Below are 56,042 nucleotides of genomic sequence, written 5' to 3' on the forward strand. Positions count from 1 at the left end.
ATCAGGAGGACACCGATCTGGTGGTTATCTGCGGGCGTCAGCTTTTGGCTGACAAATACTTCCCGATCATCAACAAAACTCAGGCGCCTACTGAAATGCTGGCGGCCGACATCGTCACCAGCCAGAAACGCCTAGGCAACCTGCCAGCGGTGCGTGTGCCGCACTTCCCTCCGAACGGCCTGCTAGTGACTCGCCTCGATAACCTGTCGATCTACTGGCAAGAAGGCACTCGCCGCCGGACTGTCGTCGACAACGCGAAACGCGACCGCGTCGAGAACTATGAGTCGGTCAACGAAAGCTACGTGATTGAAGACCTGGGCTGCGCTGCCATGGCCGAAAACATCACCCTGAGTTGAGGCCGACACCATGACTAATCCTTGCCGGCGCCATTTTGTGCGTGTCAGTGCGGCCATCGAAGCGGCAGCGGCCAATCCCACTCAAACCATGGCCGGCGCCACGGCTTACGAACATCAGCTCAACCAACTGCTGCAAGACCGTCTGCGCCTGAAACAGGTGCAATCGAACCAGGGCAAGGCGGAACTCAAACGGCTGCTACTGCCCGAATACATCCCCTACGTGCAAGGCGTACTGGAACGTGGCCAAGGTGCGCAGGACGATGTGATGACGACCATCATGGTCTGGCGTATCGACGCTGAGGACTATAGCGGCGCTCTGGACATTGCCGACTACGTCCTCAAACACAAACTGGTTATGCCTGACCGGTTCGAGCGCACCACCGGATGCCTGGTGGCGGAGGAAATCGCCACCGTTGCTCTCAAGGCTCTGAAGGTCAGCGAACCGTTCGACCTAGCCATCCTGCACCGCACCGCCGAACTGACCGACGCCGAAGACATGCCGGACCAGGCCCGCGCCAAGTTGTTCCTCGCCATGGGCCGCGCGACGCTGGAGGGCATCACCGACGACAAACCCGGCCAGCCCGGACAGGTGCAAGCAGGCATCGAATTGTTGAAAAAAGCCATCGACCTGCACGACGCCTGCGGTGGCAAGAAAGATCTGGAACGGGCCGAACGCCTGCTCAACAAACTTGCTGGCTCTGGTCACTGAATCAGGGCTGCAACCCGAGCGTCCCCACGCACCCCGCCGGCTCGGGGCGGATCGGCCAGGCCGCTCCTCCTGAACGTGAAGCCCCGACCACCGGCGACCTACAACAGAGCGCAGATTCATGAGCGGATTCATAGCGGGCGGTACCGGCACCACCTCCCCAGCCGGCCACATCAACACCGACTCCTTCTGGCCGTCGATCGATCTGGACGACTTGCGCGGCACTTTGCGCATCGACGCCAGCGTCACCCCGATCCGTCTGGAAACCGCAACCATTGCCGCCGCCATCAGCGTGACCCGTGAGTTCGCAAAATGGCGCCGCGCCAAACAGGCAGAAGGCTACGCCACACTTACGGACGTACCGGCCGAGCAAATCGAGGACAAATCTGAACTTGTTCACCTTTACCAGCGGGCGATCTACGCCGCGACCGGCGCTGAGATTTGCGAGCGCTACCGCTCTTACGATAGTACCAACAGCGGCAACCAGAACGCCGACGAACTAACTCCCAGCATCGACGAATTGCGTCGCGATCAACGCTGGGCCGTGCGTGACTTCCTCGGCCTCGGCCGAACCACCGTGGAGTTGATCTGATGACCGTCAGCATCCGCACCCAACAGAACGACACCGTCGACGTCCTTTGCTGGCGTCATTACGGCCGCACCGCCGGCGTGACCGAAGCGGTACTTGAAGCCAACCCCAGGCTGGCCGACCACGGCCCAACCTTGCCGCAAGGTCTTTTGGTGCAGATGCCCGAAGCCCAGGCCGCTGCCCCGCAAAGACATATAGTGAACCTATGGGACTGAGAACCAGCAATGAACAAACCTGAAAACCTCCGTGCTCATTTACTCACCACTGTCAGAGAGCTGAAGCACAACCCTGACCGGCTGTTGATCTTCATCGACAATGGCAAGATCCGCTGCACCGCAGCTCACACCCTCTCTTTCGAGTACAGCTTTGACCTACAGGTCATCCTCACCGACTTCACCGGCCACCCCGACAGCGTCATGCTGCCGCTGCTTGGATGGCTCAGCGTCCACCAATCCGAACTGCTAGAGAACCTGAGCAAGGCCTCAGGCGGCATCCAGTTCGAGGCCGACATCCTCGACAACAGCAAGGTCGATATGAACCTGACGCTACCCCTGAATGAGCGTGTGATAGTGGGCACAGACGACCAGGGCAACATCACCGTCTGCCATCCCGGAGAGCCACAACGGGCTGCCGACTTTCTCGATCCGAACTGGATTCCCGGCGCACAGAGCACCGGTAGTGAATGGGTACTGCCGAAATGACCAACCGCCTAGAGGCGTTGGAGGATTGGGTGGCGGGAATGCTTGGACAGCTTGAGCCAGTATCGCGCAACAAGCTGGCACGAAGCATCGGCCAAGAATTACGACGCAGTCAGCAACAGCGAATCATCAACCAGCAGAACTCAGACAGAACCCGGTATGCGCCACGCAGGAAACGTAACCTGCGCAGTAAGCAGAGCCGAGTGAAACGAAAAGTGAAAATGTTTCAGAAATTACGCACGTCCAGATTTCTAAAAATAAAGTGTGACACGAGCGCGATTAGCGTCGGCTTCGCCGGACGAGTTGCACGAATTGCCAGGGTACATCAATACGGCTTGAGAGATAGCGCAGAGCCTGGCGCACGAGCGACGAAATACGATCGACGTGAGCTGCTAGCCTTTACTGACGCAGATGTTGATTTTTTAAGAGACCGTTTGCTTAAACACTTAACCAAGCAGAAGTAGTGGCCGAACCACTCTCTCGTCCGTACAATCAATAACCCTGAGCATCAGACCAAATGGAGTTGTATATGGAGTCAGCTACTAAACTTATTTCAGCCTTGGCGCAAATCCTATGGCCACTATTAGGATTTGCCACTCTATTAATATTCAAAAAAGAGATTTCTGAAATCCTGCGAAGAATAAAAAAAGGGAAAATGCTGGGTCAAGAAATAGAATTAACCGACTCCCTAGAAAACCTTCGAATTTCTGCTGAAACTGTAAAAGACGCGACGATCATATTACCCCCACCCGATGCCATTGAATCTGAAAAGGAAGTCACTAATTCTGAACCGGACGAAATAAAGATCGTTCTAGATGAGGCATCCAGATCACCCAGAGTCGCACTAATAACTTTGGGAGCACTGATTGAGCGCGCAGCCAAACAAGCACTCGCAAGCACTGGAATTTTGCAACCTCTAAGTCGAATCTCTGCAACGGAAGCTGTCAGCAAACTAAGCGACCGTCACGGAGGCCTGCCGGGAGATGTCGTAAACTCAATGAAACTATTCATGGACGTCCGGAACCGGATTGTCCATTCCAGAGAAGCAACAGAAGAAGATGTTATAAGCGCAATCGATTCAGGAATCACTATTTTGCGCATTTTGAAAGCCTTGCCCAATCGAAAGCTTATAGTATTGCACCACAACGTCGCTATTTTTGCGGATTCCAAATGTGAGGAAAAGCATAGAGGGGCTGGGCTAATACTAGAAAACGTCAGCCCTGGAGGGTTCGAAAAGTCACTAATTATCTTTCCAACAATGCAAACAAACTATCAGAAGGGTCAGTTGTTGGCGGCCGAATGGGATACGAAGAACGTCTGGAACGAGGCTTGGTATATAGACCCTGACACGAACGAAAAGAAAAGTGCTTGGCGGAGCTCGGGCGAGTTTATTGGACGGCCACTTGAGTCTATTTATGCGCCTCAGACGACAGCTATACAGTAGGCGAGCTTGTATATCGCCAGTTAACAATATGGCATAGCTGCATCAAAACACACGTGGCGCCACCATCGGCGCCATGAACGAATTAGCCACCCTCGCCCGCCTGATCGAAAATCTCATCCGCCTCGGCACCATCGCTGCCGTCCAGATGAAGCCCCCACGCGTACAGGTCAAAACCGGATCACTCACCACCGGCTGGCTCCCATGGATCGCCGCCCGCGCCGGTGCCGACCGCGAGTGGAACCCGCCCACCGTCAACGAGCAGGTCATCCTGTTCAGCCCCTCCGGCCAGCTCGGCAACGGTATCGTCCTGACCGGCCTGTTCAGTGACAACATGCCGGCCAACGGCGACCGCGAAGGCCTGCACCGCTGCACTTACCGCGACGGTACCGTCATCGAGTACGACAGCGTCGCACATCACCTCAATGTCGCGCTGGCCGAAGGCGGTACTACCAACCTGACAAGCACCGGCGGCATCCACATCGTTGGCCCGATCACCCACGACGGCGACTACACCCAGACCGGCAACCAAAATGTCACCGGTAAGATCACCGTGTCCGTGGACGTGGTCGCGGCCAACATCAGCCTGGTCAACCATCCGCACGGTGGTGTCATGTCCGGCGGTGCGAAAACGGGAAAGCCGGAATGAACCGAGAAACCGGCGCAGCCCTAGGCCTGGTCGAACACATCGCCCAGTCCATCAACGACATCTTGACCACCCGCATCGGCACCCGCGTCATGCGCCGTGAATACGGCAGCCTGCTACCTGAGCTGGTCGATCAGCCGTTCAACGACTTCACCCGTTTGCAGGTCTACGCCGCCACGGTCATGGCACTGATGCGATGGGAAACCCGCATCAGCCTCAGTCGTATCCAGTTCATCGGCGCGAACCTTCGGGGCCAGGCGTCGCTGGAGTTCGAAGGCACCATTGTCGATAACAATCAGCCGTTGAGTCTGAGCGTGCCTCTGCAACTGGGGGGCAGCGTATGAATAGTTTCGTCGCCATCGACCTCAGCCAACTGCCCGCACCACAAATCGTCGAGCAAATCGACTACGAGCAGATCCTCGCCGAACGCAAGGCCCACGCCATCAGCCTTTGGCCAGTCGAAGAACAGGCCCAAATTGCCGCCCATCTCAACATGGAGTCGGAGCCTCTGACCAAACTGCTCGAGGAAAACGCCTACCGCGAAACCATCTGGCGGCAGCGGGTCAACGAAGCCTCCGTTGCCAACATGCTGGCCTTGGCCAAAGGCGCCGACCTCGAACAGCTCACCGCCAACTTCAACGTCAAGCGACTACTCATTCAGGCCGCGAACCCAACAGCAGTGCCGCCGCTTCCCAGACTCATGGAGAGCGACGACAGCCTGCGCGAGCGCGCCCAGATGGCATGGGAAGGCCTCAGCACCGCCGGCCCGCGCAACGCCTACATTTTCCACGCCCGTTCCGCTGACGGTCAGGTCGCGGACGCCACCGCCGAAAGTCCGGCGCCGGCCGAAGCGGTGGTCACGGTTCAATCAGTCCTGGGCGATGGCAACGCCTCGCAAATCCTGCTTAACAAGGTCAAAGCCTACCTCAGCGACGACGACCGCCGGCCGGTCGGGGATCGTCTGACCGTGCAAAGTGCGGAGATCATCAACTACCAGATCAAGGCGAAAATCTACCCGCTCAGCAACGGCCCGGAAACCGAACTCGTCCTTGCTGCTGCCGAAGCCCAATTGCTCAAGTTCGTGCACCAACGGCGGCGCCTGGCATTGGAAGTGTCCGAATCCATCGTTCACGCCGCGCTACACGTCGAGGGCGTGCGCAAGGTCGTGCTGGAAGATTGGGAAGACATCGTCGCCACCAAGTACCAAGCGCCGTACTGCACGAAAATCGAATTGGCGTTGGGGATCGAATGATGACCTATCAGACGTTGCTGCCAAGCAATTCGACGCCGCTGGAATTACAGGCCGCGGAAGCCCTAGCACAGATTCAACGCGTCCCCATTCCCCTGCGCACGCTGTATAACCCGGACAAATGCCCTCTGCCCTTGCTGCCGTATCTGGCCTGGTCGTTCTCGGTCGATCGCTGGGACTCGCAATGGCCCGAAACCGCCAAGCGATCAGCCATCCGCTCCGCCTATTACATCCACTCCCGCAAAGGCACCCTCGGCTCACTGCGACGCGTCGTCGAGCCGCTGGGTTTTGCGATTGAAATCGTGGAATGGTGGCAGACCATTCCGCTCGGTCCGCGTGCGACGTTTGCCCTGAACATCAGCGTGTCCGAAACCGGCATCACCGAACACATGTACCAGGAACTGACCTGGCTCATCGATGACGCCAAGCCTCTCACCCGCCACCTGACGGGCCTCGACATCATTCTGGAAACACGCGTCGAGTCCTATGCGGCGATTGCTACCGATGACGGCGACGAAATCGATGTTTACCCGTGGATAAACCAGGACATCGACGTGTTCATTCAGAGCTACGGCGGCGCAAGCATTTACACCCTCGATGAAATGGACGTGTACCTTCATGGTTGATAAGAACACCCTGTTCGGCGGCATGCTCACCACCCTCGGAGCCGCCAAGAAAACTAACTGCGACGCCCTCGGCATTCCTTGGGAGCCGAGCCATATGTTGATCGGCGATGCCAATGGTGCAGATCCTGTGCCTGATCCTGCACAGACCCAACTCATCAATCAGGTGCACCGCGCACCGCTCAATCAATTGCGTGTTTCCCCTATCGATCCCAACATTCTCATCGCCGAGGTGGTGCTTTCCCCGGAAGTGGGCGGGTGGTGGATGAGAGAGCTGGCACTTGAAGACAAGGATGGCGTGTTTTCTGCGGTCGCGAATCTTGCACCCAGTTACAAGCCGCTGCTGGCCCAAGGTTCGGGACGCAACCAAGTGGTGCGGATGCACATCATCACCAATGGCACCGCCAACATTCAGCTGAAAATCGATCCGGCCGTAGTGCTGGCAACTCGTGATTACGTAGATCAATCCATCAACGCTGGCGCAGCCTTCACTGCGATATCGTCATCCAGAACGTTAAAACCCAAAGAGATGGGCTTCATCCTGATCGATGCCAGTGCTGGCGCATTGAACATCCAACTACCAGCCGCTGACGCCATGTTGGGTAAACGCGATGTTGTTGTTCACCGCAAAGACAACAGCATCAATCGTTTGGTCGTCAGCGCCAAGGGCAAAGACAAACTGAAGTTCCACACGCACTTGAACCCGGCAGGCTACCCCTTCCTGGTGCTGATGGGCGCGGGAGACTGGTGGCACTTGCGCAGCGATGGCAAGGGGAGCTGGTGGCCAGTTGGCCGTTTCGACAACACAACGCTTGGCCGCCCGGTCTTTGCGACCACCACCGCATTCAGCCCCGGCGGATACGGCGCCATGAGCGGGCAATTGCTCAAGAGGGATGAATGGCCATGGTTGTGGGATCACGCCCAGCAATCGGGAATGCTACGCCCGGATCATGCAAATTACCTTCAGGGCACATGGACATTCGGGGATTACAAAACGACATTCCGCATACCAGAGGCACGTGGTGAATTCTTCAGGGCACTGGACGAAAACCGGCTTGTCGATAAATCGACATTGACGGGGCGTACCAAGGCCGGAAGCGCTGTTATCACAGAACTCAGCGGATCCATGCTTGTAAGCGTGGGCATGACACTGGAGGGCGGTGATTTTCCGCAAGGAACAACCGTTATCTCCGTCAGTGATTCGGAGCTTGCTGCCTCCAACGTGTCGCAGACCGATGGCACCGGCCAATGGCAGGTTGTTGGACGAATACCAGGTTCATGGACTCCCGACAATTTTCAACGTCACACGCACTCGGTCTCCTTCGGTTCTGGCACCGGTCGCCGCATACCACTGCTTCCGGCTCCTCCACCCTCCTCCAGCGGCAGCGCGGCCCTGGACTATGTCGAAACCAGAGACGAATACCGGACCTTCCTGAGTGAGGAAGGTCAGGAAGAAACTCGTCCCCGCAACATCGCTTACCCCGTCCGTATAAAAATGATTTGAGGTCTTGATGATTACGTATTTGATCGATGACGCTGGCGCGCTCACTGGCCCGGTCACCTTTGCGGACATTCCCGGTTTCGGCCCACAACTACCGGGCAATGCTGTGCAGGTTCCAGCTGTCCTGACCAAACCAGAACCCGGTCATGCCTGGGCACTGCTCGACGGAAACGTCCAACAGAAACGCGACATGCGCGGTACTGTTTTTCGCACCTGCGATGGTCTCCAGCAGGTATGGAGAAAGCTGGGGGAATTACCGAAAGAACTCACCACCCGAGCGCGCCCTGGCGAACACTTCAAGTGGATCAACGAGCAATGGACACTCGACGAAACCGCACAACTGGCTGCACAAAGTGCTCAAGCCTTGGCGCATCGCGACACCTTGCTACGCGACGCACAGCTACGCATCGCACCGCTCCAGTACGCAGAAAAACTGGGGATCGCCACTGAGTCTGAAAGTGCATCGCTGGTTTCGTGGATGCGTTACAGCATCGAGCTCAACCGCATCGAACAACAGGAACATTTCCCCACCACCGTCGATTGGCCAATAGCTCCCCAACGTCAGTAACACGCCTATCTGTAACCCTGCGCCCTACAACGGCCAACGCGCGACGGAGCAAGCTTCCAGCGGCAACCTGTGCAGCAACTCATGCTCACTGCACAGGCCGCTCCAATGTCTGATTTTCTGCACGGCGTACGAGTCATCGAACTCAACGATGGCTCTCGCCCGATTCGCACCATCCCGACGGCTGTCATCGGCATGGTCTGCACCGCCGATGATGCCGATGCGGGGACCTTCCCGCTGGATACGCCTGTACTCGTCAGCAGCATTCAGTCAGCCATCGGTAAGGCCGGTTTGAAAGGCACCCTCGCCACCAGCCTGCAAGCCATCTCCGACCAGACCAAACCGTACGTCATCGTCGTGCGCGTGAAAGAAGGTGAAGACGAATCGGCAACCGCGAGCGCCTTGATCGGCACGACCACGGAAACCGGTAAATACACCGGCATGAAAGCCCTGCTCGCCGCCAAGTCACGGCTGGGCTTGGTGCCTCGTATTTTGGGCGTGCCGGGCCTCGATTCATTGCCTGTCGCCACCGCCCTCGCATCCATCGCCCAACAGTTACGGGCCTTCGCCTACGTCAGCGCCTGGGGCTGTCAGACCAAAGAAGAAGCCGTGGCCTACCGCCGCCATTTCGGCGCACGGGAAGTGATGGTTATCTGGCCTGACTTTCAGAGTTGGAGTACCGCCACCAACAAGACCGCCACTGCCAGCGCCGTGGCCAACGCACTCGGTTTGCGCGCCAAGATCGATCAGCAAGTTGGCTGGCACAAAACCCTGTCCAACGTGACCGTCAACGGGGTCACCGGCATCAACGCCGACGTGTTCTGGGACCTGCAAAACCCGGCCACCGACGCCAACTACCTCAACAGCCACGACGTCACCACTCTGATCAACGAAGGCGGCTTTCGCTTCTGGGGTAGTCGCACCTGCAGCGACGACCCGTTGTTCGCTTTCGAGAGTTACACCCGCACCGCGCAAGTCCTGGCTGACACCATGGCGGGCGCGCAGATGTGGGCGATGGACAAGCCACTTCACGCATCGTTGGTGCGGGACATGATCGAGTCAGTAAACGCCGAGTTTCGTACCAAAGTCGCTGGCGGCTATCTGGTCGGCGGAGGCTGCTGGTATCCCGAAGACATCAACACCAAAGACACGCTCAAGGCCGGCAAACTCTGGCTCGATTACGACTACACACCGATCCCCCCGCTGGAAGACCTGACCCTGCGCCAGCGCATCACAGACCGCTACCTCATCACCTTCGCCAGCCAGATCAACCGCTAACCGGAGAACGGCGCCATGGCCCTGCCGCGCAAACTGAAAAACCTCAACCTGTTCAACGATGCCAACAGTTACGTGGGCGTGGTCAAGACCGTCACCCTGCCCCCGCTCGGTCGCAAGATGGAAAGCTATCGCGGCGGCGGCATGAACGGCCCGGTCAAGGCTGACCTGGGTTTCTCCGATGACGGTATCCAATTCGAATGGAAGACCGGCGGACTGGATCTGATTTCTCTACGTCAGTTCGGTGCCGTGAATGCGTCAGGTGTTGCGCTGCGTTTCTCCGGCGCGTTTCAGCGCGACGACACTGGCGACGTCAGTGCCGTGGAAGTGGTCATGCGCGGCCGTCACGAAACCATCGAAATGGGCGAGGCCCAGCCCGGCGAAGACACCGAACACAGCATCACCACCACCTGTTCCTACTACAAGCTCGTCGTCGATAACGAGGACATCATCGAGATCGACCTGCTGAATTTCATCGAGAAAGTGAACGGCGTGGACATGCTCGAAAAGCAACGCGCCGCCCTCGGTCTCTGACCCTCCCTAACCCTGTGGACACTTCCCATGCAGAACATTGAATCAGTCGAAACCACATTGCCGGACGACAACACCGTCACCCTCGACAACCCGATTATTCGCGGTAAAACCACAATCGACTCGCTCACGTTGCGTAAGCCGCAGTCCGGCGAGCTGCGCGGCCTTCAGTTGGTCGAGCTGCTGAACATGGATGTCGGAACCCTGATCAAACTGCTACCGCGCATCACGTCGCCCAGTATCACCGCACCCGAGGCGGCGGGAATGGATCCGGCGGACCTGCTGGCGTGCGGCAGCAAGATCTCCGGTTTTTTGTTGCAGAAGTCGGTGAAGACGAATGTCTGCCTCGTTGCGTAGAGGACGCCATGGCTGATCTGGCCGTGGTCTTTCACTGGGCTCCAGCGGACATGGAATCGCTGGGCCTGCAGGAGCTGATGGAATGGCGCGAACGCGCCAGGTTGCGGAGTGTCGCCGATGGCGAATGATCTGAAACTGAGGGTGTTGCTGAGCGCGATCGATCAATCCACACGGCCACTTAAGGCCATCAATAACGGCAGCATCGGTGCGGCCCGTGCCTTGAAGGAGGCTCGTGAGCGCCTGAAGGCACTCAATGCCCAGCAGAAAGATGTCAGCGCATGGCGTTCGCAGCGGGCGGCCGCAAATGCGACCGCTCAGGCACTCAGCACCGCTCGCGATAAAGTCAAAATCCTTAGCCAGCAGTTCGCTTCAACCGGCGTTCCCACCAAGGCCATGACGCAGGACTTCCGCAATGCCGTGCACGAAGCACAACGGCTCAAGCAACAGCATCAGCAACAAAGCGAACACCTGCAACGCTTGCGCACTCGGCTGCACGACGCCGGTATTCATACCAAAGACCTGAGCCATCATGAACGCCGCTTGCGTGAACAAACCGACGTCGCCAACCAAAGCATTGCTGAACAGACGCGGCGATTGTCGGCGTTGGGTGCTCAACAGCGAAGGCTGGCAGCCGAACGCGTCGCATTGGAAAACCAACGGAACGTCACCCGCTCCATCGCTGAAAAAGGCGCCGTCGCCACTGCCAGTGGTGGCGCAGTTCTGTACGCCGGCGCGAAGACGATCATGCCGGGAATCGACTTCGACGCCAGCATGAGCAAGGTGCAAGCCATCACTCGGCTCGATCACTCTTCCGCCGAGCTGACGGCGTTGCGCAAGCAAGCTCGGAGCCTGGGCGGTTCAACGCAGTTCACGGCCGGTCAAGCCGCTGATGCCCAGGGTTTTCTGGGCATGGCCGGCTTCGAACCGAAAGCGATCAGAGGGGCCATGCCCGGCATGCTCGACCTCGCATCAGCCGGTGGCACGGATCTCGCTCAGACCGCCGATATCGCGTCGAACATTCTCTCCGGGCTCGGAATGGAGGCTGCGCACATGAGCAAACTGGGCGATGTGCTGGTGGGTACGTTCACCCGCTCTAACACCAATTTGCAGATGCTCGGCGAGACGATGAAATACGCCGCGCCGATGGCGAAAACCTACGGCGTTGAACTGGAAACGGCGGCCGCGATGGCGGGCAAATTGGGCGATGCGGGTCTGCAAGGTAGTATGGGCGGCACCGCATTGAGTTCGATCATGAACCGGCTGGCAGCGCCGCCGAAAGCCGCTGAGAAAGCGCTGGCCCAACTGAAAATCCACACCGCCGATGCTCACGGCAATCTGCGGAAAATGCCGGACATCCTCAAGGAGATCCACGACAAGACCAAAGGCCTGGGCACCGCCGAAAAAGGTGGATTGCTGAAGGCCATCGCCGGTGAGGAAGCTGTCAAAGGCATGGCCCAGTTGGTTGAACAAGCTGGCACCGGTGAGCTGCAAAAGCTGATCGCCAGTTTGCGCACCAGTCAAGGCGAAGCCACCCGCACAGCGCGGGTGATGGCGGACAACCTCAAAGGCGATCTGACAACGCTCGGCAGTGCCTGGCAGGACCTGGGGATCGAATTACAGGACCAACAGGACGGATCTTTGCGCTCATTGGTCCAGTCGGTAACAGAGGTCGTACGAGGCGTAAAAACGTGGGCCGCCGAAAACCCGAAGCTCGCGGCCGGGATCGTGAAAACTGTCGGAATCATTGCGACGCTAGCGGTAGTGCTCGGCGGTCTGATGGTGACAGTTGCCAGCGTGATGTTGCCGTTCGTGGCATTGCGTCTGATGTTTTTGAGTTTGGGTATTCGCCTGCCCAGCCTGATCAGTTTGCTCTGGAAACTCGGCCGAAAGGTACTGCCATTTGTGGGCCGCGCCCTGCTCATCCTTGGGCGAGCGCTGATGCTGAATCCGATCGGCTTGGCGATCACTGCCATTGCCGGCGCGGCCTATTTGCTCTACGAAAATTGGGACGCTGTGAAGCTGTACTTTTCCGAGACTTGGAAAGAGATCAAGGCCGGCTTCAACGGCGGCACCGCCGACATACTCAAAACCTTAATCAACTTCAGCCCTGTCGGAATGCTCTACAAGGCCTTCGCTGGCGTCATGAAATACCTGGGCATCGAGCTGCCCGGACGCTTCACCGAGTTCGGCGGAATGATCATCGATGGACTGGTAAAAGGACTGAAAGCCGGATTCGGCCAGCTTAAGAATGTGATGGGCGAAATTGGTGATTCAACCATCGGCTGGTTCAAGGAAAAACTCGGGATCAATAGCCCTTCCCGAGTCTTCGCCGAGTTGGGCGATTTCACTATGGCAGGGTTCGCGCAAGGATTGGATCGGAACCAAAATCATCCGACTCGTGTGCTGAGCGGATTGTCTCAGCAGCTCAGTGCTACGACCGCGGCAATCAGCTTTGAACCTGGCCAGTTCACCCATTCGCTGACGGTCGATGACCGCGCGCCCATCAAATCTGCGACACCGTCGATTCAAGACAGTCACGACACCTACGAGATCAATATCCACCCCGTTCCGGGCATGGATGCGTTGGCTATTGGCCGCGCTGTGCGGGTCGAGATGACCCGCATCCAGCATGAAAAAGAAGCCCGTCAACGCAGCCGCTTGGCTGATCTGGAGTAGAACCCATGATGCTTGCCTTGGGCATGTTCGTTTTCAGCCTTTCCACCGCCGCCTACCAGGAGCTGCAACGCCAAACCGAATGGCGCCACGCGAGCAGCAACCGAGTTGGTGCCGCACCGGCCCGCCAGTTCATCGGGCGCGGTGAAGACTCGATCAACCTGCCCGGCGCCATCCTGCCGGAGCTGGCTGGCAGTGCTCTGAGTCTCGACGCCCTGCGTCTGATGGCCAACACCGGCAAGGCCTGGCCCATGGTCGAGGGGAGCGGCCGGATTTACGGTCTGTGGGTCATCGAAAGTCTGAGCGAAACCAAAACCCTGTTCTTCCGCGACGGCACACCACGCCGAATCGAATTTACGCTCAGTCTCAAGCGCATCGATGACGACCGTATCGACCTGATTGGCGCCGGCACTAGCGTCGGCGTCAGCATCATGAGGACGCTGCTGTGATCGATGCCGCCCTCTCCCGCGTCACCGGTTTTCTGGACAAGACCCTCTCACGCTACAAGCGCGAGGCAGCCTACCCGGTGCCGGCGTTTCGTATCACCGTGGATGGCAACGACATCGCCCAACTCATCAGCCCGCGCCTGATGAGCCTGGACCTGACCGACAACCGTGGCATCGAGGCGGATCAGCTCAGCATCACCCTCAGCGACCATGACGGGCTGCTGGCGATCCCGCCAAAGGGCGCCGTGGTTCGGTTGTGGCTCGGTTGGAGTGATACCGGACTCGTTGACAAGGGCACCTATACCGTCGACGAAACCGAACATTCCGGCGCGCCCGATGTGCTGAGCATCCGCGCTCGTTCCGCCGATCTGCGCAAGGGCCTGAAGACTAAACGCGAACGCAGCTGGAGCAACACCACACTCGGCAACGTGTTGGGTGACATCGCCCTGGGCAATGGCCTTACCGCCACCATCGCCGGCATCCTCGACGGACTGCCCATCCTGCAACTCGACCAGGCCAACGAATCCGACGCCAACCTGATCAGCCGCGTCGGCGAAGAATTCGATGCCGTGGTGACCGTCAAGGCCGGATGTCTGTTATGCCTGCCAGCGGGCGGCGGCAAGACTGCCAGCGGCGCCGAACTACCCCACATCACCCTCACCCGCGCCGACGGCGACCAGCACCGCTACCTGCAAGCCGACCGCGACAATTACGACGGCGTGCGGGCCTACTTCTACGACGTGAACAGCGCCAAGAAACAGGAAGCCATCGCCGGCGGTGGCGAGAACCTCAAGGATCTGCGGCACACCTACAGCGACCGACAGTCCGCCCTGCGTGGAGCTCGGGCCGAGTTCAATCGCCTGCAACGTGGCAGCGCGACGCTCAGCTACACCCTGGCCATGGGCCGGCCCGATCTGATCCCGGAGCTGACCTATACGCTCGAAGGGGTGAAGCCGGAGATTGACGAGATCATCTGGTACGGCGGCAACGTGCAGCACACCCTCAGCGCAGACAGTGGCTACACCGTCAGCCTGGAAATGGAGAGCAAGCTTCCGCAAGACACTGTTGAGCATCTGGCCGAGCAGAACCGAAACGATTACACGGGGATCATCGCGTATTACCGCGACCAGAAAACCGGGAAGGAAAAACCGGTGACATCCGGCGATCAGAGCAAGGCACGGCGATTGCGCTGGTTATACGCGACGGAAAACGCAGCCAAGCGCGCCGCTGACCGCGAATGGAAAAAGATGCAGAGATAACAAGGACGACTCATGCAAGACATCCGCTGCGGCCACTGTTGCCGCAAACTTGCCGCCGCCAGCGGCTTCACTGAATTACAGATCAAGTGCCCGCGTTGCCGGACACTCAACCACCTGAAGGCCCCGAGCCTCCCTCAAGCGTGCCGCGAGCATCCAGAACAACGAGTTCCTGAATGCAGCAACCCACCCTTGGCAGCCTGTTCGCAGGTATAGGAGGCTTTGATGTCGGATTTGAAAACGCGGGATACCGCAGCGCCTGGCAAGTCGAACTCAACCCCATCAACCGGGCTGTGCTTGCCGATCGATTTCCCCATGCACAGCAATTTGAAGACGTGCGCCAATGTGGCGCCCACAACCTCTGCTCTGTCGACGTGCTCACCGCCGGCTTCCCCTGCCAGGACATCAGCGTCGCCGGCGCCCGGGAAAGCAACCGAGAAACCCGCGGACTGCGCGGCGCCCGCAGCGGCCTGTTCTGGGAAGTCATACGAATCCTCAAGGAAATTCAACCTCGCTGGGTGGTGCTTGAGAACGTCGTTAACCTGCTCGCTGTCAACGATAGCCACGACTTTGAAACAGTCGTCCGGGCCCTTGCGGACTGCGGGTATGTGGGATTTTGGCGAGTGCTTAATGCTCAATATTTCGGAGTCCCCCAACAGCGTCGTCGAATATTCCTGGTCGCAGGTTATCGACAAATGCCCTCCTTCGAGCTGCTGGCTGACGCCGCGCCAGTGGACGCAATACCTCCAGCGTCTCGATCGCAGCGCTGGCCACGGCCCGCGGATGCCTGGGCTGCCAATACTCTATTGGCCAACAGAGACGGATCTCAGATCCCTCTGGGCTGTACCACTTTCGTCGCTCACGCGAACGGATGGGATCAGATGGCTCAGCGGCAGCGAGCGTCTGAGGATGATGGGTTTTGCCTCGGACTGGATGCGGCCAACCTTGCGGAGGCTTTCGGTGCCGGAAATGCCGTTGTTACGCAGGTGGCGGAGTGGGTTGGTAGGAAACTGAGTGTAACGCGCTAAGCATCAGTACTTGTATTGCGGAAATCCCGTACAGATATCCTCAGTACGGGATTGACGATGTACTGTCGTGATAAATTAAGAAGCTAGTTTTCTTCTGATTGCGTTTGCAATTTCAGGCAAGCCCTTTCCATCATCCCAGTTCAAATACTTGTAAGCTTTCATCATTGCATGGATTTTATCTGGATCCACACCGGCATTTATCATCAGTACCTTTTTATTACTTCTCATCAAGTCCATGAAAAACGTTGAAAACTCGGCAAGGGGCCAGCCACTAGCGCTATCAAAAAAATTGTTTGTCAAAATAAAAATACCAATCTTGGAATTTTCAATACCTTCATTAACCTTTAAATAAATATTATCCCCATAGTCAATTTCATAACTATCAAGCCACGTCCCTACATCCTCAGACTGCAAATAGGCATTAAGCGGACCAACTATTAATTCCTTATCCTTAGATGAGTGACTAATAAAAACCTTTGAGTCATTGCGGTTCATTTTTTTAAATTGCGGCTTCATAGTCTCGAGCAACTCCCGCTCCGGCCATATAAACATATCATTCGGCTCGCTTGTTAGCACCAAATCAACCATTTCACCATTTAAGAACGTAATTACATTATAAGTAATTACATCATTCAAAAAAACGTTATGACGCTTTAGTTTCTCAGGATATTTTTCACGCAGCCATGACTCAAAACCAACAGGGTCATTTTGAATATTTATGAGAACCGAGAACTCCAAACAATAAGGGTTATTATTGATCGCCACACCAACCGATGTAGCATAATCCGGGTCAAAAGTATTCAAAATATCCTTCAAGAATTTTTTCTCTTTGACTCGACAACCGTAATCACACTCGAACATATACATATAATTAGTCGCCATACACCCTCCTTCTGAATAATATATGGACATTGGAAATGTCCATCAGTACGTTCAGCACCGGCTTAACCTTTCCACGAATGGCCGTTTGCCATTACTATCACAGCAAGGACGTTAACACGATCCCAGATGATGAATACATGTTCGACAAGGATGGAAAATGCCTATTGAAGCTGATTTTGTAAGGGACTGGACTGCAGAATTGCAGCGAATCATGGAACAAGACTGGGCAATGGATCTGAGCCAGGTGCCCGCGCACGATCTTGCTGCGTTGTTTTTTCATGCAATGAAACGTCGAATAGAACCTCGTCCTCGTACTGTCAAACTATCGGCCTCTTTCTCCTGCCCACCAGCCCATGCATCTGGGTGGGCCTCACTTAAAGAAAAAATTGAAGATGGCCAGGATCTCTCACCTCACCTGAGCCTTCTTATTGAGAAAGTGATGGCAAAAGACCCCCTATTACTTGACTGGGGCGTCTATCATCTACATTTAGGCGAGGCTGTACATCCAAAAAATTGGAGTTTTGTTGAACGCACCGGACCGGTTCTATTTGGTTTCCCTACAGAGAATGCGTTCCATGCTATCGGTATTTACGAACACGGAGCGTGGAGCGATAGCTCTGTAATTGAAACACTGAATACGAACTGGCCAGAACTTACCGCCAAAGCAAAAGTCCAAGGAGTCGTGCCTTTAACTCGAAGCTACACTGACGAGGACAGAGCGAAGCTACGGGCAGCAGGCCTAAATCTCGTCACACCGCTATCCGATGGCACGTTTCTAATGGCATTAGGAGGTGGTTACTCTACCAATGGTATTTCAACCGAGGGTGTTAGGGCCGCTGATCAAGAAGAGTCAAAAATACGTGGCATTCAGGATCAGATTCATGCAATGACTGCCGAGATCGAACGAACTCTAAAAACAGAAGGTTACGATGGGGCTCAAGCAGTCGTAGCTCGTTTAAATTTCGCACTCGGAAAGTGCTGGATTTCTTTCGACGGATACAAGCTGATTCTTGATATTGAGTAAACTCTTCAACTAGTCGAGAGTATTTCAGGCTGCTTATTTGCCCGATTCTTTTGACCATGGTAGTCACAGAGGTATAACGCAAAACGGGGCCAATCGGTCTCCGTTTTCGTTAGGATAGGCATAGGGATATAAAATTTTTGCACAGCGACCGAAGAGGACAGTTCGAGTGACACGCCAGTTTCGTAGCGAAGAGAGTTTTCACGCCGAAAGAATTTCCCGAGACGCTGTTGCGCCTTTTCTGGCTGACCGCGGTTTTCTAAACATTGATGACAAACGCAAAGTGACTGGATCGGCCACAAGCCAGCTGGTCTCGGCTACATCACCGGAAGGTGAGCGATTAAAAATGCGTGTTCGCCTGTGCTGGAGAAGACGCACCACCGAAGAGTTGAAATATTCCGCCGCGCAACTGCGTGCCCGGTTAGTCGATGAGGACTGGGACAAGACCATGCACATGACAATGCAGCGCGACCTGAATCAGGGAATAACGCACAACCTCATCCTTCAACGAGATGGCGCCCTTATCGTATACGCGGCCCTGATCCCGACCAGGGAGCTGAAAGGCATATTCGACGCCCAAGCTCGAATCAGCCAAGAGCTGATCGACAGTGGCCAGATGAAAAACCTCAAAAAGAATCACGCCAAAAATGGCAGCAGTCCGACGGTGTGGCTCATGGACGAACGATCGCCAGCTGCGCACAAAGTAGCGGATGTTCTCTGGAGCTGGCGGGATGTCGTCGACCTGATGAAACTGCCTATGGAACCGCCCATCATTGATGATGCTATGGACGATTGTCCGGTCACGCCCAACTACATCGATTTTGGCACCGACACTCCTGTCCAGCGTACCGTCCTTCGTTCTGAATATCGCCGCGACCGAAAGGTCCGAGCAGCTGTGTTAGCTCGCGCCGAGTCTTGTGAGCGGCTTGGATGCATGAGTCAGCGCTTTTATAAAAGCTTCTTGGACGTTCATCATATCTTGGGCATTAAATCAGGTGATCAGGTTTGGAACTGCGTCGCTCTCTGCCCCAACTGTCACCGGGACGCTCACTACTCGCCAGAAGCAGATAGCATCAACCTGGAGCTGCTGCGGTATGCAGAACAATTCAAAGTCGCTGGGAATTGAGCTACCAACGCGTCATCCCTCCCGACACCACCAGGACTGCGCGAAGGCGCAACCATCGACGTACTCGATACCGCTCAAAACAAACCCCGTTACCGCCATGCCCGCCAGTGTCGCATCCAACAATGGCGGCAATGGATCCGGATCCAAGGGCATACCTACAACCAAACGGGCGACGTTCGAAGCCCGCCCCAGTTCCTGACAGACCGATGAATTCACCATGACATTGCCCCTTATCGCGGGGTACTGACGCCGTGCATTGGCGTCCAGGGCAATGCCGCGTGATCTCATTGGGGTTACCAATAGGTGCATACAGGTAGCTACTCCTCGCCATTAATGTCGAGCATCGACTCGACAGCGTAGGCCAGTGCTCCATCTGCGAGCTCGAGCAAGTCGCAAAGTTCGCCGCTATCAATCAAGTTGTCCCTGTGCAGCGCGAGTGCCAATGTGAGCAGTGCCTTGTGATGAGCACCTGGCTGGGCGAGCAGTGCGGTTTTGTCCGCGAGCATGACTTGCCAGTGGGAGAGATCCTTTCTTGTGGTGGAAACCGCTGTGATGGCGGGGGTGTTCATCGGTTTAGACCTCGACTCAAGTACTGTATATGCAACCAGTATATTCGGAGCTTTAGGATTGCACCTACAGATGCCGACGAAATGCCCTACCTTCGCACGAGAATGAGCTGATTGAATTATTATTTTTGACAGATTAATTAGGCAAAAAAAACCCGCATCAGTCGAAACTGACACGGGCTTTTCCCCACATCAACGACCGTTACTTCAGGTCGTCAAAGTGGTCTCGCAGGAACTCGTAAAAGCGAAACGCTTTCAACAATCTCCATACGAGGCTCAACGTACGCAACAAAAGCTTCATACGTTTTGGCCTCCAAGGTTGGGGGCCAAACCTCCAGCACACTTACCGGATCACGCATACCTTCGGGAGTATACGCCAGCATACCCTCATGAGGTGGCCGGTTGGCGTCCCTCCGAGGCATCATTCCGGCACGGGTGCAAAACCGTGTCAGAGGGGATGAAATCGGTATTCAACCGACCTAACCTCATTGCATCGCTGGCGTGTGAGCATCGGCATATTAACCTAGAATCACGAACTCGAAAGTAAGGAAAAGCCCTCCTACGAGTTTTCTATGCGCAGGAAGCCCCCCGCTTTGTAAATTGTTGTTTCTGTCAGAGTTGATCAAGGAGCGCGGACCACTCCAAAGCACTTATTTCGGGGTTCTCCCACCCTATAGAGGAGGACAAAATGACGTTGCAAGCAGTGGCAAAGATTTATAAGATGAGCCCACGCCAGTGTACTCTCATGAGATGCACCGAGCGTTGGCCGCAAGCCGATGCTCAAAAAAAACCGCCTCGCAAAGGCGGTTTTTTTTCGTCCTTCGTTTGCTGTTGGTGAACGTAGGCCGGCGCTCCTGCGTGGTCCCCTGGATGGCAAAACCTAAATGGTGCCTAGTGGGAAGCGGCGCTGGGAAATACGGGAGTCCACGCTAAAGTTGGGAAAACGACACTCCACCACGTAGCTCCGAAAGCCATGGAGGCAGCATGCTCACACTGTGGTTTTTAATTCTGATGGTCGAGGGCCAACCGATTGAGGCTATCCCGAGTGCCTCAGAAACAAAATGCAAAGAAGCCATGGCTAAACTTCTGACTGTACAACGCCTTAGTGGCAAAAAGGCCTCAGGAGCCTGCTACGTCAGGGCCTCCGCAATCGACGACACTGAAAGGCAGCAAATTGGAGTGCCAATTAATCGCTAAAGGCTCCCGCCATTATCAGACAAACTCAATAACAACGACCCACTCCTCGCGCCGACGCGTCCGATCGGAAAAAGCTGGGAGGTTGCAGACGTGGGCGCATTTACTTTAAATTCACCGTCCCATCATCTGACAGGGAGGATATTGCCTTGAAAGAATTTTTGGGGTCAGAGGGAAGCTTAGTCTCAGTGGTGAAAGAGGCCTGGTGCCCGCACGCGCCCCTCTAACGCTTCCGGGGAGAAGCCAGCTGAATCCACATAGCTAGAGCCTACTTGGCCCCTCTAAGCGGTTTTCCGTTTAGAGCTGCCTTGGAAAGCCAAAGCTCGGTAGGCTGGGGGAGCCTCAACTCAGTGAAGCTGATGCTGGTATTAGGGGGATAGTTCGATACCTCATCTGGCCTTCGAGGCCGAAGCTTCACGACTTTAGCCCATCCGGTAGAACATAGATTAGTGACGGTATTGCTAATAAAGTTAGCTCTTCGAGAAATGAGCGTGGCCCCAATGATCGAGGCTCACGCATGTTTGAATCATGAACCTACAAATTCAATAATGGATGCTCCAGATGAACGCTGCGCAACCATAGATTATTGCAATAGGTATTGATGCGACAAACACGCTCAAAGCAAGACCAAATGTCCAGCAAAAAACATGGTTTTCAGGCTTTGCCTTTTCATAGCCCGCTGAGAATGCCCGCACCGTTAAAAATAGAATACCAATCGAAAGTAGAATACCAATAGCCGCTGAAACGCTTTTAAAACCAATTTCTACCATCCCTGCGTTTTCGAAGCCCCCTTTCGTTGCAAGCCAAGTAAACGAAACTCCAGTTAACGTTGCAATCGAACTAGCAATACTTAACGCCTCAGACCCTTTCACCGCCCCTTTCACTGAACTCTCCTCAAGATATCAAATAGCCACCATTATCTCATATTTGTTCTCCTGAAAATCAATACTGCCTGTGGCATTTTGAGAAATAAGCTTGCAGCAAGCGCTGTGAGTGCGGGTGCGGGTGCGGGTGCGCATATAGCGACTGACATGCCAGGCATGGTTAGCGAGCAAATATCCAGGTGACTCTGGCCAAAGTTGTAGGCAAAATCTGCGTATTGCGTAAGGAAGTGCGCTTATCGTGCTTTTCAGCAAGCTTCGCCTTGTTGGTCCTTCTTTCGACGGGATATTCTCCAAGCGTCACTGCAAATTCAGTGACCGGGTTTGGCAACCCGTCGGAATTAAGTGCACCAACATCCGTTCGAGATTCAGTCGATCTTCGTCTGCAATTTTATGGCGGCTGTGCGTGGGACGTCTTCGGACGTGCCGGTTTCCTTGATTCCCCGGTTTGCCAACCCGCGCATAGCTGCCACCCATTCGCTTGGCATCGAATGTGTGCAGCTCCATTAATCAAGGAACTGACTAATGCGCAAAAAACATGGCACGCTGAAAAAAACGCCCCGTCGTTTACTCCGAAATCGTCGTCTATCGAGGCAAACCTCTATCCCTGGAGGTGACCAATGATCGAAGAAGTCGAAGAAACAACCATCGGCTACACCCACTTCGTCTACTGCGGTGAAAAACCGTTGTTCCAAGTCAGCGCTGGCGTCCCTGTCAAAGAGGCGCTTGAACAGGCTTCCGATTTGCTGAGCTTGGCTAAGGCTTTCGCCGAAGACGCTGCATTCATGAAAGAAACCGACCGATACGCCTGGGCCGCGCATTTTTTGACGGCGATGGGCAAGGCGGTGATCGATGATGTGGTGAAGGCCGTTTCTCCCCGACCCAAGAGAGTGATCCTGAAGGCTGCAACATAGCGGCTACGGCACTCTGCATTTTGGGATTCATGAGCGGCTGGGCGTGCTGAGTGTGGGCGCCCTCCCTCATTGCCCAACAAAAAACCCGACACGGGGCCGGGTTCCTTCTTGTGTTTTCATTTCAATTGAATCGTTTACTTGATTGTCGGTGTGTCTGCGCTTTCAGGCCGCACTCGTCAGCACGTTCACAAAGTGCTGAATGTATTCCCGATCTTGCTCAGACATCGCTCTATAACGTGTAAGAAGATTCCACTCTTCTTGTGTTAACTCGGACATTTCGCTGTTGGGCTTATCCATGCGCATGTTCTTTTTTTCATCTTGATCCAAATGCCCACTACTCCATTAAGTGCATTGCGGGGGCAACGTTACTCAGGAGCGCGAAAAATCAAAACTGAAATCCGTCGTAACGAATGTTCTAAATCTCGACGAGTTATTTCCTGGCACTGGAAAGCTGAGTCACTTCGGCCATGGCACCGACGATGCGATGCACAGCTTTTTGGTCATAGTCGGACAAGCTGCGGAACTGCTGGAGCAGTTGGTTTTCGGCAGGATCCAGCGTGCTGGCAGGCTGTGGCAAACGCCCGCCCGTCAAGACGTAGAGCACGTCTACACCGGCCTTGGCTACGGCGGTGAGGTAGGCGGAATCGGGGTTTCGCTCGCCCTTTTCGTAGCTGCCTTGGGTGTTGCGGGTGATGCCGCCCTGCTGTGCAAAGGCATCCTGGTTGAGCCCTAAGCGCGTCCTTTCTTCGCGCAAACGCTCACCCACTCCAACGTCCAAGTCTTCATCAGATGCACAACTTTTCAAGCTTTCATCCTTTACAGGCCCAACTCTTTGGGCATAATGACGCCTAATCAACACGGATGCACACGAATGGACACTATGCCCGCCCCACTCACGCCCGAGCAAGCCCGAGCAGCGCTGGATCGACAGGGCATCAGCCTTGCCGAGTTCTGCCGCCGGCATGACCTCAATAGCAATCTGGTGAGCGACTTGCTCAACGGACGCAAGAAAGGCCGTCGCGGCAAGGCTCATCAAGCCGCCGTTTTGCTGGGCATAAAGGAAGGCACGATCAGCACCGGAAACTGAGATTCATCGTTCATTTAACGCAAGGATGCCGTCATTGAGCACTTACAAACTCGTTTGCCCTCACTGCCAGTCTCGGATGCGAATACGCACGAGCGAAGGCACTCATATTTTTCTCCGCGTCGCTTATTTGCAGTGCCTGAATGAAGCCTGCGGCTGGTCTGTTCGGGCGCAGTTCGAAATGACGCATGAGATGAGCCCCAGCGGCATGGCAAACCCTGCCGTGCGACTCCCTTTGGCGGATGCAGCACTACGTCGGTCCGCGATGAAACCGGCCGATGAGCAATTGATGCTGATCCCGATCCAGGGACTGGAGGCCAACCAATGAACACCATTCACTTTGCCCCGGACTACCGCACCTGTATGCAGGACGCCGCGCACGCCTATTTGTTGCGTCATCGAGCAGAGTACCTGGTGGACTCTGATCGACTGTTCAGCAGTGCAGAACGTCATTTGATTGTGGCACTCGAAGTGCCGGCCAGCCTCGCGGCGAAACTGGTGCATCTGGCCTGGACTGACATCCAGCAAGTCGAACCGCTTTCCGCGTAACTCACCCTCCCGCCCATCTCCATTTCTGGCATCCCCGTATTGCGGGGTGATGGGCATGCCATGCCTAAAAATTGAGGCTTTTATGGAAGATACTATCTGCATCACCCTGACTTTGACCCGCATCGAAGCGTGCAATTTGTTGGACAACGCTCGCTTGATACACGCAGCCCAGTTCAAAAAATACTGGGATGAGGATCGGTTCAGTTCAATTCCTATCACTGAGCGACGCCCCGCCATGCACGCGGCAATCCCTTCCATGGCGGCACAGCAACAGCTGATCACCGCTCTCTCCGATGGCATTTGGGGGAAGGCTCATCGGTGAGCAATTTCACCAGCGCGCTGCATGCCGATGTATTGCAGCGCCTCGCTGATGATTACGGGCTCAAGCGTCGCTTGAGCACCGACTATCTGCGGGGCGGCAAATGCCCGGCTTGCGGCCAAAAGGAGTTATACGCCCGCTACTCTGAGCCGTGGCTGATCATCTGTGGTCGTGAGGGCAAGTGCGCTCAGCGGTGGCACCTCAAGGAGATCTACGAAGACCTGTTCGATGACTGGAGCAAGCGGGCGCCCTCCTCCGAGCAATTTCCCCAGGCGACAGCCCGGGCTTACCTTGAGTTTGCCCGGGGCTTTCGTCATGAACTGATTCAGGGTTGGTATACGCAAGACTCTTACTTTTCCGAGGAGCTGAATGCCGGCAGCGCGACGGTGCGTTTCGCGCTGGAAAAAGGTGGCTACTGGGAACGCCTGATCGATCGGCCGCACCGATTCGGCAAGATGAAAGCACGGTTCAAACCCGGCGACAGCCCGCGTGGTGTTTGGTGGTGCCCACCGAGCATCGAGCTGCTTGAGGTCAAAGAGCTGTGGATTGTCGAGGGCATCTTCGACGCTATCGCTCTGGTGCATAACGGCATTGCGGCGGTGTCGGCGATGTCCTCCGGCGCCTATCCGGAAGAATCGTTGAAAGAGCTGTCGCGCCAGCGCGGCGGCAAGCTGCCCAAACTGGTGTGGGCGCTGGACAACGAACCCGGCGCGCACAAATACACAAAGCGTTGGGTTCGGCAGGCACGCACGCTGGGCTACGAATGCGGCGCCGCACAGATTCCGCAACGAGATAACCGCAAGGTCGACTGGAACGATCTGCATCAGCGCTGGGCGTTCATCGATGACAAAAACGAGCGCGCCGAGCAGGTCAAAAAGGACCTGGACACCGCGCTTTACCATGGCTCGCTGTTGACCGCCGAAAGCGCCGCAGAAAAAGGCGTGCTGATGTACGACTGGCGCGAGCGCCATGAATTTCACTTCGGCTTCGACCACCGTTTGTACTGGTTCAAAATGGACCTGGAGAAGTTCAGCAAAGCGATGCATTCGCTGGAAACTTCCGATCGCCATGAAGACCAGCTTCTCACTGAAGAACAGCGCCGGCAGAAGGCTCTGCGCCAATGCGGCGGCATCGTCGAAATCGCCAACTGCTACCCGCAGGCGCTGTACTTCCAGCGCAACGAAGTCACCGACGAATCCTGGTACTACTTCCGCGTCGATTTTCCGCACGACAGCGGCAGCGTGAAGAACACCTTCACCGGTGGCCAGGTCGCCGCCGCCAGCGAGTTCAAGAAGCGCTTGCTCAGTATGGCCGCCGGCGCTGTCTTCACCGGCAGCGGGCAACAGCTCGACAAGATCATGAAGGACCAGTTATTCGGCCTGAAGACCGTCGAGACCATCGACTTCATCGGCTACAGCAAACTGCACAGTTGCTACGTGTTCGGCGACCTTGCCGTCCGTGGCGGCATCGTCAGCGTGGTGAACAAGGAGGACTTTTTCGAGTTCGGCAAGCTTCGGCTGAAGACGCTGCAGAAGTCGATCGCCATGCACATCCAGCGCGACGCCAAGCAGTACCGGACCGACTGGCTGCCGATGCTGTGGCTGTGCTTTGGCGCCAAGGGTATCGTCGCCCTGGCCTTCTGGTTTGGCTCGCTGTTCGCCGAGCAGATCCGCGCGCAGTACAAATCCTTCCCGTTCCTCGAGGTCACCGGTGAGGCCGGCGCCGGCAAGACCACGCTGCTGACTTTCCTGTGGAAATTGCTCGGCCGCGAGCATGAAGGTTTTGACCCGTCGAAATCGACCCGCGCCGGCCGTCAGCGCGCCATGGGCCAGGTCTCCAACATGCCCGTCGTGCTGATCGAGGGTGACCGCAACGAGCCGGACAAGGCGCACGCCAAGGGTTTCGACTGGGACGAGCTGAAGGACTTCTACGGCGGCGGCACGCTCGGCACCAAGGGCATGAAAACCAGTGGCAACGAGACTTACGAACCGCCGTTCCGGGGCGCAATTGCGATCAGCCAGAACGCCGATGTCAGCGCGTCTGAAGCGATCCTGACCCGGATTATCAAATCGCACTTTGCACGCCCGGAAGTCACCACCGAGAGCCGTGCAGCAGCGGACAACCTGAACCTGATCCCGGTCGAGCAGCTGAGCCACTTCCTGCTGCTGGCCGTGCGTGCCGAAGCCCAGGTGATGGCGAAGTTTGCCGAACGTGTGCTGGTTCACGAACAGCATCTGCGCAAGCTCAAAGACATCCGCGTGGAACGCATCATCAAGAACCACAGCCAGTTGATGGCCCTGGTCGATTGCCTGCGCGTGGTTTGCCCGCTCGAGGATAACCACGTCGCCACGACGCAGCAGACGCTGATGACCATGGCCTTGGAACGGCAGGCCGCGATCAGCGCTGATCACCCACTGGTTGCCGAGTTCTGGGAGGTTTTCGAATACCTCGAAAGCCTGGGCGAAGGCCCGCAGGTCAATCACAGCACCGACCCGAAACTCATCGCGATCAACCTCAACGAATTCGCAGAAAAGGCCAGCGAGCATCGGCAGAACCTCGCTGACCTGAAGACATTGCGCGGGCTGTTGGTGAATAGCCGTAGCCGTAAATGGGTGGAGACCAATAAGGCGGTTTACAGCGCGGTACGTGCGTCGCAGGCCGTCATTAATGGCACGCCAAAAAGGAGTACCACGGTGCGCTGCTGGATTTTCCAGCAGGCGTAACACGCTGCAATTAATGGATCACCCGGTACGGTAGTGCTGGGATGCGTAAAGGAGTAACACCATGCATGCACAAAGCCAAAGTGGTAGCGGCACGAGGCCCAGCACGAACACCTTAAAAGTCCGCGACGAGATGACGCCAAGAGCGAAGAGTTCCGACCTCCGAGAACAACTAAATGCCTCAACTGGTGAACATACGCAGCCACGGGACCGGTTCCCTCTGGAGAAATCATGAACCGCGAAAGCCAGCCTCAAATGGCGAGCGAGACACTTTCGGAAGATGAGCTGACAACCATCACCGGCTACAAGACGCCGTGCTTTCAGCGCCAGTGGCTTACCCGAAACGAATGGGAATACGTACTCACCGGCGCACAACGCCCCATCGTAGGCCGTGTTTACGCCCGCTTAAAGCTTGCCGGAGTAAAGCCTTCAGCAACCAACGCTGTCGCCGAAACCTGGTCCCTCGATCTATCTCGTGTGAGCTAATAATGCGCCTGAAGAAACCCGAAAACCGAGACCTCCCCCCACGGATGATCCGTCGTTCCCGAAAAAGGAAAAACGGACAGATCTGGGTGGGGTATTACTACAACGGCAGGGATGCCGAAGGTAATCGCGTTGAGATTCCGTTAGGTAGCGATCTTGACGAAGCCAAAATCGAATGGGCGCGTCTCGATCGCAAGGCGACGCCCAAGCCCGCGCACCTGATGGACCGACTCTTTGACGACTATGCGTCGAAAATAATACCAACACTAAAGCCACGCACCCAGCGCGACTATCTCTTGAGCCTGAAGCAGCTTCGAAAAGCTTTCGAGTCAGCCCCAATAGAGGCGATGAGCCCGCAGGTCATCGCCCAGTATCGAGATGCACGCACGGCAAAGGTACGAGCCAATCGGGAGATTGCACTGCTATCTACCATGTTCACCTTCGCCCGCGAGTGGGGGCTGACCGACAAGGCCAACCCCTGTTTCGGTTTGCGCCGGAACAAGGAAACGCCTAGGGACTTTTATGCCGGGGATATCATTTGGCAAGCGGTGTACGAACAAGCGGGGCAGGATCTCAGAGACGCAATGGACTTGGCATATCTGACAGGCCAGCGAGCGGCCGATGTGCTCAAGGCCTCAACCGCCGATTTGAACAATGGATTTCTGATGGTTGGCCAGGGCAAGACTGAAAAGCGTCTTCGTATCAGACTTTACGACGGAAATACCGAGACGGATCTGTGCATCTTCATCAACGGCCTGCTGGATCGGCGAGCCCAGGCCGGTGTCAGAACGTCGATCCTCATAACCAACCAGGCCGGACTACGCATGAGTTACAACATGCTGCGTAACCGCTGGGACGAAGCCCGGGACAGGGCCGCCACCAAGGCCGCGGCAGACGGGGACACCGAGCTGGCCACCACAATTCGAAAATTTCAGTTCAGGGACATCCGACCGAAAGCCGGCAGCGAAATCGAAGACATTAAGGACGCTAGCCGGCTGCTCGGCCACTCCACCGAAGAGATGACAAAGAAGGTTTATCGGCGAGTTGGCGAAGTGGTCAACCCAACTCGATGACGAAGTTGATACCACGGGTGGGGCAAACGATGGCCCCACCTTATGCATACCGAAATTACTTGTTTTTGATAATTTCAATCAAATCGTCAAGTGATTTAGATTTGCGGATTTTGGCAAGGCACACGAAAAACCATAAAAGGCAACCCGCGCCAAACAACGCAAAGATCGCGCCCCATGTGTCCGCGCTCAACCCCAAAGCTTCCTTGAAATTCGAAGAGCAGAAAACCACAACTACTCCGACAAACAGGCTAAGCGGCATATGCCAGGCATTGTGCTTTGCGACACAATCTAAATGTTCAATCAAAGCTAGCTTTAACTTGTCGGTCGTGATCGAAATTAGTTGTTGTGAAGTGTTATCGTGCACTGCCTCCACCGATATCACCTGAGTCATTTTTCTTCGAGAAGTGGCGGACTGGTCAGAAGATAACGGTTTCATACTCATGCTTCCACCCTCTTCAACATGAATTGAAATTCGACCTTCCTCATATTAACCAGCCTTTGAACACTCGCACAGAAAAGAACTATATCTTTATCATTGCTGATAGCGACGCTCACAGGTTCCGTAATACTTTGTCCTAGCGACCTGTCAAAATTAAAAAACCTCAGAACCAAACAATCTATTTTGGTTGTGCCTTCGGGCGCATCGTAGGCGACTCTAAAGCGAGCCTCAGGCCGCTTTTCCTCGGGTGTCGATTCGTCGCAGGTTTCCGTAATGAACTCGAATCGCACGGGCAGTTCATCCGCGCCCTCCACATCAACAACAAAATTTGCCGTTTCGTTATCCGGAACAAAAATCACCTGGCTCATTAAGACTTTTTTGCCGCCTACTTCCATGCCCACTTCTCCGATGTCGTAGCACATCATACTGCCATCACACACCGGGAACTGGAAGCATGCGGAAATACATAAATGCACGTAATGAGGCGGATGATGCGGAACACCTTCCAAAAAATGCGGAACACCCCACTTTTTCGCAGGCATTAAAAAACCCCGTAGATCATTGATCTACGGGGTTTTTAATAGTGGAGGCCGAGGTCGGAATCGAACCGGCGTAGGCGGATTTGCAATCCGCTGCATAACCATTTTGCTACTCGGCCTCAAAACATTTGCTGTCAGTAGCGCAACAACAAACGTTGTACAAATTGGAGCGGGAAACGAGACTCGAACTCGCGACCCCGACCTTGGCAAGGTCGTGCTCTACCAACTGAGCTATTCCCGCTTGGTGTGGCGCATTCTATAGATTCCAGATGCCCCGTCAACCCTTTGATTCAAAAAAGTTTTATTTCTTTTCTACATCGGTCTTCAGATGTGGCCAGGCTGCGCGAAGGTATTGAACCATCGACCACAGGGTCAGACCTGCAGAGATCATCAGCAACGCATAACCCATGAGAACCCAGAAACTGAAAGCCTTGGGGTTGGCCAGGAGAATCACCAGTGCCAGCATCTGCGCAGCAGTTTTCCATTTACCCAGATTGGATACGGCCACATGAGCCCGGGCACCGAGTTCGGCCATCCATTCACGCAACGCCGAGACCACGATCTCGCGACCGATAATGACAGCTGCCGGCAGCGTGAGCCAAAGGTTGCCATGCTCTTGCACCAGCAAGACCAGTGCGACGGCGACCATGAGCTTATCGGCTACCGGATCGAGAAACGCACCAAAAGGCGTGCTTTGTTCCAGGCGTCGCGCGAGGTAGCCGTCCAGCCAGTCCGTCGCTGCCGCAAAGGCGAATACCGAACTTGAGGCCAGATAGCTCCATTGGTAGGGCAGATAGAACAGCAGAATGAAGATCGGAATGAGCAGGACGCGGAGAACGGTAATCAGATTAGGGATATTCATCGGCACAACTGGCTACGAGGTGAATGGGCATTCTACTCACTATGCAGGTTTGCATAAATCGACTCTGCTAGCTTTTTGCTGATCCCCGGTGCTTTGGCGATCTCTTCGATGCTTGCACGAGACAGCTCCTGCAATCCACCAAAATGTTTCAACAAGTCCCGCCGCCGGGTCGGCCCTACACCCGCAACGCCTTCCAGCGTTGACGTGCGGCGGGTCTTGCCGCGCCGAGCACGGTGGCCGGTGATTGCAAAGCGGTGGGCTTCGTCCCGAATCTGCTGGATCAGATGCAGCGCCGGAGAATCACCCCGCAAGGTGAATTCGTTTGCCGCATCATTCAGATACAAAGTCTCGAAGCCCGCCTTGCGCGTGGCACCCTTCGCGACCCCCAGCAAGATCAGATCCGGAACAGCCAGTTCGTTGAGCACGTCACGCGCCATCGACAACTGCCCCTTGCCGCCGTCCACCAACAGGATGTCCGGTAACTTGCCCTCGCCTTCCTTCAGCTTGCTGAAGCGTCGGGTCAGGGCCTGATGCATGGCGGCGTAATCGTCGCCAGCGGTCACACCTTCGATGTTGTAGCGGCGATAATCCGACTTGATTGCCCCTTCCGGCCCGAACACCACGCAGGAAGCAACCGTCGCTTCACCGCTGGAGTGGCTGATGTCATAGCATTCCAGCCGTTGCGGCGGCTCGTCGAGGTTCAACACTTCTGCCAACGCTTCGAAACGTGCGGCAACGTGTTGACGGTTGGCCAACCTTGCGCCAAGCGCCTGCTCGGCATTGGTCACGGCCAGCTGCTGCCAACGAGCCCGCGTTCCCCGGACCCGATGACTGATGGTCAACTCACGTCCGCGGAGTGTGTGAATAGCCTCGATCAACGCAGGAAAGTCTTCGTGAACGACATTGACGATCAACTCGCTCGGCAAGTCGCGCTCCGGGCTGCTGATGAAGTATTGCCCCAGAAACGCAGCCATGACTTCGGCTACGTCTTCTTCAATCCCGACCTGGGGGAAGAAATTCTTGCTGCCAAGCACCCGCCCTCCCCGCACGCTGATCAGGTGGACACAAGCACCGCCCGGATTGACGAACGCGGCGATCACATCGATATCACCCGTTCCGCCTTCCATGCTCTGCTGATCCTGCACTCGACGCAGCAAGGCAATCTGGTCGCGCAGTTCGGCGGCGCGCTCAAATTCGAGGTTAACCGCAGCCTCTTCCATCGCCGTCGACAGCTCATTGGTCAACGCATGGCTTCGCCCTTCGAGGAACATCACCGAGTGACGTACGTCCTCGGCGTAAACCTCAGGCTCGACCAGCCCGACGCAGGGTGCCTTGCAACGTTTGATCTGATATTGCAGGCACGGTCGGGTCCGGTTCTTGTAATAGCTGTCCTCGCACTGACGCACGAAGAACGTCTTCTGCAGAAGGCTGAGACTTTCGCGAATCGCGCCGGCGCTCGGGTAGGGACCAAAATATTTACCCTTCGCCTTTTTCGCCCCGCGATGAATGCTCAGGCGTGGGAATTGCCCGTCAGACAAAAAGACATAGGGATAGGATTTGTCATCGCGCAACAGGATGTTGTACGGCGGCCTCCACTCCTTGATCAGAGTCTGCTCAAGCAGCAACGCCTCTGTCTCGTTGGACGTAATGGTGGTTTCGACTTGGGCGATACGCCCGACCAGTGCCGCCGTTTTCGGCGCCAGGCCCGTCTTGCGAAAGTAACTGGCCAGGCGTTTCTTCAGGTTCTTGGCTTTGCCTACGTACAACAGACGCGCGTCGCTGTCGAACATGCGATACACGCCGGGGCGCCCGCTGACGGTCGATAAAAAAGCGCCCGAATCGAATGTCTCAGTCATGGTCAGAGGCTGGCATCAACCATGCCGTGACGAACCGCCAACAGCGTCAGTTCGACATCGCTGCTGATCGAGAGCTTTTCGAAAATGCGGTAGCGATAGGTATTCACGGTTTTCGGCGACAAACACAATTTGTCGGAAATGATCTGAACCTTCTGGCAGCCGACAATCATCAGCGCAATCTGGATTTCCCGTTCCGACAACGCATCGAACGGTGAATCATTGGTCGGCTGAAAGGATTTGATTGCCAGTTGCTGGGCAATCTGCGGGCTGATATAGCGCTGGCCGGCGAACACCAGGCGAATGGCCTGAACCATTTCCGGCAATCCGGCGCCCTTGGTCAGATACCCCGCCGCACCGGCCTGCAACAAACGTGTAGGAAACGGATCTTCCTCACACACGGTGACTGCAACCACTTTGATGTCGGGATGGCTGCGCAACAGTTTGCGCGTAGCTTCGAGGCCGCCGATGCCCGGCATCTTGACGTCCATCAGCACCACGTCGGGCTTCAACTCACGAGCCTTGATGAGGGATTCTTCCCCGGACTCGGCCTGGCCCACCACCTGCAGGCCATCGATGTCGGCCAGCATACGTGTAATGCCTGTACGAACGAGATCATGGTCGTCGACCACTAGCACCCTAATCAAGCAGACACCTCGCGATATGGTCTTATTGGGATGCCGGACACCTTAGCAAAAAGTGCGGGGCAGACCTAGCAGCAAGCGACATATAAAAAGTTTCAATTCTTCATCGAGGGCTTGCCAGACGTGCGTTTCAGAGCACAGGTGTACTCACGTCAAGCTGCATTCGCAGGAAACACTCATCCTCACCCTGCACCAACATTCCTTTTTTTCGATACAGGTTTTGCGCCGGATTGTTTTTGAACACCGTCAGGCGCAACGCCGGGCGACACTCCAGCCGCGCCATCGCAACAACCTGATCGATCGCCCAGGATCCTGCGCCCTGGCCTTGAGCGCTCTCGACGATCTGCAATTCGCGGATGTACAGGGCCCGAGCATCACGGCTCAGACTGAAATACCCCGTCAACTCGCCTTCCTGAAGGATCAACCAGTTGTCGCGCCCGGCCCAGGCGACATCGAACGCCTCGTCCTGCCACAGCAAGTCATAGTGAATGTAGTAGCGGAGCATGTTTCGGCAAGTCAGCTCTCGCACAAACGACAGGTCGGCGGCCGTTGCCTGGCGCAATTCAAAACTCATTCCTGCCTCGATACGCGTCAAAAGCAGAGTGTGGCACACCCAGGCGAGCGCTCAACCCATAAAGTCCTTCTTGCTACTCCAATAGCATTTTCTGATTGCTGACGCGCAGCAGCCTCTAGTAAGCTCGGCGCATTCATCGGAGACAGCTCATGTTCAACGCCCTTTCACAGCTTCATACCACCAGCGCCTCGCGCTCGGTTGCGGCTGCCCGGGTGAACGGTGCCTCGGCTCCAGCAAGCTTTTATTTTGGGTATTGGTTTAGCCACTGGCGCGCCTGATACCCAACCGGCGCCCATTTGAACGGGTCGCCTACCAGAGATTTCTCAACCCCCGGTCGGCCTCCCGACCGGGGGTTTTGTTTTTTCAGGCCCGAACTTTTTTCAGCAACACACCAGACACTTTGAGGATTCAACCAATGAACTACGCCACTTATTACCGTTACGACAGTTTTTCCGCCTGGCGATTTACCAGCCTCCGCTCGGGACAACCTGCCGCCTCCGATCGGTCGCCCACAGGTGGCAAGCCAACACACGTAGCCAATCCGGCCAATTGTCGAACACCCCAGTAGGGCCGATTAAGCGGGAAGCCCCCGCCGTCCGCCCAGGAATTACCGAATATGAACTCGTCCGTTTCTGCTCTGCCACTGTCCACGCTGAACTCTGCCAACGAAGCACTGACCCTGCGTCTGCCAAGTTCGCTGCAACTCAAGCAGCAATTGCCGCTCAGCAATGCCCTGAACAATCAAGTCGTTGCCCACCGCCAGGCGGTCCGAGCGATTCTCAATGGTGAAGACCAACGCCTTTTGGTGATCGTTGGCCCTTGCTCGATACACGACCCCGAATCCGCACTTGAATACGCCGAAAAGCTCGCACAACTGGCCAGCGAAGTCCGTCAGGACATGTTGCTTGTCATGCGCGCCTACGTTGAAAAGCCTCGCACCACCGTTGGCTGGAAAGGCCTGGCATACGATCCTCATCTCGACGGTAGCGACGACATGGCTGCGGGCCTGACGCTATCGCGCGAACTGATGCTGGAAATGATCCGCCTAGGACTGCCGGTCGCCACTGAACTGCTACAACCCATGGCCGCCGGATACTTCGACGACTTGCTGAGCTGGGTCGCCATCGGCGCCCGCACCACTGAATCACAGATCCATCGTGAAATGGCCAGCGGGCTTGGCATGCCGGTCGGCTTCAAGAATGGAACCGATGGTGGTGTCGCCATTGCCGTCGATGCGATGCGTTCGGCAGCTCATCCCCACCGCCATTTCGGCGTGGACAGCCAGGGCCATCCGGCAATCATCCCGACTTTGGGCAACCCGGATACGCATCTGGTGTTGCGGGGTGGACATCAGGGGCCGAACTACGACCGTGAAAGCGTTTCCAGGATCAACAGCGAATTGAGCCGACTGAAAATTCCGAGCCGGATAATGGTCGACTGTAGCCACGCAAACAGCGGCAAGGACCCGCTTCGTCAGCCTGAAGTGTTCAATCATGTAGTGGAACAGCGTTTGCAGGGCGACCGCTCGCTGATCGGCATGATGCTTGAATCGCACCTGTTCGAAGGATGCCAGCCCTTGAGCGAGTCGCTTCGCTACGGGGTTTCGGTAACCGATGGCTGCCTCGGGTTCGATGCTACGAGGCAATTGCTGCTGGACGCCGCCCACCGTATGCGCAAACAGACTTCGGTCTGATGATGAGCACCGCCCTCCGCCGAATTTCAAGCGGAGGGCGGGCTACGTTCGCAACGCTAGATCAAGCCTGTACGCGAACCAGAGTCACCGCAGACTCCTGACTGACATCATCCAGCCGTTCGACCGAGTAGGACAGTCGCACAACAGTGTTCACATGCTCTCGCCAGAACCGGTAAGGCACGATGAAAACCAACGGCTGCATGGCCATCCCCCCGATGATTTCGCGGTCGTCCCGGTGGAAGAACGACTCGCCGTCACACTTGAGATAAACCAGCTCACCCTCCTCTACCTGCGCATCACTTATCATCACGCTGACGCCATCGGTGGCGTCATGCATATCAAGCACGCCGTCTTCCGCTTCAAGCACTCGGGGTGCCGGTAGCTCATCTCGTGCCAATGGGCCAATGCTGATCCGCGTAGCGCCTGACTCGCGAATGGCTCCGCTTTTCTGCTCTACACGGTAGTGAACCAACACCTCGCCGCCCAAATGCGGAGCGATGAATTCGGGCGCGACTCCGAACACCAAGGGCTGACCGACAGCAAAGAACTCAACGATAAGAATGTCTCGAAATGATGCCTCCGGCGAAGGCCCCTGCCAGATCAACTCTACCCGGTCGCCTGCACTCATTCCGGCATAGGGTTGAAGGATGGCAGTCGTTCCGTCGGGTACGCGAGCCGGATCGAGACTGCCCCCGACGGCATCCTCCACGAGGACCGGTAACAGACTGTAGCGGACGTCTCCGACGTCCAGCAGCGTACGCATTGAAGAACCAGGCGCCGATCTCGTGACGCTGTTCAATGTCCAGAACACCTCCAGCGTGCCCCCGTCCAATGCTGCGATGTGAACGTCCCGCACGATCAGAACGACATCCTTGCCCAGCTGACTTTCACTGACGGATCTCGCAATGTCGTGCCGATACGGCAGGCCTTCTGTATCGAAACCATGCCAGCTCAACACGACCCTGTCACCGCATGCCATTCCAGACCAGGGCGCAATCCGCACGACAACCTTGCTCAATGACGGATCAACGACAGCGCCGACAATCGAATCCAGTGTGGGCGCTGGCAACGGCAAAGCCCCTGCGCCCTCCCGACAGGGTCCGAACGACTGAACGCTGCCACCCTCCATCCCTGTGTCCTTTTCTTGCAAGACCGCTCCTTGTAAATCATTCATCAGTTGCCTCTCCATTCCCTGGAAATGACACGTCGCCTGAGCTCTGCGTCGAAGAGCCTCCATTTAAACCGCTTCACCACCGATCGGATGTCAGCTCCTTACTGTTCGAGCCATGACCAAACGCACTAAAGGAAGTAGGCAAAAAAGGGAAAAGTACTTTCGATGAGGCGGGAGCTGTCTGAATGTTCCGAAGCGGAGTTCATGCAGCAGTGAAAATTCATACACGCATTGATCCAGTTTCCAACGCATGACGGCGATTCTTCAGGCATCCCCAGCCTCACGACTGTTTTAGAGTGGCAAGCAGAAAACATCGACGATCATCTGCGATCAAGGACGAAAAATGCTACTAAATGCGACAACCAATCATCCTATTCTTTTGGTGCATGGCCTGTTCGGATTCGAGCGCATTGGCCCGTTCGAACTGTTCCACGACGTAAAACAGGCGCTCAAGGCTGCTGGCGCGCAGGTGTTTGTGCCCCATCTGTCGGTCATCCATGACAATGAAATACGTGGGGAGCAACTGCTCTCGCAAATCAACGCCGTGTTAAGGGGCACAGGCGCGGCCAAAGTCAACCTGATCGGCCACAGTCAAGGCGCACTCACGGCACGCTATGCTGCAGCGCTAGCCCCACACAACGTTGCGTCTGTTACGTCAGTCAGCGGGCCAAACCATGGCTCGGAACTGGCGGACTTCCTGCGCAAGGCGTTGATACCTGGAAGACTTCCGGAGGTCGTGGCACAGAATGTAGCGACCCGGTTTGCCGATTTTCTGTCACTGCTCAGCGGGCAAAAGGCATTGCCGCACAGCGCACTGGCTGCGCTGGGTGCCTTGACAACGGAGGGGGTCGGCAACTTCAACGACAAATACCCGCAGGGTCTGCCCGAGGTCTGGGGCGGTCACGGTGCAGAATGGGTGAATGGCGTTCGCTATTTTTCATGGAGCGGCGTCGTACCCGAAGAGCCGTCGCTCGACCCTGTCCAGGGCATCTGCTGCGCCCTCTCGGAATACTTCATTACAGAACTCGCCCAGAACGACGGACTTGTCGGTCGCTTCAGCTCTCACCTGGGCACCGTGATCCGCTCCGACTACTCCCTCGATCACCTGCATACTCTGCGGCGGGCAAGCGGACACCACGCCATGGCTAACGACTCGATACGTCTCTATGTCGAGCACGCCTTGCGCCTTCAAGCCGCTGATCTATAGATGTCTCATCAGACCAGCGAACGGAACTTTGCCGAGAAATCGGCCACTGAATCCGGTAGGCTCCACCCTTTATCGATTTGATTGGAGAATTTCCCCATGGCTAAAGCCACTGCCCGCCACATCCTGGTTTCCAGCGAAGCCAAGTGCAACGAACTCAAGGCCCAGATCGAAGGTGGCGCTGATTTCGCCGAAGTGGCCAAGGCCAACTCCACCTGCCCGTCCAGCCGTCAGGGCGGCGACCTGGGTTCGTTCGGTCCTGGCCAGATGGTCAAGGAATTCGACACCGTGGTATTCAGCGCACCGATCAACGTCGTGCAAGGCCCGGTGAAGACCCAGTTTGGCTATCACCTGCTGGAAGTCACCAGCCGTCAGGACTGATTTCAGCCCGACCTGCTGTGCAACGGCCCGCCTGATGGCGGGCCGTTTTGTTTTGGTTACACCGCACCGCTGGCGAACGGCGCGCCGCTCGCGTACAAATTGCGCTTATCGATTACCCGGCTTTAAGGCTGACAATGCGACTGGCTTTCCCGACATTGATGTTCACTGCCCTAACCCTGCTGCTTGGGATCACTGGTGTGGACGCCGCACCGCAGCATGCGATGACCGTCTATGGCGAACCGGCAAAGTACCCGCCCGGCTTCAGTCACTTCGATTACACCAACGCCCAGGCGCCAAAAGGCGGGACAATGCGCCGCTCGGCCATCGAGATCGGCCACTTCGATCATGTGCTGCCGTATATCGACAAAGGCATCGGCGTCAGCCAGATCGACGGCCTGCTGTATTCCCCGCTGGCCCAGCGTTCGCTCGACGAGCCCTACACCGTATACGGCCTCGTGGCGCAGAAAATGGAGCGCTCGGATGACGGCCTGTCCCTGCGCTTCTTTATCAATCCCAAAGCCCGCTTCGCCGATGGCAAGCCGATCACCGCCGAAGACGTGCGCTACACGTATGATTTGCTGATGACCCAGGGCAGCCTGCGTTATCGCACCCAGTTCGCCGACGTCAAAGGCGTGGAAGTGGAAGCCCCGTTGACCGTGCGTTTCGATTTCAAGAGCAACGAAAACCGTACCCTGCCACTCGACATCGCGACCCTGCCGGTATTTCCCGAACACTGGTGGAAAACCCGTGATTTCGCCGGCGGTGGCGGCTATGAACCGCCGCTGGGCAGCGGCCCGTATCGGGTCGGCAAAGTCGATTCCGGGCGCAGCATTACCTTCGAACGCAACCCGGACTGGTGGGGCAAGGACCTGCCGGTCAGCCGTGGCCTGTACAACTTCGATCATTTCAGCATCGAGTACTTCGGCGACACCGACGTCGCCCGCCAGGTCTTGCGCGGTGGCGCCTATGACTACAACCGTGAATTCTCCGCCACCGGCTACTCCATCGGTTACGACAGTCCGGCCCTGAGCGACGGTCGCCTGCAAAAGGCTCATCTGGCCACCGAGGCACCGCAGTCGGCCCAGGGTTTCGTGTTTAACCTGCAAAAGCCGATGTTCCAGGATCGCCGCGTTCGACAGGCCTTGGCCATGCTCTGGGATTTCGAATGGAGCAACCGGCAGATGATGCGCAACATGTACATTCGCCAGCAGAGTTACTTCTCCAACACTGATCTCGCCGCCCGGCAACTGCCGGATGCAGCCGAACTGAAGATACTCGAGCCCTTGCGCGGACAGATTCCCGAAGAGGTGTTCACCCAGGTCTTCGAAGCGCCGAAGACCGATGGCAGCGGCATTATCCGCGACAAACAACTGCAAGCGCTGGAGCTGCTGGAACAGGCTGGCTGGAAACCCGATGGCGACCAGTTGGTCAACGACCGGGGCGAGCCGTTGAGTTTTACGTTCCTGGTCAGCCAGAACGGCATGGACCGTCTGCTGCTGCCCTACAAACGCACTCTGAAACAGATCGGCATCAACCTCGACATCCGTCGCATCGACTCCTCGCAGTACGTCAACCGCCTGATGAGCCGCGACTACGACATGATTGTCACTGGTTACCCGGTCACCACCTCCCCCGGCGGCGAACTGTTGAACTACTTCGGTTCGGCATCGGCCAACGACCCCGGTGCCAACAATTACATGGTGCTGAAGAACCCGGCGGTCGACACCTTGATCAACGGCCTGATCCGCGCTTCGACCCAGGCCGATATGCTGCGTTACGCCCATGCACTGGATCGGGTTCTGCAATGGAACTACTACTGGATTCCCAACTACTACCCGCCGGGCACGTCCACCGTGTGGTGGAACCGTTTCGGCATTCCCACCGTGCAGGCGAGCAATGACGAAGCGATCGAGAGCTGGTGGGAAATCAGCAGCACGCCGCTGACCAACCAGCAGATGACGGCCGAGAAAATCAGCCGTGGCAGACCCGGAGGGCCGCACTGATGTGGGCTTACATACTGCGGCGCCTGCTGCTGATCATCCCGACGCTGGTGATTATTCTGCTGGTCAACTTCGTGATCATCCAGGCCGCGCCAGGTGGTCCGGTTGAACAAGCCATCGCCCACTTGCAAGGCATTGGCGGCGCCAGCGTTGGCGGCGGGGCGAGCGAGACCATGAGCGGCACGTCCCGCGCCAGCCGCGGCCTCGATCCGCAACTGATCAAGGACATCGAAAAACAGTACGGCTTCGACAAACCGGCCCATGAACGCCTGTGGCTGATGCTCAAGAACTACGCGCAGCTGGATTTCGGCAAAAGCTTCTTCCGCGGCGCCACGGTCACCGACCTGATCCTGCAGAAAATGCCGGTGACCATTTCCCTCGGCCTGTGGGCGACGCTGATCACCTATCTGGTGTCGATCCCGCTGGGCATCCGCAAAGCCGTGCACCACGGCAGCCATTTCGATATCTGGAGCAGCACGGCGATCATCATCGGCTACGCCATGCCGGCATTCCTGTTCGCGATGTTCCTGATCGTGGTGTTCGCCGGCGGCACCTCGCTGAACTGGTTTCCGGTGCGCGGGCTGGTGTCCGACAACTTCGAATCCCTGTCGACGCTGGGCAAAATCACCGACTACTTCTGGCACCTGGTGTTGCCGGTCACGGCGCTGGTGATCGGCGGTTTCGCCACCCTGACCATTCTCACCAAGAACTCGTTCCTCAATGAAATCACCCGGCAATACGTGGTCACCGCGCGCGCCAAAGGCCTGAGCGAAAACCGGGTGCTCTATGGGCATGTCTTCCGCAACGCGATGCTGCTGGTGGTGTCGGGTATTCCCCAGGCGTTCATCAGCGTGTTCTTCGCCGGTTCGTTGCTGATCGAAGTGATCTTCTCCCTCGACGGCTTGGGGCGCATGAGTTACGAAGCGGCGGTGTCCCGTGATTATCCGGTGGTGTTCGGCTCGCTGTTCATCTTCACCCTGTTCGGCCTGCTGATAAAACTGATCGGCGACCTGTGCTACACGCTGGTCGACCCGCGCATCGACTTCGCCGCGAGGAATGCCTGATGTTCAAGCTCTCGCCTCTGGGCCGTCGCCGTTTCGAACGCTTCAAGAAAAATCGCCGGGGCTGGTGGTCGCTGTGGTTGTTCATCGGGCTGTTCCTGCTCAGTCTCGGCGGCGAACTGATCGCCAACGACAAGCCGCTGATCGTCAGTTATCAAGGGCAATGGTATTTCCCGGTATTCAAGCGCCACACCGAGCAGGAGTTCGGCGGACAACTGCCGTTCCAGGCCGATTACCGCAGCGATTACGTGCAGAAGCTGATCCGCAAGGACGGTGGCTGGCTGCTGTTTCCGCCGATTCCGTTCAGTGACGACACCCCGAACTACGACCTCAACAAACCGGCACCGAGCCCGCCGACTTCGGTCAACTGGCTGGGTACCGACGATCAGGCGCGGGACGTCCTGGCCCGGGTGATCTTCGGCGCGCGGGTGTCGATCCTGTTCGCCCTGATGCTGACGTTTGTCAGCGCCCTGATCGGCATCGCGGCCGGCGCCCTGCAGGGCTATTACGGGGGCTGGGTCGATCTGCTCGGCCAGCGTTTGCTGGAGGTCTGGTCGGGCTTGCCGGTGCTTTACCTGCTGATCATCCTTTCGGGATTCGTCGAGCCGAACTTCTGGTGGCTGCTGGGGATCATGGCGCTGTTTTCCTGGCTGGCGCTGGTGGACGTGGTCCGCGCCGAGTTTCTGCGCGGGCGCAACCTCGAGTACGTCAAGGCTGCCCGGGCCCTGGGTTTGAGCGATCGCAAAGTGATTGTCCGGCACATCCTGCCCAACGCAATGAACGCGACCCTGAGCTACCTGCCGTTCATTCTGACCGGGGCGATTTCGACCCTGACCGCGCTGGACTTCCTCGGCTTCGGCATGCCTGCCGGCAGCGCGTCTCTGGGTGAGTTGATCGGTCAGGGCAAGCAGAACCTGCAGGCGCCGTGGCTCGGGTTGACCGCGTTTTTCACCCTGGCGCTGATTCTTTCCCTGTTGGTATTCATCGGCGAAGCGTTGCGCGATGCCTTTGACCCGCGCTCATGAACGGACCCTTGATATGACTGACAACCTGATCGAAATCCGTGATCTCAGCGTCGCCTTCCATGGCCAGACCGTGGTGCGCAACCTGTGCCTGGACATCCGCCCCGGCGAGTGCCTGGCACTGGTCGGCGAGTCGGGCTCGGGCAAGTCTGTGACGGCTCATTCGATCCTGCAATTGCTCCCTGAATGCGATGCCCGGACTACCGGCAGCATCCGTTATCGTGGGCAGGAACTGGTCGGCGCCGACCCAAAGACCCTGCGCGACCTGCGGGGCAACCGCATCGCCATGATTTTCCAGGAGCCGATGACCTCGCTCAATCCGTTGCACACGATTGAAAAGCAGATTGGCGAGACCCTGTTGCTGCACCGTGGCCTCGGCGGCAAAGAGGCTCAGGCACGGATCCTCGAACTGCTGGAACTGGTGGGCATCCAGAAACCGAAAGAAAGGCTGAAGGCTTATCCGCATCAGCTGTCCGGCGGCCAGCGCCAACGGGTGATGATCGCGATGGCCCTGGCCTGCGAACCTGAACTGCTGATCGCCGACGAGCCAACCACCGCCCTCGATGTGACCGTGCAGCGCAAGATCCTGTTGCTGCTCAAGTCCCTGCAACGGCGCCTTGGCATGTCGCTGCTGCTGATCAGCCACGACCTCAATCTGGTGCGCAGCATCGCCCAACGGGTGTGCGTGATGAAGGCCGGGGAAATCGTCGAGCAGGCGCCGTGCGAAACCCTGTTCACCGAACCGAAACACCCTTACAGCTGCGTGTTGCTCAACTCCGAACCGGAAGGCGAAGCGCTCCCGCGGGACGAACGCGAAAACGTGCTCGAAGTCGATGACCTGCAGGTGGATTTCACGGTCGGCGGCGGGTTGTTCCAGCGCAAGCAATACCTGCGCGCGGTGGACGGCATCAGCCTGAACATCCAGCGTGGCAAGACGCTGGGCATCGTCGGCGAGTCCGGTTCGGGCAAGTCGACCCTCGGTCAGGCGATCCTGCGGCTGCTCGACTCCAAGGGCAGCATTCGCTTCCAGGGCACGGCACTCGACGGTCTCGACCAGAAGCAGATGCGACCGTGGCGCCGGCAGATGCAGGTGGTGTTTCAGGATCCGTTCGGCAGCCTCAGCCCGCGCATGTCGGTGGCGCAGATCATCAGCGAAGGGCTGGAGGTGCATTGCCAGTCCACCGCCGACGAGTGCGACGATCAGGTGATCCGCGTGCTCAAGGAAGTGGGCCTCGACCCCGAAAGCCGCCATCGTTACCCCCATGAGTTCTCCGGTGGCCAGCGTCAGCGCATTGCCATCGCCCGGGCGCTGGTGCTCAAACCGGCGCTGATCCTGCTCGACGAGCCGACGTCGGCACTGGATCGTACCGTGCAGAAACAGGTGGTCGCCCTGCTCCGCCAGCTTCAGGAAAAACACGGCCTGACCTATTTGTTCATCAGTCATGACCTGGCTGTGGTGCGGGCGCTGGCCCACGACATGATCGTGATCAAGGACGGCAAAGTGGTCGAAAGCGGCGCCAGCCATGACGTGTTCGACTCACCGCAGCATCCCTATACCAAAGAGCTGTTGGCGGCGGCGCATCCGGGATAGGCATAATCGCGCCACCTGACTTCCGCCAATGGACGCCGCCATGAACACCACCGAAAGCCTCAAGGATTACCAACGGGTCCGCACGCTGGCGATCCGTTCGTTGTTCGAGATCATCGAGCAATCCAGTGAAGGCACGGTGATTGTCGACCGCGATGCGAACATCGTCTGGATGAACGAGCGCTACGCCCGGCGCTTCGGTCTCGACTCCGCCGCCGGGGCCATCGGTAAACCCTGCGAAAGCGTGATCCCCGGCAGCCTGCTGCGCGAGGTGGTACGCACCGGGCGGCCGATTCTGCTGGACATGCAGGACACCCCGAAAGAACCGCTGGTAGTGATGCGCCTGCCGATCCATGACGACGCCGGCGCGGTGATCGGCGCCATCGGTTTTGCCCTGTTCGACGAACTGCGCACGCTGTCGCCGATGCTCAAGCGCTACCTGAGCATGCAGGAAGAACTGGCCTCGACCCGCTCGCTGCTGCGCGCCCGGCAGACCAAATACAACTTCGCCCACTTCATCGGCACCAGCGCTGCCAGCCTTGAAGTCAAACGTCGTGCCCGTCGCAGCGCCAGTGCTGAGTCACCGGTTCTGTTGCTGGGCGAAACCGGCAGCGGCAAGGAGTTGCTGGCACAGGCCATCCACGGTGCTTCGCCACGGGCGCACAAGGCCTTCGTCAGCATCAACAGCGCGGCGATTCCCGAAGCGTTGCTTGAAGCTGAGTTCTTCGGCACAGCACCGGGCGCCTTCACCGGCGCCGACCGCAAGGGCCGCACCGGCAAGTTGCAGATTGCCCAGGGCGGGACGCTGTTTCTCGACGAAATCGGCGACATGCCGCTGCCGCTGCAAAGCAAATTGCTAAGGGTGTTGCAGGAAAAGGAATTCGAGCCTGTAGGCTCCAACGACGTGATTCAGAGCGATGTTCGGGTGATCGCCGCGACCTCAACGGATCTGGAAGCGGCGATCAAGCGCGGCGAATTCCGCGCGGATTTGTATTACCGGCTCAACGTGCTTCCGATTCAGGTGCCGCCGCTGAGGGAGCGGCTGGATGATCTGCCGGCGCTCAGTGAGGCGATTCTTGAAGAGCTGCGCAGTCAGCACGAACTCAACCGTGAAGCGCTTGAGCTACTGGGTCAGCACGCCTGGCCGGGGAATATCCGCGAATTGCGCAACGTGCTGGAGCGAGCGGCGCTGCTCAGTGATGACCTGATGCTGACGGCGGATGACATTCGGGCGGCGATTGGCACGTTTACACCGGTTGAGCGAACACTGGCGCCTGTGTCAGAGCCAACAATAAACGAGACCTTTAGTCAGGCCCGCGAGCGGTTTGACCGGCAGTTGATTCAATCCACCCTCGCGCAATGCGGGGGCAAGGTGATTGAGGCGGCTGAGCGGTTGGGACTGGGCCGTTCGACGCTTTACAAGAAAATGATTGCGCTGGGGATCGCCGAGTCTCAGTAAAGAGACTTAAATCCCAATAAAGAGACAAAATCAAAAGCTTCGCGGGCAAGCCCGCTCCCACAGGGGAATGCNGTTCAACTGTGGGAGCGAGCTTGCCCGCGAAAGCGTCCTCTCAGTCATAGAAGTCTCCAAACCGAGACAAAACCCCAAAGACCGCCACCAAAAATCAAACTAATTCCTTTTATTTCAACAACTTAATCATCTGGCACAAATCTCGCTAAAGCCTTCCCCGCACCCGTTCCACCCACAAAAATAACAATCGAAGGAGCACACCATGAGTGTGATCATCGCCTTGGCAGCCCTCGCGCTGCTGATGCTCGCGGCCTACCGTGGCTACAGCGTTATCCTTTTTGCCCCGATCGCCGCCCTCGGCGCCGTCCTGCTCACCGACCCGTCTGCCGTCGCCCCTGCGTTCACCGGTGTGTTCATGGAGAAGATGGTCGGTTTCATCAAACTCTACTTTCCCGTGTTCCTGCTCGGCGCGGTGTTCGGCAAGCTGATCGAACTGTCGGGGTTTTCCCGCTCGATTGTTGCTGCAGCGATTCGTCTGCTCGGCACACGCCAGGCAATGCTGGTGATCGTGCTGGTCTGCGCCCTGCTCACCTACGGCGGCGTTTCGCTGTTCGTCGTGGTGTTCGCGGTCTACCCGTTCGCAGCGGAAATGTTCCGCCAGAGCAACATCCCCAAGCGCCTGATCCCGGCGACCATCGCCCTCGGCGCGTTTTCCTTCACCATGGACGCCCTGCCCGGTACGCCGCAGATCCAGAACATCATTCCCAGCACCTTCTTCAACACCACCGCGTGGGCGGCGCCGTGGCTGGGTGTGATCGGCACGATTTTCGTGTTCTGCGCCGGCATGCTGTTCTTGCAGCGACAGCGCAACAAGGCTCAGCGCGCCGGTGAGGGCTACGGCACCGAACTGCGCAACGAACCGGAAACCGCCGAAGACCTGAAACTACCTAACCCGTGGATTGCCCTGTCGCCGCTGCTGGCGGTGGGGATCATGAACCTGCTGTTCACCCAATGGATTCCGCAGTGGTACGGCAAGACCCACAGCCTCGCGCTGCCTGGCATGACCGCGCCGGTCACCACCGAGATCGCCAAACTCACGGCGATCTGGGCGGTGCAGGCAGCCCTGTTGGTCGGCATCCTGATGGTGCTGGCGTTCGGCTTTCAGGCGATTCGCAGCAAACTCGCCGAAGGCAGCAAAAGTGCAGTCAGCGGTGCGTTGCTGGCGGCGATGAACACCGCGTCGGAATACGGTTTCGGCGCCGTCATCGCCTCGTTGCCGGGTTTTCTGGTGCTGGCCGACTGGCTCAAGAGCATTCCCAATCCGCTGGTCAACGAAGCGATCACCGTGACCCTGCTGGCCGGTATCACCGGTTCCGCTTCGGGCGGCATGAGCATCGCGCTGGCAGCGATGTCCGAACAATTCATCAGCGCCGCCCATGCCGCCAACATTCCGCTGGAGGTGCTGCATCGGGTGGCCGCGATGGCCAGCGGCGGCATGGACACTCTGCCGCACAACGGCGCGGTGATTACCCTGCTCGCCGTCACTGGCCTGACTCACCGTGAGGCCTACAAGGACATTTTCTGTATTACGCTGATCAAGACCCTGGCGGTTTTCGTGGTGATCGGCACTTTCTACGCCACTGGCATTGTGTGAGGTATTGATGACGACTCTTTCTGGCAAGACCGCACTGGTTACCGGTTCCACCAGCGGCATCGGACTGGGCATCGCCCTGACGCTGGCCAAGGCTGGCGCCAACCTGATCCTCAACGGTTTTGGCGACGCGTCGAAGGTGATCGCCGAAGTCGAACAGTTCGGCGGCAAGGTCGGCCATCACCCGGCAGACGTCAGCGACCCTGCGCAGATCGCCGACATGGTCGCCTACGCCGAGCGCGAGTTCGGCGGCGTGGACATTCTGGTCAACAACGCCGGTATCCAGCACGTCGCGGCAGTTGAAGAATTTCCGGTAGAGCGCTGGGACTCGATCATTGCGATCAACCTGTCATCGGTGTTTCACAGCACTCGCCTGAGCCTGCCGGGCATGCGCGCCAAGGGTTGGGGACGGATCGTCAACATCGCTTCGGTGCACGGTCTGGTCGGGTCCACCGGCAAGGCCGCATATGTGGCGGCCAAGCATGGCGTGATCGGCCTGACCAAGGTGGTCGGCCTGGAAACCGCCGCCAGCAATGTCACCTGCAACGCCATCTGCCCGGGCTGGGTACTGACGCCGTTGGTGCAGAAGCAGATCGACGATCGCGCGGCCAAAGGTGTCGACCCGCAGCAGGCGCAACACGACCTGCTGGCAGAGAAACAGCCGTCGCTGGAGTTCGTCACCCCGGCACATCTGGGTGAGCTGGTGCTGTTTCTGTGCAGCGAGGCCGGCAGCCAAGTGCGTGGCGCAGCGTGGAACATCGATGGCGGGTGGCTGGCGCAGTAAGCTTGCAACTGATCGCTCCCACATTGCAGTGGGAGCTTTCTGACCAACAATAAGAGGCAAACCATGTCCGACATTCTCTGGCAGCCCGATGCCAAACGCATTGCCCGGTCCCGCATGGACGGCTTTCGGCGCTTCATCAATCAGCGCCACCACCTGAAGCTCGACGATTACCCGGCCCTGCATCAATGGTCCATCGACCAGCGCGAAGCGTTCTGGCAGGCGATCGTGGACTTCTTCGGCATCAGTTTTCACACCCAGCCGGACGCCGTGCTGCGTGGAGGCCTGAAAATGCCGGGCGCCGAATGGTTTCCCGGCGCCACCCTGAATTTCGCCGAACACTTGCTGAGTCGCCGCGACGATGCCATCGCCGTGATCGCTATCGGGGAAAACGGCCAGCGTGAACTGCTGAGCTGGGCCGAACTGGCCCAGCAAGTCGCCGGGTTCCAGGCCAGCCTGCAAGCGGCCGGTGTTGTGCTCGGCGACCGGGTTGCAGCCTGCATGCCCAACACCTGGCAAACCCTGGTGGCGATGCTCGCGACCACCAGCCTGGGGGCGATCTGGTCTTGCTCGTCACCGGACTTTGGCACCCACGGCGTGATCGACCGTTTCGGCCAGATCGAGCCCAAAGTGCTGATCACCTGCGCCGGTTACCGCTATGCCGGCAAAGAGATTGATCAGACCGTCAAGATCAACGAAATCCTCGAACAGCTGCCCTCCCTGCAACAGCTGATCATCGTGCCCTACGCACGAACTCATGCCCAGGCCACGGATTACCGCACCCCCGCCAATGTCACGCTGTGGGACGACTTCTATGAACCCGACGATGAGCCGCACTTCGTCCCGGTGCCGTTCGACCATCCGCTGTACGTGCTGTATTCCAGCGGCACCACTGGCGTGCCGAAGTGCATCGTGCACAGCACCGGCGGCGTGCTGCTGCAACACGTCAAGGAACACGGGCTGCATGTCGACCTCGGCCCCGGCGACCGCTTGTTCTACTACACCACTTGCGGCTGGATGATGTGGAACTGGCTGGTCTCGGCGCTGGCGGTGGGCAGCGCGGTGGTGCTGTATGACGGCTCACCGTTTTACCCGGACAACGAGCGGTTGCTGGAGCTGCTGGACGACGAACAGGTCAGCGTGTTCGGCACCAGCCCGAAATTCCTCGCGACCCTGGAAAGCAGCGGCATCAAACCGCGCGAAAGCTACGACTTGACCCACCTGAAAACCCTGCTTTGCACCGGCTCCGCGCTGTCGCCGCAAAGTTATGACTTCGTCTATCGCGACTTCAAACCAGATGTGTGCCTGTCATCGATGTCCGGTGGCACGGACATCGTGTCCTGCTTCGTCAACGGCAACCCGATGTCGCCGGTTCGCCGGGGCGAGATCATGGGCAAGAGTCTGGCCATGGCGGTGGAAGTGTGGAACGACGCCGGGCAACCGGTGGTTGGCGAAAAAGGTGAGCTGGTGTGTACCCGACCGTTTCCGGCGATGCCGATCGGACTCTGGAACGATCCCGACGGCGAAAAGCTGCGCAAATCCTATTTCAGCCAGTTCCCCGGGGTCTGGGCCCAGGGTGACTACGCCGAACAACTTCCCCACGGCGGGATGCTGATTCACGGCCGCTCCGATGCCGTGCTCAACCCCGGTGGCGTGCGTATCGGCACGGCGGAAATCTACCGCCAGGTGGAGAAAGTCCCGCAAGTGCTGGACAGCGTCGCCATCGGCCAGCAGTGGCAGGACGACGTGCGCGTGGTGCTGTTCGTGCGTCTCAAGGAAGGCGTAACGCTGGATGAGGCACTGCAACAGCAGATCCGCCAGGTGATCCGCGCCAACACCACGCCGCGGCATGTGCCGGCAAAGATCGTTGCAGTCACCGACATTCCACGCACGATCAGCGGCAAAGTGGTTGAACTGGCGGTTCGCAATGTCGTGCACGGTGAGCCCGTGAAAAACACGGATGCCTTGGCCAACCCCGAAGCATTGGAGCAGTTTCGGGATCGACCAGAACTGACTGGTCAGTGAAATGGGGCATCCTCTGAGTGGATGCCCCAGCGATCAAAGGTCGAACGCCAGCAGGACTTCTCCTTCAATCTGCTCGCCGTTGCTGGCCGTCACGGCGCTCTGCAGGGTTTCAAGGTTGCGACGGAATCGCCAGTTGTACTCACCCGACGCCTGATCCAACAACAGGGTCATCACGGCGTAGGTATCGGCATTCTCCAGGGCGCGACTCTTGTCGTATTTTCCCGACGCGCCTTCGCCGCTCGATGCTTTGAAACTGCCCCGGCTCGCATCCACACCGGCATCGGCCTGGATACTCGTCGGGACGCGCGCGTGACCCCGCGCCAGATTAATCAACGGTGCGACGTCCAACTTATAATGCTCGGCCTCGATTGCCGGCTTCATGGGGGCAATTGCAAGCTGTCGGAATTTCGGATCGATTTTAATGACTTCATGAATCAGGTCATCGGCAATGACGTTGGGACTCATATGTGCATTGTGGAAATGATCCTGCAGATTTTCTCCGTACACCTTCATAAACCGATGAGTCTCGGAGGCAGGCATGCCCGCCCGCTTCCACGCGAGGTAAAGCGCGGAGTCGACAAGCATCGTTCGGCCATCCTCCTGAACCGCTTGCAGAAAGCAGTTGCCGACTGAAAAGCCGTCAAAATCGGTCTTGATTAACTTGAGATACGTCAGCATGTTGTCTCGCCCCCTGGCACTGGTGCCGAACAGCAAACCGGCTACCAGGTCGGTCTTGAGCTGATCGACATTATTGATCAGAGCCCTCAAGGCTCCATCGACCTTGCTGGAGGCCCTGGGCAAGGCTCTGCCGATGATATGGCCGGTATAGGCATCCGGCAATCTTCGGAAGGACTGATGGGGTCGCAACGCATGGGCAAAAGTGAAATGACTCAGCTTCGGCCCCCAGGCCCGCCCTGATCGGTTGATTGCGAACCAGTGAGTACCTTGCTTGAGCGCCCGGACATTCAGTACTTGAGCCGACGTAGCCGATGGCCGCCAGCTGCCCTGGCACAGTCTTGCGTAATCACTCGCCTGCCACAGATCGACAGACGCTGCATGGCCCACAATTCGACGCAACTGGAACCTGGCGGACGTGAGGGTTTTCACACCATTTCGAACAAGCCGCGCACCACCTCGTCCCAGTAGTTTGCCGCCGGTTCTGGCCATCGCGCCAAAGCCATCGAGTGGATTGAAGACCGAAATCGTCGTGCTCAAGGCGAACCTGGCCAGACTGGCAACCTTAGCCGTAGTCGACACCGAACGCGCGATCACGCTCATCACTTTGCTGGCGACGCCAACAGCGGTTCCGAGCAGTCCGATAGCATCCATGACGCAACCAAACACACCGCTGGCGATACGGTCCTTGTCACCGGAGGTCAGATCGGCGATACAGCTTCTGAAAGGCACTACCAGATTCAGAACGTACTCCCCGAGTTTCTCCAGACGTTGCCTTTCTTCTTCCAGCGGCGTCGGCAGCAATGCGACGGATTCGACATCCTTGTAGGTCGCTGGCGGATGATGATCGACGATAAAGGCTGCCAGCGCCGTTAATTGAACGTCGTCAAAACTTTGATAGGCAGTACCGTTGTATTCGGCCGAACGATTTATTTTGCGCAGTGTTCCCAGTTTGTCGATGACACCGCGACTGTCGTTGGCACTGGCGCTTCTGCGCCCTTCGGTGAAACACCCCAGGTCCGTCGGCAGCGTCAATACCGCTGCTGCCGGCACGTACGCTTTCAGATTCCCGTCATAGTCCAGACGCGAAGCCTTGTTCATGGCACCGCAAAGGCGGACCAGTTCAGCCAGTCGTTCATTTTTGCGACACACACCCTGCAAGGTGAGTACTTCATAGCAGAGCACTTCATTGCCGCCCTTCAAGGCACACATGACAACGCCGTAACGGCCGGTCGCTTCATCTCGAGCCTGCTGAGTCTCCGACAGCACCGTCCTGGAAACTGACGCGGCGCCCGTCAAGCCATTCTGTGTGGACACCGGCGGCGTGTGATAAATACCGACGGAGGGTCGCAGGGTGAAGAAACTGACATCACCGTTCAGAAATACCCGACGATCCGCCGAAGGCATTCTGGAAATGGCCAGCTTCAACGTGGTGGTCATTGCACCTTTCAGGTTGTCATACCACCGCGAAACCTCCTTGATGACAAAGGGCTTGATCGGCGCCAACGCGTATATCGGCGCGCCGAACTGTCTGAAGATGCTGGGTTGATTCATCAGGTCCCACTGCCGGCTCGTAAGTTCTCCCGAAGCATGGATTTCAACCATTGATCTGGCTTTCGGATCGGGTTTGGTCACTTTATCCAGTACAGGCCGTATGTCCAACGCGAACGATGGTGCAGGCACCTCGCCCGCATCACGCACTCGCTGTTCAAAAAGAACGTCCTTCTCCAGGAAATCGCATCCCGGAAGGGCTCTTTTCAACTCTTGCAATGCGCAGGTCATTTTGTCAGGCAATGGTCTGGCCAGCACCTCGGCTGTCCGGGCTAACAGTTTCATGTGCGTTTCATAATGGCCAAACACCACATTCGATGCGCTCTGAGGGTCCGCAGCCAAGGCGTCATGAGTGATGATGCCGTTGATAAGCCCCCAATCGAGCACCGGGTCAATGACCGCAATGGCTCGTAGATCACGCAAGGCTTTGCTCGGCGGTTCCATATTGCCAAACACTTGGATTTTGCTGGCATCCATTACACGGGCCAGCCCTTTGGTTTTCAGCTCGAGGGTCGCCACCGCACTGCAAAAGCTGATCCAGCCGACAGAGCCGACCAGCATATCTTCGCTGATGCCTTGCACCAGAAATTCCGGTGCCTGATCACTGAGCATGATATGGGCGGCCAAAGCGGCGGCTTCCCGGGACACTTTTCTTGTAGTAATCAAATGATTTTCGAAGGCTTTGAAGACTGCATAAGGATGCAGATCGCAGTTAGCGGGCTGGTAAAGATCAAACCCACAAATAACGTTTCTGTTGGCAGAGCCCTCAGTTGAATCCAGATCGATAATGATGGCGCTCAACATCAATTGACCCAGTTCTTCCGACCCCATGGAGCCTGTGTCATCGGCGCCATACCAATCCAGTGCCTGGATATATTTTTTCGCCAGAAGTTGAGTGTCCTCGTGAAACAACATTTGCTCTATCAACCATCCATTATCACCATTGGCTCCTGCCAACGCGCTTGCGGCGCCCTTGTATACCTTGTCCAGCAATCGGACATCATGGGTTAATAAAGTAGCTGTAAAAGCCTTGATGCGACTTTTTTCTGCATCTGTCAGAACGGCGGACAACTCATCTTCGCCACTGATCTGCCCCCAATAATTCCCAAACCAAGGATCAAATTCTTCAAGGCTTAGATGCTCGATAAGCTTTTTGCAATCGCCCACAGTGGCAGGAATATCGAACTCATAGAATTTCAGCCATTGTTCCAGCGACCCTTCATTGGTGTCCCAGATCACTCCACCTGTCTGCGCCGCGCACCGCGCCAACAAGTCCAAGTCATTGCGGTCTTGGTCGAGGGTGGCGTACAGCGGCAACGGGGGCAGCAGCTTACCTTTGGAAAAAATCAGCAGTTCACCCTCTTCCGTCAAGGCGGCGTGGCTATAGGTTTCGATAGCAAGTGCATTGATAACGTCCTGTATGAATGCACGCTCCTGCAGTTCCTCGATGCGGCCAGCCAGCGGTGCATGCAGATTGTAAATTGACGAGCCCTTGACCATGTTAAAAAAACTGCCTGACAGATCCAGCTGAACATCATCGGTCTCGCCATACTTGCCGACATCCTTATTCAGTCGCTCTATAACTAATAGTTTCTCCTCACAATCAGCTGCCAAACGTTTTACATCCGCTCCTGTTATCGAGACAGCAGAAGCATTCCATTGAATTCTCATAAACAATCCTTAAAAAATATCTGACAAAAAAACAGGCAAATAACCTTTAAACAGACTCAGGCAAATGCTGTTTAAAATCGATCTTTACGATGTCAGTTAATTTTTCAGAACCATTCAAAAGTATGCAAACCTCAAAAACACAATAACAAAACCAGCACAACGCTCTTTATTCTTCAAAATTGCCAGACCTTAAGGAAAACATTTTTTACAGTTACCGGCTATTCATCAAGCAGCCCCCAACTTTCCGAAGACGTTTTGTCGGCACGTACATTCTGCTCATTCAACTTCAGTAAAAGACGCAAGTTATTGACCGAGTCAGCATTTTTCAACGCTTCGTTTTCACTGATTGCACCTTCAATCACTAGTTGATGCAGGGCGCTGTCAAAGGTGCGCATACCAAGTTCTCCGGACTTTTCCATGATGACTTTCAGATCGTCCAACTGGTTGTTCTTGATCAGGTCGGCAATCGTCGGCGATCCCAGCATCACTTCCACGGCCGCGCGCCGCTGCCCATCGACGGTTCGTACCAGACGCTGGGACACGAGAGCCTTGAGGTTGTTGCCCAAGGCGTGCATCAGTTGAGGACGCCGCTCCTCGGGAAATAAATTGACGGCTCGATCCAGCGCCTGACTGGCGTTGACAGCATGCAATGTGGAGAGAACCAGATGCCCGGTTTCGGCGAACGCCAATGCATGCTCCATGGTCTCGCGGTCGCGGATCTCGCCGATCAGCACCACGTCCGGAGCCTGGCGCAACGTGTTCTTGAGCGCCGCATGAAAGCTACGTGTATCGACCCCGACTTCGCGCTGATTGATGATCGACTTCTTGTGTCGATGGATATACTCCACCGGATCCTCAATGGTGATGATGTGCCCGCTGCTGTGGCGATTGCGATGATCGATCAGCGCCGCCAGGGAGGTAGACTTGCCGGAGTCGGTAGCGCCCACGAACAGAATCAACCCCTGCTTGAGCATCACCGTTTCGAGCAGCACTGGCGGTAATTTGAGGTCTTCGAATCGCGGAATGTCGAGTTTGACGTTACGGATAACAATCGACACGTCGTTGCGTTGTTTGAAAATATTGACCCGAAAGCGGCCGATACCCGTTCGAGAAATCGCCAGGTTCATTTCCAGATCCCGGTCGAACTCACGGCGCTGCTCGGCGTCCATCAGGGAGGCGGCGACACTGCTCACCTCGCCGGGTTTGAAGGGCTGGTCGCTCAAGGGCGTCAGTACCCCGTCGAACCGCGCACTGGGTGGTGCACCGGTGGAAAGAAACAGATCCGAACCGTGACGGCTCGCCAGCAGTTTGAGCAGTGCGTCGATTTCCATGGCAAGAAACACCTGTGAAGCTTTCAATGAATCGCAAGGCCCGTCGTCGTGACGCAACGGGCCTTACAGCGTCTACCGCACTAGGATAGTAGACGCCGCCTCACCGACCGATGCTCAGGATTGATGTGATGAACGCTGTACCGAACACCAACGACGCCCAGGCATTGATTGCCCGCACCAACTGGAGCCGCAGCCCGCTGGGCGCGGCCGGCACCTGGCCACAGAGCTTGCGCACCGCGGTGGACATCGTGATTCACTCGCCGATGCCGATGCTGCTGTTGTGGGGTCCGCAGTTGACCCAGATCTACAACAACGGCTTTGCGCTGCTGGCCGGCAGCAAGCATCCGCACGCTTTCGGACAGCCGGCACACCAGATATGGCCGGAACTTCGAGACTTTACCGACCCGATTTACAGCGCAGTCCTACAAGGCCAGGTGCGAACCTACAGCGAACGGCGCTTCACCTTGCAACGGGACGGCAAGGATTCCGACTTCTGGCTGGATTTGACCTACAGCCCGATCCGCGATGAAAGCGCGCAAGTGGCTGGCATTCTGGTCACCGCCATTGAAACCAACGAACGCCGGCGCATCGCCCTGGAACTGCAGCAACGCTCGGAAGACAGTCTCAAGGCCCAGCGCGAAAGCGAAGAGCGCCTGCAACTGGCGCTGGCAGCCACCGATGCGGTCGGCACCTGGGATTGGGACATCGGCGAAGACCGCTTCATCGCCGACGCGCATTTCGCCCAGTTGCACGGTGTCGATCCGGCGCTGGCCGGTCAGTTGCCGATCAGCGAATACCTGCAAGGCGTGCACCCCGAAGACCGCGCGATGATTGCCCGCAGCATCAAGCACTGCATCACCCACGGCACCGAATACGCCGAGGAATACCGGTTACTGCAAGCCAATGGCGAGCTGCGCTGGGTGTTCGCCCGCGGGCGCTGCTACAAGGATCATCATGGCCGGCCGATGCGTTTTCTCGGCGCCGCGCTGGATCTGACCGAGCGCAAGCACACCGAACAGGCATTGCGCCAAAGCCAGACCGAGCTGCAACTGATCATCAACGCCATGCCGATCCTGATCAGCTATGTCGACCACGAAGAACGC

General features: G+C 57.1%; 59 protein-coding genes and 2 tRNA genes (2 of these 61 only partly in view). 44 read left to right on the forward strand and 17 right to left on the reverse strand.

The features are described from left to right. From ACTJK9_RS22545 to ACTJK9_RS22650, 22 genes are all read left to right on the forward strand, one after another. A protein-coding gene (locus ACTJK9_RS22545) for a phage major capsid protein, P2 family (RefSeq protein WP_440816335.1) crosses the window boundary here: on the forward strand, positions 1–356 show its 3' portion. The gene continues 652 nt to the left of window position 1, outside the view; 356 of the gene's 1,008 nt are visible here — the last part of the coding sequence; its start codon lies off the left edge, out of view; its stop codon occupies positions 354–356. Positions 357–366: 10 nt separating this feature from the next. Continuing rightward, the gene (locus ACTJK9_RS22550) at positions 367–1,065 is read left to right on the forward strand and encodes a terminase endonuclease subunit (protein ID WP_440816338.1); all 699 of its coding nucleotides are present in this window, start codon (positions 367–369) and stop codon (positions 1,063–1,065) included. A gap of 118 nt (positions 1,066–1,183) precedes the next feature. Next, the gene (locus ACTJK9_RS22555) at positions 1,184–1,654 is read left to right on the forward strand and encodes a head completion/stabilization protein (RefSeq protein ID WP_440816341.1); all 471 of its coding nucleotides are present in this window, start codon (positions 1,184–1,186) and stop codon (positions 1,652–1,654) included. After that, complete coding sequence (locus tag ACTJK9_RS22560; protein WP_440816344.1) at positions 1,654–1,866, forward strand: tail protein X; 213 nt, start codon at positions 1,654–1,656, stop codon at positions 1,864–1,866. Before ACTJK9_RS22555 ends, ACTJK9_RS22560 begins: the two co-directional genes overlap by 1 nt. A gap of 9 nt (positions 1,867–1,875) precedes the next feature. After that, a complete protein-coding gene (locus ACTJK9_RS22565) occupies positions 1,876–2,352 on the forward strand; it encodes a phage tail protein (protein WP_440816347.1) in 477 nt (158 codons plus the stop codon). Next, positions 2,349–2,813: a phage virion morphogenesis protein gene (locus ACTJK9_RS22570; RefSeq protein ID WP_440816475.1), complete on the forward strand. Its 465-nt coding sequence runs from the start codon at positions 2,349–2,351 to the stop codon at positions 2,811–2,813. Before ACTJK9_RS22565 ends, ACTJK9_RS22570 begins: the two co-directional genes overlap by 4 nt. Before the next feature lie 65 nt (positions 2,814–2,878). Next, on the forward strand, positions 2,879–3,793 hold the full coding sequence (locus ACTJK9_RS22575; protein ID WP_440816350.1) for a hypothetical protein: 915 nt from the start codon (positions 2,879–2,881) through the stop codon (positions 3,791–3,793). A 73-nt stretch (positions 3,794–3,866) separates the two neighbouring features. Continuing rightward, positions 3,867–4,439 (forward strand): phage baseplate assembly protein V, encoded by a 573-nt coding sequence (locus ACTJK9_RS22580; protein WP_440816353.1) that lies wholly within the window; start codon positions 3,867–3,869, stop codon positions 4,437–4,439. Next, entirely contained in the window at positions 4,436–4,780 is a 345-nt protein-coding gene (locus ACTJK9_RS22585) for a GPW/gp25 family protein (protein ID WP_440816356.1), read from the forward strand. Before ACTJK9_RS22580 ends, ACTJK9_RS22585 begins: the two co-directional genes overlap by 4 nt. Then, positions 4,777–5,688, forward strand: coding sequence for a baseplate J/gp47 family protein (locus ACTJK9_RS22590; protein ID WP_440816359.1), 912 nt, complete (start codon positions 4,777–4,779; stop codon positions 5,686–5,688). The genes ACTJK9_RS22585 and ACTJK9_RS22590 overlap by 4 nt, the downstream gene beginning before the upstream one ends. Then, positions 5,688–6,311 (forward strand): phage tail protein I, encoded by a 624-nt coding sequence (locus tag ACTJK9_RS22595; RefSeq protein ID WP_440816362.1) that lies wholly within the window; start codon positions 5,688–5,690, stop codon positions 6,309–6,311. Before ACTJK9_RS22590 ends, ACTJK9_RS22595 begins: the two co-directional genes overlap by 1 nt. Then, the gene (locus ACTJK9_RS22600) at positions 6,304–7,812 is read left to right on the forward strand and encodes a phage tail protein (protein WP_440816365.1); all 1,509 of its coding nucleotides are present in this window, start codon (positions 6,304–6,306) and stop codon (positions 7,810–7,812) included. Before ACTJK9_RS22595 ends, ACTJK9_RS22600 begins: the two co-directional genes overlap by 8 nt. Before the next feature lie 19 nt (positions 7,813–7,831). Then, positions 7,832–8,377, forward strand: coding sequence for a tail fiber assembly protein (locus ACTJK9_RS22605; RefSeq protein ID WP_440816368.1), 546 nt, complete (start codon positions 7,832–7,834; stop codon positions 8,375–8,377). Positions 8,378–8,482: 105 nt separating this feature from the next. Then, on the forward strand, positions 8,483–9,652 hold the full coding sequence (locus ACTJK9_RS22610; protein ID WP_440816371.1) for a phage tail sheath protein: 1,170 nt from the start codon (positions 8,483–8,485) through the stop codon (positions 9,650–9,652). 15 nt (positions 9,653–9,667) lie between these two features. Next, positions 9,668–10,183 carry a phage major tail tube protein gene (locus ACTJK9_RS22615; RefSeq protein ID WP_440816374.1) on the forward strand — a complete coding sequence of 172 codons (516 nt, stop codon included), beginning with the start codon at positions 9,668–9,670 and terminating at the stop codon, positions 10,181–10,183. Positions 10,184–10,210: 27 nt separating this feature from the next. Continuing rightward, positions 10,211–10,537: a phage tail assembly protein gene (locus tag ACTJK9_RS22620; protein ID WP_440816376.1), complete on the forward strand. Its 327-nt coding sequence runs from the start codon at positions 10,211–10,213 to the stop codon at positions 10,535–10,537. A gap of 8 nt (positions 10,538–10,545) precedes the next feature. Beyond that, complete coding sequence (locus tag ACTJK9_RS22625; protein ID WP_440816379.1) at positions 10,546–10,665, forward strand: GpE family phage tail protein; 120 nt, start codon at positions 10,546–10,548, stop codon at positions 10,663–10,665. Next, on the forward strand, positions 10,655–13,213 hold the full coding sequence (locus ACTJK9_RS22630; RefSeq protein ID WP_440816382.1) for a phage tail tape measure protein: 2,559 nt from the start codon (positions 10,655–10,657) through the stop codon (positions 13,211–13,213). The genes ACTJK9_RS22625 and ACTJK9_RS22630 overlap by 11 nt, the downstream gene beginning before the upstream one ends. Positions 13,214–13,218: 5 nt before the next feature. Further along, positions 13,219–13,659 (forward strand): phage tail protein, encoded by a 441-nt coding sequence (locus ACTJK9_RS22635; RefSeq protein WP_440816385.1) that lies wholly within the window; start codon positions 13,219–13,221, stop codon positions 13,657–13,659. Beyond that, entirely contained in the window at positions 13,656–14,915 is a 1,260-nt protein-coding gene (locus tag ACTJK9_RS22640; protein ID WP_440816388.1) for a phage late control D family protein, read from the forward strand. Before ACTJK9_RS22635 ends, ACTJK9_RS22640 begins: the two co-directional genes overlap by 4 nt. A gap of 12 nt (positions 14,916–14,927) precedes the next feature. Then, the gene (locus tag ACTJK9_RS22645) at positions 14,928–15,128 is read left to right on the forward strand and encodes a Com family DNA-binding transcriptional regulator (protein WP_074690402.1); all 201 of its coding nucleotides are present in this window, start codon (positions 14,928–14,930) and stop codon (positions 15,126–15,128) included. Next, complete coding sequence (locus ACTJK9_RS22650; RefSeq protein WP_440816391.1) at positions 15,089–15,940, forward strand: DNA cytosine methyltransferase; 852 nt, start codon at positions 15,089–15,091, stop codon at positions 15,938–15,940. Before ACTJK9_RS22645 ends, ACTJK9_RS22650 begins: the two co-directional genes overlap by 40 nt. A gap of 75 nt (positions 15,941–16,015) precedes the next feature. Here ACTJK9_RS22650 and ACTJK9_RS22655 read toward each other — a convergent pair whose 3' ends face one another. Beyond that, complete coding sequence (locus ACTJK9_RS22655; protein WP_440816393.1) at positions 16,016–16,822, reverse strand: toll/interleukin-1 receptor domain-containing protein; 807 nt, start codon at positions 16,820–16,822, stop codon at positions 16,016–16,018. A 157-nt stretch (positions 16,823–16,979) separates the two neighbouring features. On the opposite strand from ACTJK9_RS22655, the gene ACTJK9_RS22660 reads away from it, so the two are divergent. Both ACTJK9_RS22660 and ACTJK9_RS22665 read left to right on the forward strand, forming a co-directional pair. Then, positions 16,980–17,846 (forward strand): hypothetical protein, encoded by an 867-nt coding sequence (locus tag ACTJK9_RS22660; RefSeq protein ID WP_440816396.1) that lies wholly within the window; start codon positions 16,980–16,982, stop codon positions 17,844–17,846. A gap of 166 nt (positions 17,847–18,012) precedes the next feature. Then, on the forward strand, positions 18,013–18,969 hold the full coding sequence (locus ACTJK9_RS22665; RefSeq protein WP_440816399.1) for an HNH endonuclease: 957 nt from the start codon (positions 18,013–18,015) through the stop codon (positions 18,967–18,969). 12 nt (positions 18,970–18,981) lie between these two features. On the opposite strand, the gene ACTJK9_RS22670 is transcribed toward ACTJK9_RS22665, so the two are convergent. The 3 genes from ACTJK9_RS22670 to ACTJK9_RS22680 all read right to left on the reverse strand — a co-directional run bounded on the left by ACTJK9_RS22670 (position 18,982) and on the right by ACTJK9_RS22680 (position 21,613). Further along, entirely contained in the window at positions 18,982–19,278 is a 297-nt protein-coding gene (locus ACTJK9_RS22670) for a hypothetical protein (RefSeq protein WP_440816401.1), read from the reverse strand. Positions 19,279–19,286: 8 nt separating this feature from the next. Beyond that, positions 19,287–19,538 (reverse strand): hypothetical protein, encoded by a 252-nt coding sequence (locus ACTJK9_RS22675; RefSeq protein ID WP_440816404.1) that lies wholly within the window; start codon positions 19,536–19,538, stop codon positions 19,287–19,289. A 1,733-nt stretch (positions 19,539–21,271) separates the two neighbouring features. Further along, complete coding sequence (locus ACTJK9_RS22680) at positions 21,272–21,613, reverse strand: hypothetical protein (protein WP_440816406.1); 342 nt, start codon at positions 21,611–21,613, stop codon at positions 21,272–21,274. A 617-nt stretch (positions 21,614–22,230) separates the two neighbouring features. Here ACTJK9_RS22680 and ACTJK9_RS22685 point away from each other — a divergent pair. Next, positions 22,231–22,524 carry a DUF3077 domain-containing protein gene (locus ACTJK9_RS22685; protein WP_074690390.1) on the forward strand — a complete coding sequence of 98 codons (294 nt, stop codon included), beginning with the start codon at positions 22,231–22,233 and terminating at the stop codon, positions 22,522–22,524. 162 nt (positions 22,525–22,686) lie between these two features. Here the strand turns inward: ACTJK9_RS22685 and ACTJK9_RS22690 are convergent, their stop codons facing one another. Further along, complete coding sequence (locus ACTJK9_RS22690) at positions 22,687–22,851, reverse strand: hypothetical protein (RefSeq protein WP_440816409.1); 165 nt, start codon at positions 22,849–22,851, stop codon at positions 22,687–22,689. Between the two features lie 103 nt (positions 22,852–22,954). Then, on the reverse strand, positions 22,955–23,329 hold the full coding sequence (locus ACTJK9_RS22695; protein ID WP_074690389.1) for a helix-turn-helix domain-containing protein: 375 nt from the start codon (positions 23,327–23,329) through the stop codon (positions 22,955–22,957). Positions 23,330–23,404: 75 nt separating this feature from the next. Here ACTJK9_RS22695 and ACTJK9_RS22700 point away from each other — a divergent pair, with 75 nt between their 5' ends. From ACTJK9_RS22700 to ACTJK9_RS22730, 7 genes are all read left to right on the forward strand, one after another. Further along, the gene (locus ACTJK9_RS22700) at positions 23,405–23,611 is read left to right on the forward strand and encodes a DNA-binding protein (protein WP_074690388.1); all 207 of its coding nucleotides are present in this window, start codon (positions 23,405–23,407) and stop codon (positions 23,609–23,611) included. A 34-nt stretch (positions 23,612–23,645) separates the two neighbouring features. Continuing rightward, entirely contained in the window at positions 23,646–23,936 is a 291-nt protein-coding gene (locus ACTJK9_RS22705; RefSeq protein ID WP_074690387.1) for an ogr/Delta-like zinc finger family protein, read from the forward strand. After that, the gene (locus tag ACTJK9_RS22710) at positions 23,933–24,157 is read left to right on the forward strand and encodes a hypothetical protein (protein ID WP_440816413.1); all 225 of its coding nucleotides are present in this window, start codon (positions 23,933–23,935) and stop codon (positions 24,155–24,157) included. The genes ACTJK9_RS22705 and ACTJK9_RS22710 overlap by 4 nt, the downstream gene beginning before the upstream one ends. 82 nt (positions 24,158–24,239) lie before the next feature. Next, complete coding sequence (locus ACTJK9_RS22715) at positions 24,240–24,479, forward strand: hypothetical protein (RefSeq protein WP_440816416.1); 240 nt, start codon at positions 24,240–24,242, stop codon at positions 24,477–24,479. Continuing rightward, positions 24,476–27,199, forward strand: a complete 2,724-nt coding sequence (locus tag ACTJK9_RS22720) for a bifunctional DNA primase/helicase (RefSeq protein ID WP_440816418.1) — start codon at positions 24,476–24,478, stop codon at positions 27,197–27,199. The genes ACTJK9_RS22715 and ACTJK9_RS22720 overlap by 4 nt, the downstream gene beginning before the upstream one ends. 228 nt (positions 27,200–27,427) lie before the next feature. Continuing rightward, positions 27,428–27,682 (forward strand): DUF4224 domain-containing protein, encoded by a 255-nt coding sequence (locus ACTJK9_RS22725; protein ID WP_074690384.1) that lies wholly within the window; start codon positions 27,428–27,430, stop codon positions 27,680–27,682. Between the two features lie 2 nt (positions 27,683–27,684). Then, positions 27,685–28,752, forward strand: coding sequence for a tyrosine-type recombinase/integrase (locus ACTJK9_RS22730; RefSeq protein WP_440816421.1), 1,068 nt, complete (start codon positions 27,685–27,687; stop codon positions 28,750–28,752). 55 nt (positions 28,753–28,807) lie between these two features. On the opposite strand, the gene ACTJK9_RS22735 is transcribed toward ACTJK9_RS22730, so the two are convergent. From ACTJK9_RS22735 to ACTJK9_RS22770, 8 genes are all read right to left on the reverse strand, one after another. Next, on the reverse strand, positions 28,808–29,194 hold the full coding sequence (locus tag ACTJK9_RS22735) for a hypothetical protein (RefSeq protein ID WP_440816423.1): 387 nt from the start codon (positions 29,192–29,194) through the stop codon (positions 28,808–28,810). Continuing rightward, complete coding sequence (locus ACTJK9_RS22740; RefSeq protein WP_440816425.1) at positions 29,191–29,733, reverse strand: DUF6864 domain-containing function; 543 nt, start codon at positions 29,731–29,733, stop codon at positions 29,191–29,193. Before ACTJK9_RS22740 ends, ACTJK9_RS22735 begins: the two co-directional genes overlap by 4 nt. A 42-nt stretch (positions 29,734–29,775) precedes the next feature. Beyond that, positions 29,776–29,849 (reverse strand) — tRNA-Cys (locus ACTJK9_RS22745). Between the two features lie 46 nt (positions 29,850–29,895). Next, positions 29,896–29,971 (reverse strand) — tRNA-Gly (locus tag ACTJK9_RS22750). Positions 29,972–30,031: 60 nt separating this feature from the next. Beyond that, complete coding sequence (gene pgsA / locus ACTJK9_RS22755; RefSeq protein WP_064596971.1) at positions 30,032–30,592, reverse strand: CDP-diacylglycerol--glycerol-3-phosphate 3-phosphatidyltransferase; 561 nt, start codon at positions 30,590–30,592, stop codon at positions 30,032–30,034. A 32-nt stretch (positions 30,593–30,624) separates the two neighbouring features. Next, complete coding sequence (gene uvrC / locus ACTJK9_RS22760; protein ID WP_085610433.1) at positions 30,625–32,448, reverse strand: excinuclease ABC subunit UvrC; 1,824 nt, start codon at positions 32,446–32,448, stop codon at positions 30,625–30,627. Positions 32,449–32,450: 2 nt separating this feature from the next. Further along, a complete protein-coding gene (gacA, locus tag ACTJK9_RS22765) occupies positions 32,451–33,092 on the reverse strand; it encodes a response regulator transcription factor GacA (protein WP_032829778.1) in 642 nt (213 codons plus the stop codon). A gap of 127 nt (positions 33,093–33,219) precedes the next feature. Further along, a complete protein-coding gene (locus ACTJK9_RS22770; protein ID WP_085610434.1) occupies positions 33,220–33,663 on the reverse strand; it encodes a GNAT family N-acetyltransferase in 444 nt (147 codons plus the stop codon). Between the two features lie 616 nt (positions 33,664–34,279). On the opposite strand from ACTJK9_RS22770, the gene ACTJK9_RS22775 reads away from it, so the two are divergent. Next, complete coding sequence (locus ACTJK9_RS22775) at positions 34,280–35,356, forward strand: 3-deoxy-7-phosphoheptulonate synthase (protein WP_085610435.1); 1,077 nt, start codon at positions 34,280–34,282, stop codon at positions 35,354–35,356. A gap of 61 nt (positions 35,357–35,417) precedes the next feature. On the opposite strand, the gene ACTJK9_RS22780 is transcribed toward ACTJK9_RS22775, so the two are convergent. Continuing rightward, positions 35,418–36,530 carry a hypothetical protein gene (locus ACTJK9_RS22780; RefSeq protein ID WP_440816431.1) on the reverse strand — a complete coding sequence of 371 codons (1,113 nt, stop codon included), beginning with the start codon at positions 36,528–36,530 and terminating at the stop codon, positions 35,418–35,420. Positions 36,531–36,870: 340 nt separating this feature from the next. Here ACTJK9_RS22780 and ACTJK9_RS22785 point away from each other — a divergent pair, with 340 nt between their 5' ends. The 10 genes from ACTJK9_RS22785 (at position 36,871) to ACTJK9_RS22830 (ending at position 49,711) form a co-directional block, all read left to right on the forward strand. After that, on the forward strand, positions 36,871–37,734 hold the full coding sequence (locus ACTJK9_RS22785; RefSeq protein WP_085610436.1) for an esterase/lipase family protein: 864 nt from the start codon (positions 36,871–36,873) through the stop codon (positions 37,732–37,734). Positions 37,735–37,830: 96 nt separating this feature from the next. Next, on the forward strand, positions 37,831–38,112 hold the full coding sequence (locus ACTJK9_RS22790) for a peptidylprolyl isomerase (RefSeq protein ID WP_007952068.1): 282 nt from the start codon (positions 37,831–37,833) through the stop codon (positions 38,110–38,112). 134 nt (positions 38,113–38,246) lie between these two features. Beyond that, on the forward strand, positions 38,247–40,115 hold the full coding sequence (locus ACTJK9_RS22795) for an extracellular solute-binding protein (RefSeq protein ID WP_440816435.1): 1,869 nt from the start codon (positions 38,247–38,249) through the stop codon (positions 40,113–40,115). Then, positions 40,115–41,176, forward strand: coding sequence for a microcin C ABC transporter permease YejB (locus tag ACTJK9_RS22800; protein WP_007952064.1), 1,062 nt, complete (start codon positions 40,115–40,117; stop codon positions 41,174–41,176). The genes ACTJK9_RS22795 and ACTJK9_RS22800 overlap by 1 nt, the downstream gene beginning before the upstream one ends. Further along, entirely contained in the window at positions 41,176–42,198 is a 1,023-nt protein-coding gene (locus tag ACTJK9_RS22805) for an ABC transporter permease (RefSeq protein WP_085610438.1), read from the forward strand. The genes ACTJK9_RS22800 and ACTJK9_RS22805 overlap by 1 nt, the downstream gene beginning before the upstream one ends. A gap of 13 nt (positions 42,199–42,211) precedes the next feature. Then, the gene (locus tag ACTJK9_RS22810; RefSeq protein WP_440816438.1) at positions 42,212–43,786 is read left to right on the forward strand and encodes an ABC transporter ATP-binding protein; all 1,575 of its coding nucleotides are present in this window, start codon (positions 42,212–42,214) and stop codon (positions 43,784–43,786) included. A gap of 40 nt (positions 43,787–43,826) precedes the next feature. Beyond that, a complete protein-coding gene (locus ACTJK9_RS22815; RefSeq protein WP_085610440.1) occupies positions 43,827–45,242 on the forward strand; it encodes a sigma-54 interaction domain-containing protein in 1,416 nt (471 codons plus the stop codon). Between the two features lie 274 nt (positions 45,243–45,516). Next, positions 45,517–46,908 (forward strand): GntP family permease, encoded by a 1,392-nt coding sequence (locus tag ACTJK9_RS22820; protein ID WP_064596987.1) that lies wholly within the window; start codon positions 45,517–45,519, stop codon positions 46,906–46,908. A 7-nt stretch (positions 46,909–46,915) separates the two neighbouring features. Then, complete coding sequence (gene hbdH, locus ACTJK9_RS22825) at positions 46,916–47,689, forward strand: 3-hydroxybutyrate dehydrogenase (RefSeq protein WP_085610441.1); 774 nt, start codon at positions 46,916–46,918, stop codon at positions 47,687–47,689. 63 nt (positions 47,690–47,752) lie between these two features. Continuing rightward, positions 47,753–49,711 carry an acetoacetate--CoA ligase gene (locus ACTJK9_RS22830; protein WP_440816443.1) on the forward strand — a complete coding sequence of 653 codons (1,959 nt, stop codon included), beginning with the start codon at positions 47,753–47,755 and terminating at the stop codon, positions 49,709–49,711. Between the two features lie 33 nt (positions 49,712–49,744). Here the strand turns inward: ACTJK9_RS22830 and ACTJK9_RS22835 are convergent, their stop codons facing one another. Together ACTJK9_RS22835 and ACTJK9_RS22840 are read right to left on the reverse strand one after the other, a co-directional pair. Continuing rightward, positions 49,745–53,608, reverse strand: coding sequence for a hypothetical protein (locus ACTJK9_RS22835; protein WP_440816445.1), 3,864 nt, complete (start codon positions 53,606–53,608; stop codon positions 49,745–49,747). Positions 53,609–53,826: 218 nt separating this feature from the next. Next, positions 53,827–54,939 carry a PilT/PilU family type 4a pilus ATPase gene (locus ACTJK9_RS22840; RefSeq protein ID WP_085610444.1) on the reverse strand — a complete coding sequence of 371 codons (1,113 nt, stop codon included), beginning with the start codon at positions 54,937–54,939 and terminating at the stop codon, positions 53,827–53,829. Positions 54,940–55,067: 128 nt separating this feature from the next. On the opposite strand from ACTJK9_RS22840, the gene ACTJK9_RS22845 reads away from it, so the two are divergent. Then, positions 55,068–56,042 carry the start of a PAS domain-containing protein gene (locus ACTJK9_RS22845; RefSeq protein WP_440816450.1) on the forward strand. Its footprint extends 1,563 nt past the window's final position, so only the first 975 of its 2,538 coding nucleotides appear in the window; the start codon lies at positions 55,068–55,070; its stop codon lies beyond the right edge, outside the window.

The sequence above is a fragment of the Pseudomonas sp. 22082 genome (assembly GCF_052046055.1).
In the GTDB taxonomy this organism is placed as follows: domain Bacteria; phylum Pseudomonadota; class Gammaproteobacteria; order Pseudomonadales; family Pseudomonadaceae; genus Aquipseudomonas; species Aquipseudomonas pharyngis.

What these genes read in the sequence shown, in the direction of transcription:
- ACTJK9_RS22795 (WP_440816435.1), top strand. Translation starts at nt 38,247, where the DNA reads ATGCGACTGGCTTTCCCGACATTGATGTTCACTGCCCTAACCCTGCTG.
- ACTJK9_RS22685 (WP_074690390.1), top strand. Translation starts at nt 22,231, where the DNA reads ATGATCGAAGAAGTCGAAGAAACAACCATCGGCTACACCCACTTCGTC.
- pgsA (WP_064596971.1), bottom strand. Translation starts at nt 30,592, where the DNA reads ATGAATATCCCTAATCTGATTACCGTTCTCCGCGTCCTGCTCATTCCG.
- ACTJK9_RS22770 (WP_085610434.1), bottom strand. Translation starts at nt 33,663, where the DNA reads ATGAGTTTTGAATTGCGCCAGGCAACGGCCGCCGACCTGTCGTTTGTG.
- ACTJK9_RS22700 (WP_074690388.1), top strand. Translation starts at nt 23,405, where the DNA reads ATGCCCGCCCCACTCACGCCCGAGCAAGCCCGAGCAGCGCTGGATCGA.
- ACTJK9_RS22675 (WP_440816404.1), bottom strand. Translation starts at nt 19,538, where the DNA reads ATGAACACCCCCGCCATCACAGCGGTTTCCACCACAAGAAAGGATCTC.
- ACTJK9_RS22625 (WP_440816379.1), top strand. Translation starts at nt 10,546, where the DNA reads ATGGCTGATCTGGCCGTGGTCTTTCACTGGGCTCCAGCGGACATGGAA.
- ACTJK9_RS22600 (WP_440816365.1), top strand. Translation starts at nt 6,304, where the DNA reads ATGGTTGATAAGAACACCCTGTTCGGCGGCATGCTCACCACCCTCGGA.
- ACTJK9_RS22730 (WP_440816421.1), top strand. Translation starts at nt 27,685, where the DNA reads ATGCGCCTGAAGAAACCCGAAAACCGAGACCTCCCCCCACGGATGATC.
- ACTJK9_RS22710 (WP_440816413.1), top strand. Translation starts at nt 23,933, where the DNA reads ATGAACACCATTCACTTTGCCCCGGACTACCGCACCTGTATGCAGGAC.
- ACTJK9_RS22565 (WP_440816347.1), top strand. Translation starts at nt 1,876, where the DNA reads ATGAACAAACCTGAAAACCTCCGTGCTCATTTACTCACCACTGTCAGA.
- ACTJK9_RS22630 (WP_440816382.1), top strand. Translation starts at nt 10,655, where the DNA reads ATGGCGAATGATCTGAAACTGAGGGTGTTGCTGAGCGCGATCGATCAA.
- ACTJK9_RS22585 (WP_440816356.1), top strand. Translation starts at nt 4,436, where the DNA reads ATGAACCGAGAAACCGGCGCAGCCCTAGGCCTGGTCGAACACATCGCC.
- hbdH (WP_085610441.1), top strand. Translation starts at nt 46,916, where the DNA reads ATGACGACTCTTTCTGGCAAGACCGCACTGGTTACCGGTTCCACCAGC.
- ACTJK9_RS22785 (WP_085610436.1), top strand. Translation starts at nt 36,871, where the DNA reads ATGCTACTAAATGCGACAACCAATCATCCTATTCTTTTGGTGCATGGC.
- ACTJK9_RS22790 (WP_007952068.1), top strand. Translation starts at nt 37,831, where the DNA reads ATGGCTAAAGCCACTGCCCGCCACATCCTGGTTTCCAGCGAAGCCAAG.
- ACTJK9_RS22810 (WP_440816438.1), top strand. Translation starts at nt 42,212, where the DNA reads ATGACTGACAACCTGATCGAAATCCGTGATCTCAGCGTCGCCTTCCAT.
- ACTJK9_RS22735 (WP_440816423.1), bottom strand. Translation starts at nt 29,194, where the DNA reads ATGAGTATGAAACCGTTATCTTCTGACCAGTCCGCCACTTCTCGAAGA.
- ACTJK9_RS22740 (WP_440816425.1), bottom strand. Translation starts at nt 29,733, where the DNA reads ATGCCTGCGAAAAAGTGGGGTGTTCCGCATTTTTTGGAAGGTGTTCCG.
- ACTJK9_RS22555 (WP_440816341.1), top strand. Translation starts at nt 1,184, where the DNA reads ATGAGCGGATTCATAGCGGGCGGTACCGGCACCACCTCCCCAGCCGGC.
- ACTJK9_RS22590 (WP_440816359.1), top strand. Translation starts at nt 4,777, where the DNA reads ATGAATAGTTTCGTCGCCATCGACCTCAGCCAACTGCCCGCACCACAA.
- ACTJK9_RS22575 (WP_440816350.1), top strand. Translation starts at nt 2,879, where the DNA reads ATGGAGTCAGCTACTAAACTTATTTCAGCCTTGGCGCAAATCCTATGG.
- ACTJK9_RS22570 (WP_440816475.1), top strand. Translation starts at nt 2,349, where the DNA reads ATGACCAACCGCCTAGAGGCGTTGGAGGATTGGGTGGCGGGAATGCTT.
- ACTJK9_RS22655 (WP_440816393.1), bottom strand. Translation starts at nt 16,822, where the DNA reads ATGGCGACTAATTATATGTATATGTTCGAGTGTGATTACGGTTGTCGA.
- ACTJK9_RS22650 (WP_440816391.1), top strand. Translation starts at nt 15,089, where the DNA reads ATGCAGCAACCCACCCTTGGCAGCCTGTTCGCAGGTATAGGAGGCTTT.
- ACTJK9_RS22580 (WP_440816353.1), top strand. Translation starts at nt 3,867, where the DNA reads ATGAACGAATTAGCCACCCTCGCCCGCCTGATCGAAAATCTCATCCGC.
- ACTJK9_RS22805 (WP_085610438.1), top strand. Translation starts at nt 41,176, where the DNA reads ATGTTCAAGCTCTCGCCTCTGGGCCGTCGCCGTTTCGAACGCTTCAAG.
- ACTJK9_RS22775 (WP_085610435.1), top strand. Translation starts at nt 34,280, where the DNA reads ATGAACTCGTCCGTTTCTGCTCTGCCACTGTCCACGCTGAACTCTGCC.
- ACTJK9_RS22560 (WP_440816344.1), top strand. Translation starts at nt 1,654, where the DNA reads ATGACCGTCAGCATCCGCACCCAACAGAACGACACCGTCGACGTCCTT.
- ACTJK9_RS22550 (WP_440816338.1), top strand. Translation starts at nt 367, where the DNA reads ATGACTAATCCTTGCCGGCGCCATTTTGTGCGTGTCAGTGCGGCCATC.
- ACTJK9_RS22715 (WP_440816416.1), top strand. Translation starts at nt 24,240, where the DNA reads ATGGAAGATACTATCTGCATCACCCTGACTTTGACCCGCATCGAAGCG.
- ACTJK9_RS22800 (WP_007952064.1), top strand. Translation starts at nt 40,115, where the DNA reads ATGTGGGCTTACATACTGCGGCGCCTGCTGCTGATCATCCCGACGCTG.
- ACTJK9_RS22820 (WP_064596987.1), top strand. Translation starts at nt 45,517, where the DNA reads ATGAGTGTGATCATCGCCTTGGCAGCCCTCGCGCTGCTGATGCTCGCG.
- ACTJK9_RS22645 (WP_074690402.1), top strand. Translation starts at nt 14,928, where the DNA reads ATGCAAGACATCCGCTGCGGCCACTGTTGCCGCAAACTTGCCGCCGCC.
- ACTJK9_RS22840 (WP_085610444.1), bottom strand. Translation starts at nt 54,939, where the DNA reads ATGGAAATCGACGCACTGCTCAAACTGCTGGCGAGCCGTCACGGTTCG.
- ACTJK9_RS22610 (WP_440816371.1), top strand. Translation starts at nt 8,483, where the DNA reads ATGTCTGATTTTCTGCACGGCGTACGAGTCATCGAACTCAACGATGGC.
- uvrC (WP_085610433.1), bottom strand. Translation starts at nt 32,448, where the DNA reads ATGACTGAGACATTCGATTCGGGCGCTTTTTTATCGACCGTCAGCGGG.
- ACTJK9_RS22660 (WP_440816396.1), top strand. Translation starts at nt 16,980, where the DNA reads ATGCCTATTGAAGCTGATTTTGTAAGGGACTGGACTGCAGAATTGCAG.
- ACTJK9_RS22615 (WP_440816374.1), top strand. Translation starts at nt 9,668, where the DNA reads ATGGCCCTGCCGCGCAAACTGAAAAACCTCAACCTGTTCAACGATGCC.
- ACTJK9_RS22835 (WP_440816445.1), bottom strand. Translation starts at nt 53,608, where the DNA reads ATGAGAATTCAATGGAATGCTTCTGCTGTCTCGATAACAGGAGCGGAT.
- ACTJK9_RS22595 (WP_440816362.1), top strand. Translation starts at nt 5,688, where the DNA reads ATGACCTATCAGACGTTGCTGCCAAGCAATTCGACGCCGCTGGAATTA.
- ACTJK9_RS22725 (WP_074690384.1), top strand. Translation starts at nt 27,428, where the DNA reads ATGAACCGCGAAAGCCAGCCTCAAATGGCGAGCGAGACACTTTCGGAA.
- ACTJK9_RS22635 (WP_440816385.1), top strand. Translation starts at nt 13,219, where the DNA reads ATGATGCTTGCCTTGGGCATGTTCGTTTTCAGCCTTTCCACCGCCGCC.
- ACTJK9_RS22815 (WP_085610440.1), top strand. Translation starts at nt 43,827, where the DNA reads ATGAACACCACCGAAAGCCTCAAGGATTACCAACGGGTCCGCACGCTG.
- ACTJK9_RS22620 (WP_440816376.1), top strand. Translation starts at nt 10,211, where the DNA reads ATGCAGAACATTGAATCAGTCGAAACCACATTGCCGGACGACAACACC.
- ACTJK9_RS22830 (WP_440816443.1), top strand. Translation starts at nt 47,753, where the DNA reads ATGTCCGACATTCTCTGGCAGCCCGATGCCAAACGCATTGCCCGGTCC.
- ACTJK9_RS22780 (WP_440816431.1), bottom strand. Translation starts at nt 36,530, where the DNA reads ATGAATGATTTACAAGGAGCGGTCTTGCAAGAAAAGGACACAGGGATG.
- ACTJK9_RS22670 (WP_440816401.1), bottom strand. Translation starts at nt 19,278, where the DNA reads ATGCACCTATTGGTAACCCCAATGAGATCACGCGGCATTGCCCTGGAC.